The following is a 57,671-nucleotide window of genomic DNA, read 5'->3' on the forward strand; positions in this document are numbered from 1 at the left end:
GGCTTTAGCTGCTACGGATGTGCTTTCCACGGTGATGCCGTTGCCCGCTCCAACCGCCAAACTTACAGTGTCACCTTGGCCTCCACCTGTTAGGCCGTTTCCGGCAATGATGCTCTGGTTGGCTTCACCTGATCGCACCCATTCAGTACTGTTGAATACATAGTTCTTGTTTTCTGCATCCACATAGACACTCCAACCTTCTTGGGGTACGTAATATTCCCAGGATGATTGATAGTGAGCTATTTGGTTGGTCTTCCCAGCCCATACCCCAGTAGCACCTGCTGGTATGATGTACCTGTCTCCCGCTGCTGGTGAAGCAGGTGGTGCGGCGACAACTTTTGACTTGACACTATCCTGCCATTCCAACCCACGTATAGCATTATATATTTCAGTGTTGATTTTCTGACTTGACCATAAGGCAGTGCCAGATACACCCCCGTCATTTATCACCCGGTGTTTGGTTGCATCGTCTATGTGGGTTTTAATTTCCGCAGCAGTTTTTGTGTTACTGCCATCGGAAACCTTATTGACCTGGCCATTGGTAATGTCTGATTTCTTAACCTTGGCATAGGTGGTGCCATCTGATACATCATCCAACGTACCAGTCAGATCGGTTAGTTTCTGGGCATTGATCCTTTTCCAGGCAGCCCCATCATCAAAGTAGAGATACCCCATATTAGTGCTGCTTGTCACATAGTACAATCGACCCAACACACCCGCATTGGGCCTGACCGCCTCTGTCCCCGACATGGCCCTTCCCACGAAAATATTTGTGATGCCATCACCGATATACACTTCTTTTGTATCCGTACAAAAGCCCATCTCACCTACTGCCAGATTTCCTAATGCGGTTAGTTGGGTCTTTGTTCCACGTCTGATTTTAATTGTTTGTTGAGCCATTATTTCACCTCCCGAATAAAGTCGCCGCCGTCAATAACCCCAACGGCCTGGTATCTTTCTAGTTCCTCCTGAGTGGCTGTGATAGATGCCTGAAGCTTGTTCACATCCTCAGCTTCTACCGTGTCCCCAGGCGTTTCATAAGTGACGTATACCTTGGCGGTCGCGGCAAATATTTTGATTGACCGCTTCCAGGGAGTTTCTGCTGGTACCGAAACAATGAAATTTGTCACTTGCTCGCCGGTTAATTTAGGACCTGTATAAACCCGGATCGTGCTGTTGGTTATGTTGTCGTGGGCCAGCGTTCCCTCATATACCCCGTCCGTGATCGTGATTTCTTCTTCCATGACATACACACTGCCGGCAGCTTTTTTATTCAGCTTTTCCGTAAAGCGGTCAATTTCATTAGGATAAGGCATCGCTTACACCCCCAAATTAACGGAACCAAGTACCGGTATTTCTTCGTTTGCTAAGGCAATATTTGCCGTGGTACCGTTCAAGGTCAGGTCATGGTAATCTAATACTCCCGGGATACTTAGAAGCAGTGTGCCTATGCGGGCATGACTGACGTAATTCACTGCGAAAGCAATGTCTTTGAGATGCTCCGTCAAAGCAGCTGCAAAGGTCTCCGACACGCTTTGCAGGCTGTACCCTGCCGCTAAAACCACGATGGCGGTTGCATTTACAGGTTTCCCAATGCCGGACACAACCGTCACATTTGCCCCGATGGGCCGAACACTTTCTATATGCTCTGCCGCAGCGGTTGTTAATACTTGTGTAGCCGGCTGACGTTCAGAATCGACAATCACCACCTTCACTGTACCGGGGCCATTCCAGAGAGGAAATACCTTGGCCTCACCGACCCCCGGTACTTCCGTGGCCCACTTTTGGTAGTGATAGATATTGCCTGAAGTGATGGGCCGCTGTACCTGGAGCCGGTATCGATTCAGTAATGCTGCATCCGTCTCGGTATCCTCCCCTGGCACCAGCACCTCGGCCAATTCCGCTCTGACCAGACCCGGTACGTAATCAATGGGCAGCATACTGCCCAGGGGCCGATTGCCTGACGAGCCGGCTGTTTCACACTCCATTGCGTACTGCCCGCTGGAAAGCTTATTGACGGCCATATAATTTAAGCCTTCAATGGAAAAACGGCTGCCCATTGGTACGTCCAGCGGCGTGTCGCTATTGCCGTAGAATAACCCTTTTCGTTTTGTTTTGGTGGCTAATTGCCTGGTCATCCCCAGTTCCTCTGTACGCAGCTCCAAATAATCTCCGTTGGAGGTGCTGGCAAAGGCCAGACTGGTGTTAATCTCCAGTTCTATATACATTTGCGCCAGTTCCGCCGCAGCCGGGGCCAGGGCATCATAGATGATGCTGCCCTCCCGTTTATCCATGGTGTTGGGCACCCGGGCTAACATGCGCTGGAGGATGGCTTCGTAAGTTTGTTGTTCATACATGATGGATCACCTTCCGGTTTACATTGAAGCTGCCGTACGGGGTTAAAACTGCAAAGGTTGCCAGTGCCTGATCTTCGTCAAAGGTGATCTGCATATCTTCGATAGCCTTAATCCGGTCATCTTGCAACAATGCCTCCTGAATACGGCGCTTCAATTCAGATTTAATAAATGATCTGCTTTTACCCAATAAATCAGCTAACTCAATACCATAGTTCCCATATATGGGATAGTTGTATTTTTCAGTTTGCAGCAGCTTGAAAACTGCTTGTTTGATCGCCTCGATATCGTCCGTCATACCAGCAATCCGATTAGCTGCCAGGTCAAGCCTATAGGTATAGCTTGGCTGTTGTTCTAAACCAATCATTTGATTAACGCTTAAACTGCCACCCTGCGGAATCATACTCAACCCACCCTATCTAAAACGATATATTGCTGACCCCCCTGCACCCGCAGCAGGATTAATTTGTCTCCTGCCGCCAAAGGGGCCAGGGGCATCTTTCCTCGGGTAATCGTGACTTCTTCGCCGTACAGCCTTGTAGCACCCGTCCATTGTTCTTCACTTTCATCTTCCACGACAACCCCCGTTAGAAAATTCCCTTTGGCCTTTATGCTAAACTTTTCGTCACTCGCCCTAAGAAATCTCAAACTCTCAGGGACAACTAAAAAATCCCCTGTGAGAGTAAAACGCTGGTCAATGTTTACTTCCAGAGGATTCCCTTTGGTCACAGTACCGAAGAGTACCGCCATGGGATTGCTGGCTTCGACGGCTCCTACTCCAGCCTGCTTAACCAGATCAAGCAAACTCATAATCGATTCACCACCTTTAAATCTAGTGACATGGTATGGTCCGACCCGTCAAATCGATGCGTACACTCATTGATCAAAAACGGTTGATTAATCCCAAATTCATCAAGCACGACTCGGACATAGGTTCCCGCCCGAAGCCGGATATCGCCAATGGCATCAATGGTCATGTTTCGGCTTTCCCGATTTTTTAAGGCCATGGTTTGGGCCAGGGTTGCATGAATTTGGGCGGCATTTTGGCTTTCGTCTGCCACTTGGTAAAGTTGAAGTTTACCCCATTTAGCAATGTTGGCCTTGTCCTGTTGGACATATACATCCCGTCGGCCTGTATTTTTGTTGTCCTTTACGATTTTAATATAGTTGTAGGTATCTGTATCAATCGAACGCTTATGGCTAAAATCGTAGACCAGACTTCGGTTGCCGATATAAAAGTTCACCATTAAGTCTCGGACATTCCGTAGCGTTAGGAAGCCAAAGTCATCATAGAACACAAAGTTTTCACCGGCATTGATCAATGTAACGGTCAGTGCTTTACAAATGATATCCATGAGCTTTGTGTTATCTTCCACCAGGGTTGGCATCCTGTAACCGGTATCAGCCAACTCCCCCACGGGCAAATTAAAATCCTTAGCAATCCTTCGGATCACCTCCGTCGCTGTTACGTTGGAAAATACGTAGGTATCGCTGGCCATGAGGTAGCGTAATTGGTCATAGGCTAAAATTTTAACCACTTCGTCACTACCGCTATCAATGGTAAAGATATAGCCATAGAAAACATTCATCCCACCCGCTTTAAACCGAATAATGTCACCGGGTGCGTATTTAAAACTCGGGTCCCCATAAATTTCGCCCTTAATCAAGGAAACTTCCATACTCCCGGCAGAACCAAGGTAGCTGGTTTTCCAGGTTATTTCGGATATCAGGCTGGATATGTTCCATAAATTGCCGTCCCGGTTATCAATGATGATTTCAAATATGGTTGATCACCCCCTTAAGTTCAGGTACCTGCTTAATCCTGTGGTATTTTCAGCACCATGCCTACCTGTAGTTTCTTTAGATTTGCATCCGCTATATTATTCAGCTTCTGGATATCCCGCCAGCGTCCATCACGCCCAAAGACTTTCATACCCACTTGCCAGAGATTGTCTCCCGGTTGCAGTGTGTATGTTAGGGGCCGTACTCTGGTATCCGGCGCAGACGGTTGTTTGTGCAGTACGGTATTGCCGTTCGCAGCTTTTGCCTCAACTATTTTCTGTGCTGCGTAAAATTTGTACTCTTTCAGGGTGATGGCGTATTCAATATCACCCGGGGAACCAGCGACTTCTTTCCAGTCAAATTTTTCGATAGAGGCTGCTATGTTGATATCTTGTTCTGATTCTGATTGATCTTGAGGTAACATCGCGTTAGAGCCAACAAAGATAAACCGTATCGGGTGCTTGGTCTGCATCCATTTTCGAATATCTTCAATATATTTCATTGGTTTAAAAAGCGGTGCCACAACAAAAGGGTATTGGATTGCCGGGAAAATACTACTAAAGCTAACCTCCATTAGTTTCGGACTTTCAATTACGTTAATTTCTCCTGAACCGATTAAGTCAGCATCTTTTAGGGCTGTGCTGCCACGTGGACCTACAATAGCATAGGTTTTCCCCTGCCCACCCCGTGCAATATCGATTGACTCAGGATTAACCGGAATCCTCCAGCCTTCCGCGTTGTTATTAAAACTCAAAAATATTTCGTATTTATAACTTGCCATTACCGATATACCCCTTCCGCATTCTGAGCCATCTCTCTTGTCATCGCTTCCTCAATCTGACGAATCATTTTGTTAACATCCATTGGTTGGTGTATATCCCCGGTGGTTACCTGAACCGTTGGCGTTAGGGTAACAAAGTTTTGAATATTTTTCATCTCAGCAAGATCCCGCATCGCTGCGAGGTCCTCTGAAGGGATATCTACCTTATCATTGATTTTGCCACCCCCGCCAACCTTGTCTACCCCGGAAATCCCGCCTGCAACACCCCATTTATCTAAACCATCCCGCTTAAAAGCTTCACCTGCTCCCGCCATTCTGTTCATCAAACCGGCTCCGGTGCTGTATCCTGACTGAAAGTTTTCCCTCAAGTCCTTTTGATTCATCCTGTATTTTGATAGGTCAACAACACCCTTGTCGGTGGTGGGTTTGAATTTGTCAACAATTTTGTCAATAACGCTAGTATCAAATTTACCAATTAGCTCAAAGTTTGTGCTAAACTTCTCGTTGCCTTTCTTAATCAACCAGTCTAATCCAGCAGCGATCCCATTTATTAATCCACCAAAATATTCCACTACGTTTTTAATCATGTCGTAAAATAGTTTCTGAACAGCATAGACCGGGTCGATAAAGATGTTGCCCAGGAATTCAGCAAAAGCCAATATCTGGTTCCATGCAAAGGCAATAGAGTTGGAAATCATCGCAAATAAGGTATAGAAAATCCCGATGGCAAAACCAACCATCTGCTCGGTGGTCACCCCAAACTGCCGCAGAGCAAAGACCACTAGACCCACCGCCGCTACAACCGCCAGTATTGGCCAGTTTATAGCCAGCCAAGCGGCAGCGCTGGTATAAAGGGGCGGAATCATAGCCCACAGTTTGGCAACCAGGGTAGGGATGTAAGTTGCCCCCCAGGCAAGCAGCATAGCGGAGATTTCCGGTCCGTAGTCAGCCACCAGTTGAAATATCCACTGTACTGCTTGGATTATATGTGTAAGTCCTTGGACAGCTAACCCCAAACCCTGGCTAAGCATATCAAAAAACACTTGGAATTTGCCTGCCTGGAACGCATCGTTGAGCATTACGATGATTGGCAGCAACCCTTTCACGGCTGCCCCGCCGGCATTGGCAAAGGCTGTTCTTACGTTGTTGCCCAGAATCTCCATTTGCTTAGCCGGGCTTTTCAGCATGGTTTCAAAGGCGGCTTGCCCCATGCCCTGCTTTTCCAGCAGTTGATCAAAGGCTTTGATAAAACCATCAACATCACCTGATTTACCTAGTTCATCCAGGCCAAAGGCCCGTATATCCGCCTCGGGTAGATTAAAACTCCCTGCTAAGGATGCAATATCGCCGGACCAGACTCCTTTAAGTGCAGCAGCAGCCCCTTCAATGCCGTTGCCAGCGCTGTCGAAAGCACTCAGCCGCTGGGCTAGGCTGTTTAATCCCGTCAGTTGATCCGTATTTTGAGTCACTGGGAAAAAGGATAGGGTCGATTGCAAGGATTTGTTTACATCCTGGCCAGCCGCCATCGCATCTGCCTTAAACCGCTCAAACATGGCTGTCCCGACCTGTGCATCACCTGTACGGGCGATAAACAGATCCTGCATTCTTTGTTGTTCCATGGCACCACCAAGGGTGGCCTTAAATAATTCCTGGACATTAGGATTGGCAGCCAGGCCTTTAAGCTTGCTTAACCTGCCAGCAATCCCACCGCCACCACCGTCTCCACCTCCACCGCCACCTCCCGGCGGTAAGCGCAGTCTTTCGATTGCCCCAAGCAGTTGTGTTACCAATCGCTGCAGCCCCGTTAGCAAGTTGTTTAGATTGCCAGGGAGCGTTAGGCTTAGCCGAGCCGTAATGGTGCCAATTCGGGAAATGATTTGTGCCCGGAGGGCACTGGCTTGCCTTAGGGCCCTTGCTGTATCCAAGCGTACCTGAACCACGATGCCCGAAGTCCCTAAACCACGCCAGGCTGAATTGATCTGCGTCCGCAGGGATGCAAGGTTTAGATTCAAACGAACTCTAATCGGGGGCGGCGCAGGTACTTGCAAGGCCCTCTGAAGCCGCCCCATAGCACTCACTGCAGCATTCACTTGGCTTACTACTCGTTGCAAAGGTTGGGAAAATTGATCAAACATTTTTAGCGTTGTCGATACCGTGGCCAATTAATCACCTTCTTTTCATCTGGCGCTTCCGTTCCTGTTTTTCCCTCCTTACACGCACATCTATCATGGCCATAATCGCGGCCTTTTCAGGCCGCGACATGCTCACAAAATCATGTGGCAGGATATGAAGTTCATGGAGGGCATAGTAAGCATAATTCGCCTCACCATCGCCCTCCTGGATTAGTTTTTTACCTCTTCAATTAGTTCACTAACATCCTTATCAAAGCCGTTCAGTTCTTGTACCTTTTGAATCAATGCAGCATACTCCCCAGGCAACAGCATCTTACGCAAGAGCGCATCTGCCCCCTTTACTTGGTAGGATTCCTGCAAGGCCGCATCCTTTAGGTTCGGAAAAACCACACTGGAGACAGCAAGCCTGGCAATATATTCCTCGGAGTCTACCTCGGTGGTATAGCCACTGTTCTTAACCTTTATCCGCTTGGTGGCTGACTTGCGAATGGCCTCGTTTTCAGCCTCGGTCATGCTGCGGATTTTCCAAGGCACCGGCTGACTAGCTTTGTCCTTGAATCGCTCGGATACAATAAATTCCTCCGTAATATCTGCCAGATTGTTCTGGGCAAAGAATACACTTAAATCACTCATTGCTGATACCTCCTAAATCTTATTAGCCCAACACCGGGGCACTGAAGCTATCCAGGATATCAATATCTTCAAAGGTAAAATCAATCTCTTCATCCAAAAACTCATTTTCCGTATCCACCTTAGCCAGGATAACACTGTTAAGATTAACGTTTTTCAGCACGACAGTTTGCCTGCCGATACTGGAACCTGGGTCCTCGTTAACAATTTGGATGTCAAAGTAGGTGTCCTTGCCTGTTTTGATGTAATCTAGCATCAGCTGCCGAAATAGGGTTGTGGCATAGTAAATTGTCATGCTCCCACTGCCGCTCCAGCCAGTGGCTTTATGCTGCGTGCCACGACGGCCCAAGGCCCTCATTTCTGACTTTTGCTTTTCAACCTTTCCCTCCAGGGTTTTTACGTAGAACATTTCTTCGACATTGCCGTTAATCGTCGCGTAGGCTCGACCTTCTTGACCGGAGACGGCATCATTGGCCTTGAAAAATCCCACCTATCTCACCTGCACTTTCATATAGATTTTTTCAACGGAATCCACCGGCTGCACATTGGTTTCAACATACACACTGTCTGATTCATTGCCTGGCAGCACGACAACATCCCTTTGGGCATCAAAGTTTTGGATGGCAGCGATACCCTGCAATGTTCCTAGGTAGCTGTTGTATTCGTTTTTCAGCAAGTTACGGCCATCTTCGTCGTTATCCACCTTGCCGATATAAAAGGCCTCAAAGATTCGCCTAAAATCATTGTTAATACCATCCAATACCCGGATAACCCGATTCTTGGCAAAGGGCCGGCCTTTGTCAGTGGTAAAACCCGTCAAGGTATTAATATCCTGTTCTACCAAGGCACGGCCATTGTTTGGCGTAAACACAAACTCCCCGGCTTTTAAGGCAGCTACTATTTGTGAGTTTGTATACCTTGGCGAAGCATCGATGGCATCATCATAGGCTTGATAAGTAAGCGACTCATTGATTTTGGCCCCGGCAGTGGCACCGGCTACCCACGCCACTGCTTGGGCTGCTGTGAGGGTTGTGCCGTCAGCTAGCAGCACGCCATTCTTAACCGATATAACACCCTCGTAATCAGCAGTCGGGTAGTTTTCAACTACCCGTTGTATTTTAAAGCCCTCTTCATCCCGCAAACGTTTTACAAAGGATGTGTACAGGGATTTCAGCGTTGGGTCCGACGCTGCTAAACCGATGGTATTAAATTCATGGACTTCCACAGCAGCCAGATAATCCGTGTGATCCTGGTTGGTCACTGTGCCATTGGCCCCGCCGGTCAGAGGTAAGGCTACGGTTTCCTCTAGTGCCCCAGTGCCGCTGAAGGTTACCCAGGAATTTGCTTTGAGTCCGGCAATATTTCCAACTGTTTGCAAGTCTACCTCTACCCCATTGACCAGGGTTCTTACATCAAACTCCGTTTCGTCATCCATGTTTCGTTGAATGATGATTGCAATGTCATTGCCTCGAATGCCACCATGCAGGGCCGTAACGGTCAATCCTGTGTGGGTTGCTGTGGCTTTGGTCCCAACATTAAGCCGATACAGCAACAGTGTTTTAGCCCTTTTCAAGGCCTCCCGAACCAATAGCAGTTCCGGGGCCGTGATATCGTAACCCAGGCTGTCTTGCAGTTTTTCTCCGGCTTGAATGGTAATGATTTCTTTTGCAGCAGCCCAGGGTAGTGCCAGGGCTAGGGTTACAATGCCGCGGTCACCTACCGTTCCAAGGGAGTTTGGTTCGCTGGCGAAGTTCACATACACGCCAGGGCGAACTTTGTTTTGACTAGTCCATGTACCACCGGCCATTTATTCCACCGTCCTTTTCATAAATTCCTTAATCTTCTGGACAGCCTCTTCTCGGGTATAGGTCTGTCCGTCCTCCAGTACAGCGTTCAAAAGGTCTTTTTGCTGGGGGGTAAATTTACTGGCGGCTAAAAATTGCTGTTTCGTATATGGGATCGGCTGTTTTACTTTTTTTTCTTTCGTCATGTTTTATATCTCCCTCCTGTTCTAATTCTCGCATTTTGGGGATCGCTGGCTTTTCTCGGATAATATGAAAATCATAATTTACAAAGAAATGGAGTACGCCATCTATCATTTCGTGATACAGCTTGCTTCCCCGGACCACGCTACCAGATAGCTGGATATACTCCAGATGTTCATATAGCTGCCCAGCCATAACCTGCATGGCTTCATTGGTAGCAGCAAAATAATGGATATCAAAGGCATGGTACCGTTTATAGCGACGATTAAATTCCCGGCCTTGGGCTGTCGGAAACAGCTTCACAAAAAAACAAGGCTCTGCCAAGCCCTGTTCGATTTCTTCGTCGCATATTTTTATAGCCGGGAAATGCTGATTTAGTACCGCAATGACGGCCTCACGTACATCATTTACAATGATCACTCACCCCCTAACCTAAAATATCCCGTAAAAGTTGTGCCTGCCCCCTTTCAATGTAAGCTGGCAATTCCCTGGCAATCTCCTGCATGGATATTTTGACCATAAATCGGCCTTCAACCCAGACACCGTTGCTGCCAGCCTGCATCTCTGTTTTAGCCCCCGAAATATATTTGAATATATTTCCTTCCCCTCCCCCTGGCAGCCAGTGGGTATAAAAACCATTTTCGATAAAGGAGGCGTATGCCAGATTGTTAAATATCTCTACGAAATAACTGTTTCCTTGTCTTTCTACCCGGCCAACCAACCAGTTGCGCCTTAAGTCTCCGGTATTAACTGGCGTACGCAGCTTGATTTTGGCAACAGCCCGATAGGCCAGTTCGATTAGTAATTCTCGGATAAGTTTGTCGACAACCCGGTCGTCCACGGCTTTCTGAAATCTCTTAGCCAATTTCTTAAACTCGTCAAATTCAAAGCTACCTAGCCCAGTCATTAGACCCTATCCCCCCATTACAATTTAATATTCTGCATGGCTGTTTTAGCCCCCGCAGTGGGTAACACGGATAACTGAGCCATGCCTCAATCAAAAAGGCCCCAGGTGGGGGCCCTTATTTTAACACGCAGATCGGCATTATCAGTGGGGCTGTCAGCCATGTTCTCTTCAATAAAGCTTTCGGTAAGCTTATGGCTTCTATAACACCCTGCTGTGGCTATTGTTTTAGTAATTTTCCTCACCTCTCTTTCGGATATAACAAAAGCACCTACTATTTCAGCAGGTGCTTTTATAAAGAAGAAACCGCCCATCTCCAGGCGGTTTTCACAATACCATCATAGCATGAAATGCTGTGTACTGGTGTGCACTCTTTATGTTTTAGTCTAATAATTTTAATGCCTTCGAATGTATCCGATGTATCCATCTAATTCTAATCTGGAATCCGTTAGGCGTGTACTTCCCCGGGGCCCTATAATATCATATGTTTTCCCCAAAACAAAACCACCTTCGAAAAAGAGGGCTTTATGGTATAATATTCCTTGTACAATCGAAAAGGCTCCTCAAGGGTGGTCTGGCTCATCCCCGGTAGAAAGGGGGTGGGACTATGACAGCATTTGAATCGTTGATGTTGATGCTAACTTTTGGCATCTTAATCGTGACTATGTTGTCGCATGATAGAAAGAAGTAGACCTCCCTGAGCCCACAAGCAAACGGGAGGTCTACTCTTTCGTAGTAAACTTGAGCCAGCCCCTCAGAGGGCTACTGTTGTACTTTGACTGTAGGTGTTGTAGCACCTGCAGTCGTTTATTTTGTAGTATGCCTTATTTAAGCCTATAATACCATAATAAGTGATTTAGTTAAACCAAAAATTATCAACTTTGAATTAAGCAGACTTACGCTGGCTCCTTTTGGTCTTCTCAGTCTTTAATCTAATTTATCAATCGCATCTTCGAAAGCGTCTCGATACTGTGCGAACTTCCCTGTATCTAAAATATTACTTTCATCGTTTGCTACAGGCTTGCGCTGCTTAATCTGATTATACAAAACATCTATCTCCGAAGATAGTTTAGGCCATATCGATTTTACCTGAGAATATTTTGTATCATCCAATCCATTAACGTAACTATCATATTCAGCCTTCTTTGCCATAGCTAAGCCGAGCTGTTCTATAGTAAAATCAATATCTAAGGTTCCTCCGGTACTACCCGTTCCCCGTGCACTGTAATATCGGATATCGCAAAACCCTTTATTCCAAACATCACCCACGACCCAATTCCTTATTTCACTTAGCTTACGCATTTCTGTATTTTTGCCACTGCCGAAAGAATTGCTCTCATTTTGACCAACGCTCAATAACCCACCTAAAAGCGCATCAAAAAGCTTATCATCTTCTGCGATTTTCCAGATCCCCTGATCCTTAGAAAGCTTTATCTCCACAGTGCTTGTAATAGTTTTATTCTCTTCCCGATTTATCAGGTTAATGAATATTTCAGAGAACTTCTTATCCAATTCAGCTTCATTCAGTCCAGAGAATGCAAGCGGAAAAGCCTGAGAGAAAAGATCGGCCATTACATTTTTCATATCTATATTGGTTATTTCCGCACTAACCGTGGCAGTATCCCCTGACTCCGACGAAGATAAAATTTTGTAATTGAGATTCTTTAAGATAAGCTTCCTCATTTCCTTTGGTTCCTCGTTTGATTTAGGATCATTTTTCTCCCTGTCACTTTCTGTTAAAACTTTGTTGTAATCAATGTATTTCGAAGCTTTCTCAACATCCGCTACCTTAATAGCATCAAAAGCATTTTTAACAGCCTGTTCTGGGGATTCCCTATTCCCGCAACCAGCAAGCCCAAAAATCAATGCCACAACAAGGCCAAAGATAAACCACCGTTTTTTGTAAAATCCTTTTTTGTTCATCGACACAAACACTCCCCCTATAAAGGTAGTTACTATTTCAATGCTTACATAATACCACCGAAGGAGGATTTTCCTTGTCGAACTCTGCCAAAACCTACTTTTTAAGCTTTGCGGCGTCTTTCTTTTCCTTTTAACACGTACATCGGCATTATCACTGGGGCTGTTAGCCAGATTCTCTTCAATAAAGCTTTCGATAAGCTCATTGTTTTTATAACACCCTGCTGTGGCTATTGTTTTAATGATTTTCCTCACCCCACTTTCGGATATAACAAAAGCACCTACTATTTCAGCAGGTGCTTTTATAAAAAAGAAACCGCCCATCTCCAGGCGGTTTTCACAATACCATCATAGCATGAAATGCTGTGTACTGGTGTGCACTCTTTATGTTTTAGTCTAATAATTTTAATGCCTCGGAATGTATCCGATGTATCCAGCGCCAACTATAATGCATATCCGCAGCGATCTGCTCCCAAGTTTTTAAATCTAAATATCTGGCCCGGATTAAGTAACCTTCCCTTTGCGGTAGAACACCAATCGCTTTTTCAATCTTGGCCAACAAGGCATAAGACCCTTGCAGTTGGCCGTTAATTTCGTCCTGTACCTCCATGATCTTAGCCACCAGACCCGCTATTTTATCCTTGTTATAACCGCCGCCCCTAGGAGCATGGTTCAGAATGGTGGTCTGTTTGGTTGCCTCTGTCTCTAACTCCAGCAATTTATCTTTAAGTCGCTGAATATTCCGGCGTACCCAGTAATATTCTTGCAGTTCCTGTTTTGTCATTCTTTATACCTCCTTTATTGCAGCCCAATTATCACCATTGGTGTTAATTGTTTTATAATTAACACTATTAGTTGTATAAATGGGCCTAAAAATATTCTCTAAAGAACAATTGTATAAATTAGCCATCTTTATTGCCAATTTAACGGATGGCTGTTTACGCCCGCCCTCAATCTGATATATTGCACTTGGTGTTATCCCTAAAAGCGGGGTAATTTCTTTCGCTGTTTTATAGCCAGCTTTTAGCCTCAATTCCTTTAGATGGCTCATCTTTCGATCACCTCCTGCAACCCATAATATCACCAATTGTTGTATTATGAAAATACCTTTTAACACTATTAGTTGTAATGCCAAGCAATTTAAGAAAATTAAGACCCACTCTCTCAAAATACCATTCAATCACTAAAAATATCACTATTAGTTGTGTTGCAAGGAATGATTTTTTGTATATAATATAACTAGGGGTGATAATCTTGATTGGAAAAAGAATAAAAGAATTAAGAACAATCAAAGAGTTAACGCAGGCAGAATTAGCAAAACATTTAGAAGTAACGACATCTTCAGTTGGTATGTATGAATCTGGGACAAGGAACCCTAGCTACGAGGTAATGGTAAAGCTAGCAAATTTCTTTAATGTTTCGGTTGACTACCTGTTGGGAAAATCACCTTTTAAGAACGCGCAAGAAGAACAATACTCCATTATGATTGCTGCAATCAAAGCAGTCATCCATCGTGAAGATACCCATGCTCTGTTTTGGGACACAGCAAGGGAGCTACTTCATTCTAGCAGTCACATATACACCCCAAATACCTTACTCTATCTATCTCACATCCTGGATAAACTAAAACGGCCTGTAACAGATGTCGAATATTATGATTTATGTTTATTCGTTTCCAATGGTTTTAAGTGGCCAACGGATTATCAAGGGCCGGTAATCGTAAAGATAAAAAACGAGGAAATTCCGATACCCCTCGATTATTGGAAAATAGAGAAAGTTACCCTAGATGAATCGACAAGTAGGATCACTTATATCGAAACGAACAACCAAAGCTTTTCCGAATTGAAAGGGTCTCATCATTCCGACAAAATCACCATAAATAAAAGCAAAATAACAGAACCAAACCATACGGATACCTACCAGCTCAGCCAAATTCCTGTAGTAGGTGTTATTCGGGCTGGCGAGCCACTCTTTGCTGAACAAAATATAATCAGTTACGAATATCTTCCTGAACAGCTCACTAAATCCGGTGAATATTTTGGTCTCAAAGTTACTGGCGATTCGATGAATCTTTCCCGTATAAACAATGGCGATATCGTAATTGTTCGCCAGCAACCAACCGTTGAAAACGGTGAGATCGCTGTTGTTTTAGTTAATGGTGAAGATGCTACCATTAAAAAGTTTTATTGTTCCGAGTCTACTGTTACTTTGTTACCAAATAGCACGAACCAGGACCATCAACCACGATTTATTGATCTAGCAGAAACCGAAGTTAAGGTTTTAGGAAAGGTCATCAAAGTAATTGTAAACCTATAAGAAGAGTTGGCCTTTCCACAAACCAAACTGTAAATGCCCTAAGACCATGCTGACACGAATAGTCTATTGGCCTGTTGTCCTGGGCAATAAAAAAAGAGACCTCCCAAAAGTTCAGCGAACTTATGAAGGGTCTCTAATTTTTTTAATTTCCCAGGTTGCCTTTACGGTATGCACATTAACCAAAACCCCTGTTATTTATGATGCTTTCGGATAATATAAACAACCCCACAGGCACTACTTGCCTCGGGGTTGTATCTACTGATTATCATATTATTATACAGATTAGTCCGCCACTGCCTTCGTTAACAATTCTTTGCAGGGTCTCTTGAAGCTTAACCTGGGCATTCTCTGGCATTCTGTGCAATTTATTTTGAATCCCTTCCCGCACTAGATCATGCAGGGTTTTACCAAAGATTTCAGATTCCCAGATTTTTTGCGGGTTCTCATCAAAACCAGCTAACATGTATTGCACCAGTTCTTCACACTGCTTTTCGGTACCAATAATCGGAGTAATTTCCGTGGTAATATCCGCCCGAATAACATGCAAGGAAGGGGCACTGGCCTTTAGTTTTACCCCAAAGCGATTCCCTTGTCGAATTAATTCCGGCTCTTCCAAATTCATTTCATCCAGTCTCGGTGTAACAACCCCATAACCGGTATCACGGACTTCGGATAGGGCAGTGGACACCTTATCATACTCCCGCTTGGCCACAGACAATTCCTTCATCAGTCTAAACAGATGATGTTCCCCTTCAATTTCAAAACCAGTTTCCTCCGTTAATATCCGATAGTAAAGGTCTGATTTGGCTACCATCTCAATGGAAGCTGACCCGGTACCCATATTCATCTGCTTCAAGTTCACTTGATTAACAAAATCATAACCATCCAGGTTGCTTACAGCTGTCTCAATGTCCCTCAATCGACGTACATGACGTACCGTATCCCGGACAGCATCTTCAAAACTCTGTCTGAGCCAATGCTTGCTATCCAATTCCTCAATCCATAGGGGCAAACTAATATTAACTTCATTAACGGGGAATTCAAAGAGAACTTGTTGTAATATTTGCATAACATCTTGCTGTGTTAACTCGGCACAGTCTATGGGCAGCACAGGAACATCATATTTTTCTTCCAATTCGGCTACGATTTGTTCGGTTTCACTGGCTTGGGGTTTGATGGTGTTGAGCACGATGACAAAGGGTTTATTGATATCCCTTAGTTCTTCGACCACTCTCTCTTCGGCATCAATATAATTTTCCCTTGGAATATCCGTTATTGTTCCATCGGTGGTAACCACAACACCAATGGTAGAATGTTCGGAAATAACTTTCCTCGTACCGATTTCGGCCGCTTCCTGAAAGGGAATCGGTTCCTCATACCAGGGTGTTGTTACCATGCGGGGGCCTTCCTCTTCCTCATAGCCAAGGGCACCCAGAACACGATAACCAACACAATCCACTAACCTCATGTTTACCTTGAGGCTAGGATTAACTGTAATTTCAATTGCCTCATTCGGGACAAACTTAGGCTCCGTGGTCATGATTGTTCTGCCTGCTCCGCTTTGAGGAAGCTCATCCTTAGCCCGTTCTTTATCATAGACATTTTTAATATTGGGAATTACCACTAATTCCATAAACCTTTTAATAAAAGTGGATTTACCGGTCCGCACCCCGCCGACTACACCGAGGTAGATATCTCCCCCGGTCCTCTCCGCTATATCGCGGAAGATATCCATCTTTTCCATATAAGTCTATCCCTCCTTAAAAATTCAAAAAATTATAGGGAAATTTATATTGAAATACTGCATCCCTCCTCCGCGAAATGGACCGTAGAGACCGGAAAAGCTTCTCTTGGAGGATAAAGGTAGTCCCCTCTTCCTGAATTATTTTCCATTGGCATACATTAACATTATATATATATGTACCGCGAGGTAGTTTATGACATAAATTTATGCCCTCTTTACTTTACTTGCCATTAAACTTCCATTGTTTAAAAGATATTTCATAACTTTACCTTTATGACTGTTAACAAATCGGATTATAAAATTTTTGCTAACAACAAATTGTAACCAATTTATCTTAATACCATATATTGACTATAAAAGGAGGTTATCTAAATGGGATATGGATTAGGCCCGGGAATGAATAAACCTGGCAAGAAACCGATTCATGATCAACCTATGGTAAAACCGCCAACTCAGAAAAAACCGATTACGCAACAACCGAAAAAACCGGTTGCACCTCAGTTTCCCTTTGATCTTGGCAAACTTTTTGGCAACAAGTGGCACAGGTAAATAACTAATTTTATACGATTGATGCATAAAAAAAGAAAGCTAGGCTCGCCAGCTTTCTTTTTATTTATTCGGTTTTATTGGTTAGAAGAATTTCCTCAACTTCATTCTTTTTACCTCTACCCATTAAATTAAGCACCGCATCCCTAGGGGATAGTCCTTCAAATAATACCTTATTGGTCTGGTCCGTGATGGGCATTTCCACTCCCTGCTTTTGGGCCAACTTGTAGGCTACCCCAGTGGTACGGATACCTTCCACTACCATATTTACACTACCCACAGCCCCCTGGATGCTTTTGCCTTGACCGATGGCAATGCCGCACCTGCGGTTTCTGCTGTGCATACTGGTACAGGTAACGATTAAATCTCCTACCCCGGCTAATCCAGCAAAGGTAATCAAATTTGCTCCCATGCTGTAACCCAGCCTCGTTATTTCTGCCAGCCCCCTGGTCATCATGGCTGCTTTCGTGTTATCACCAAAGCCCAACCCGTCAGCAATACCGGTACCCAAGGCAATAATATTTTTTAAAGCCCCGCCTAATTCAACACCGATGAGATCCGGGTTCGTATAAACCCGAAAATCCTGGGACATAAAAAGGTCTTGGACATATTCTGCCATTTTTATTTCCTGGGCTGCTGCGACCACGGCAGTTGGAATATTTAGCCCCACTTCCTCCGCGTGGCTTGGTCCCGAAAGAACAACATAGCGGTTTAATACTTCTTGCCCCAACTCACTGACACATACCTCAGATAATCTCGAAAGGGTACTTTCTTCCAATCCCTTAGCGACATTAATAATGACTGCATCCTTTCTCATATAGGGAAAGGATACCTTCAATAAGTCCCGAAAACCATGGGATGGTACCCCAAAAACCACTGCTTCAGCCTGATGAAGAACTTCTTCCAGGTCAGTACCTGCCGCAATGGAAGGATTTAGTTTAATCCCCGGCAGGTATCTTTTGTTTTCCCCCTGGTTTATTTGCTGAGCCAGTTCGGGCCTTCTGGCCCAAAGTACCACATAATTGTTGTTTTGGGCTAGCACTTGGGCCAGAGCTGTTGCCCAACTGCCAGCCCCAATCATGGCTACCTTGGTCATTTCCGGTCCCCCAATCCTACATTTTTTTGCGTTCGATTTTAAACTCCGTACCCTTTAGAATGCGACCGATATTCGCTGAATGTTTCCAAACAGCAAAGCATGCAACTACTATAGAAAAAATTAAATAGTTTTTATTTTGGTTAAATAAGGCCACCCAAATGGGCAGTGAAATTGCCCCCAGTATGGAGCCAAGTGAAACATACCGACTAATCGCTACCGTAGTCAACCAAACTAAAAACGCTAGTAGTAAGGGGATCGGTGCTAGTGCTAAGATTGCACCCGCTCCGGTAGCAATAATCTTGCCACCCTTAAATTTAAGCCATAACGGCCAACTATGGCCTGCCATAACTGCAAGGGCAGCAGCCATTACATGAATATCCGTATTTTCTAGCTGTTTAGCAAGCAACACCGCTGAGATACCCTTCAGCATATCAAAAATTAGCACAATTATGCCGGGAATCTTACCTAACGTGCGCCATACATTGGTTGTACCAATGTTACCGCTCCCATGCTGACGGATATCAATCCCCTTCCAAAAGCGTGCCAACAAAAATCCGAAGGGAATGGACCCGATCAAGTATGCCCCAGCAATAATCATCAGTGTGGTTGCAGTAACCAATGTTTATTCCTCCGAATCTGTTAAAACTAATAAACTGGGTTAAATATCATTTCCTTCTCTTTTCCTGAGGAAAATTCGAATGGGGGTTCCCTCAAAACCGTAGGTATCTCTTATTTTATTCTCTAAATAACGTTGATATGAAAAATGCATGATTTCCGGTTCATTAACAAATAAAATAAATGTCGGTGGTTTTACACCACCCTGGGTGGCATAGAAAATTTTAAGTCTACGATGTTTATCCGCAGGGGGTGGATTATGTTGGGTCGCTTCGCGGATCAAATTATTTAGATCAGAGGTTGCTACGCGCTTACTTGCTTCTTCAGCTACAAAATCCACTGTTTCTATCACTTTAGGCAAACGTTGTTTGGTTAAGGCTGAAATATACAAAGTGGGGGCATAGCTGAGGAAGGTCAATTCCCCTCGCATTTTCTTTTCAAATTTATTCATGGTCTTGTCATCTTTTTCTATTAAATCCCACTTGTTATACACTAAGATAATGGCTTTACCCTTATCATGGGCATAGCCAACGATTCTTTTATCCTGTTCCGCTATTTCTTCCGTGGCATCAAAAATCATTAAAGCCACATCACAACGATCAACTGCTCTCAGGGCACGAAGCACACTGTACCTTTCAGCGGGTAGGTCTATTTTTCCGCGGCGTCTCATGCCCGCCGTATCCACCAGGACATAGTTCTTGCCGTTTCGTTCAAAGGTCGAGTCGATGGCATCCCTTGTGGTTCCAGGAATGTCACTTACGATAACCCGTTCCTCCCCTAGAATGGCATTTACTAAGGAAGATTTACCAACATTGGGCCTGCCGATAACCGCAATACGAATGGTATCCGGCGGATAGGCATCCTCCTCTTGGTCTGGTAGTTTACTTACCAATTCATCTAACATATCACCTGTATTTAAACCTTCAGCGGCGGATACAGGTATCGGTTCACCGAGTCCCAGTTGGTAAAAATCATAGTAGGGTATTTTATCAAAATGTTCAACTTTATTGGCCACCAAAATAACTGGTTTATCTGCCCTCCTGAGAGTCCGTGCCACTTCCTCATCGATGGCTGTGAGCCCTTCTCTGGCATCCACCGCGAACAGGATAACATCTGCTTCATTGATTGCCAATTCAGCCTGTTTTCTAATTTGGGCGGTTATAACATCCTCTGCAAAGTCCAAGCCACCTGTATCAACCAGGGTAAATTCTCGACCCTGCCATTCGGCATCTTGATATAATCGATCCCTGGTTACCCCAGGCATATCCTCTACAATCGCAATACGTTCACCAACAATACGGTTAAAGAGAGTCGATTTCCCTACATTGGGTCGCCCCACAATGGCTACTATGGGTTTGGGCAAGGGTTTTCCCCCTTTTCTCAAAATTTAATATAACCATGCAGCGTAGATAAATTCATAACCTTTCATAATAAAACCGATTGGTTACCTATTTCGCTGGTCATGGCCGCGAGCTTTATTGGCATGTCTTTATTTCGGGTTATTTTACGCATGGCCCATGGTTCATGGCCCATTTCAAAAGTGTTAACAACCCACATACCATTATATTCAATGATTAAATTATTTTCTTTCCATTCTTACCAATTCATTACCGCTTTAATCTCCAAGGCTAGTTCAACCAGGTCCTGTGGTCCCTCCACTACCCGAACAGGTACACCCAGTTGTTCCGATACATCGGTTACTGTCAGGTCATCCAAAAAAACTTCTTCTCCGTCCCTAAGCATAACGGTAGGTACTACTAACCGATCCCCAATATCTTTGCCCTTTAAGGCCTTGATGATATCTCCGGCTGTCAAGAGACCGGCCACGGTAACGCTTTCACCAAAGAAATGATTTGAAACTACCTCTAGCTGTACACTTAAACCATGAATAAGGTTTAACCGATCTGCCACCGGTTGTAAAAACGTTTCACCGGAGATACCAGTAACGAGAGTTGCTGAAAGTTTACCTGGGATTTTATCCGGTAAGGTTTCCTCTACTTCTTGCCACTCATCTAAAAACAATCTGGCCAGGCCAACCCCATTTTCCGTTTGTGGAAAATCAGCATAATTTTCCCTAGGTGGAATCGGTTTTCCTGCCATAACGTAAAATTCATCCGAGGCATAGACAAAGGGGTAATCCCTCTTGCCTAAAAATTCTTTCTGATATTCCTCAATGCTATCAATTATCTGCTGTGCCTCTGCCTGATTAAAGGTCCTCAAATTATAAAGGCTTTCCCTATATTTGGTCAGACCAACGGGAACCACCGCCAGTGAGTGAAGCTGTGGCCATAGTTTAGCCAGATCCTGGATGGATCTGTCTAATTCCTTCCCATCATTGATTTCCGGGCAGAGCACGATCTGGGTGTGCATTTCAATGCCACCCTCTGCCAGTAGCTTTAGTTGCTCCATTATTTTACCTGCATGTCGATTGTTTAACATGCGGGACCTTAGTTCAGGGTTTGTTGTATGAACGGATATGTATAAGGGTCCTAATCTTTGTTCAACAATACGATGCAGTTCATCATCTTTTACATTGGTTAAAGAAACAAAGTTGCCCTGCCAAAAAGAAAGACGATAATCATCGTCTTTAATATACAGTGTTTCTCGCATACTGGGAGCCATTTGGTCAACAAAGCAAAACAGGCAACGGTTATGACATCTCCTGGTTGGACCAAAGGAGTTTTCGCCAAAGTCCACCCCTAAGTCTTCATCATAGTCCTTCTCAATTTCTATTTCCCATTCTTCGTTATTGACTGTGATGATCTTTGCTATCAGTTCTTCATTGGCACAAAGGAATCGATAATCCAATATATCTTGCAGGGGCCTATCGTTAATAGCAATAAGCCGGTCACCTGGTTGAATACCTATTTCCTCAGCAATACTATCTTGATCAATATCTGTTATCAGCAATCCGTTATTCTTCATTACAAAACTCCCCAATACAAAGCTCCCCAATGGATGACGTACTTCATCAATTATCCACCATCTTCCAGTGTTAGTCAAGTTTAGTGTTGCACGATTAGGTAGGTTCCATTTCCCAAGTCATGTACTGTGCTTTGTAAAACATTGGAAACGTGAATTGCTAGTTTTTCTCTTTCAGCCTCATCCCTCGCTACTAAAATTGGGACATCACCCTGAATGGTATCTGGTGCAATGGTAACAGCTGCTACAATACTTCCCTTAGACAGATTTATTCCTCCCCAAAGTTAATCTGCAGCATACCTGCCAGCCTTCGATTTAAGGGGTCTGGAAGCTGCACTTTCCAGTACAGGCGTCTGTTTAACTGCCTCAATTAGTGCCTTCATATCCGGTTCGTTAGGAACAATATAAAATCCTATTCGCCCGGTATCAGGATCCTTCCTTAACATCGGTGTATATTCCGGTAAATCGACATCCTTCTTCGTTCCCAAAATCGTTCCGGCAGTATGAGCGATGGCCAACCTTTGGCCAATATCATGAATGGTAGCCCTGGCATCATCATTTTTAGGCTTTATTAATACGGCCAGCCCATCTCTCAGGATCTGCTCCCGGCGGCCCTTTAGCCCCACAGACATGATATTAATATGATCTACATATAGAATCGTATCTTTAAAATACAATTTGGCAGGTACCACTTCACAGATATTGCCAATGGTCTCCCCGGATTTAAACAGCAGGCTAATTAATACTAAAACAAAACCCGCAGCTATACCAGGAATCGTTCCCAAGAACTGTACAATCAAGGCGGTTAAAAAGGCCGTTGCCATAACTAAATAATTGCGAGCCTCAAAGGTCCGGGCTATCCCCTCAATATAATCATTCCCACGCTGGATAAGCTCACTTTCTTCCAGGCTCTCCAAAGTTTGTCTTTCCATACTCCGAATCTCCCTAAATTGCTGGGCTGCCAGTGCTAAAAAAGTAAAGGCTGCATAATCTGGCTCGATCAATGCAGGCACCGCAATGGCCCCCAGTGCCGCAGCAATAAAACCCAAGGAAATATGTGTAACAAACCCATGGGGATAACCGGGATACTGCCGATAATCCACCCTTAGGAGAGCCAACCGGGACAAAGCACCAGCAGCAATCCCGATAACAATAACCAATAAATATTTTTCCATATCATCCCCCCTATTCGTCATCAGCCATCAGCCATCCGCTAAATGGCTATAACCCATGCACAAAAAGCTGAGGGCTAACGACGAATGGCTAAATAAGGCTGCCGCCTCCCTGGGAAGTCGGCAGCCTCTGTGTTTAATCCTTGGTTACATCGTCACGCTGATCAATTACCGCCCTATCTGCATTACCGGCGGTCTTTTCGGGTTGATCCTTGGTTTTGGTTGCACTCTTCTTCGTGCCGATTTTTTTCAAGGGACCGAGGTAGTTTGTAAATTCCTTACCTAAATCAGAAATCCCCTTTAAACTACCCGTGCTGATTAATATGTATCCTCCGCCAAGGAGCAGGGTTAGGCCAAGTATCCATCCCACCGCCTTCCAACCTCCGGAGCCGCCGTCGCCTGTTGCACCGCCACCCGTACCCTGACCAGGAGCTTGGGTTGCCGGTCCACCCTCAATACCTAATACTACGGGTACTGCATCGGCAAATAAAGCTACGCCATTTTCTGCTTGCTGTTTGGTATTGGTATGGGTGCCCGCTTCGATAAGCAGAGCGGTTGGCATTAAATCTTGGTTGTAATTGCCCTTGGCCATAAAAATTTCTTTAACAATTTTAGGGTGAACCTTATTGGAGTAAGACATCATCCTTCTGGCAAAATCAAGGTTGGCCTGCATATGAGGATTTTGCCGTCCCACCACTAGTCTGAGCATACTAACATCCATATCCGCCACTTTTGCTGAATAGTAATTGGGGTCAGGAATGCCATCCCGGTGTACATCGATCATGGCAATGGGGTTTTGCTGCATAATTTTGGTTGCTGTTCTTCTGGAACGCTGGTAGGCAGCATTATCATGGGGGTCATGGGGTGTTTTATCATAAATGATTTCACCCCCGCTTTTTTCCTTAAGCCGCTCAACAAAGGCTTGTCCTACATCGTAAATACCGCCCTTAAAGGGGATACTCTCCGTCCCATCCGTGGGAACATAGGCTTCCGCGCTATGGGTATGATAAACCCCTACGGCACCTTTCTTAGGTGCTGCTGCAGCCATAGCCAGTCTTTCATCTGTATAAAATTCATTCCAGGCAAGCAGTCTTTTATCCACACCTAGGGATTTCACAATGGCCTTATCTTTGTCAACCTTAACCACACGATAGTGTTTTCCCTCTGCATTAATTATCTCATCCCCAGTGGCGACACCGCGGCAGGCCTGACTAATCATGTTTCCGGTTTCATCCACAATGTTTATGAATTTACCTACAGAGTGATCCACTTCTTCTCCGGCTAGGATGGAGGCCGGATTCCAAGCAGGTAGCGTCCTCTCCGCAAAGCTTAGTCTGCCAATGATACCTAGACCCATTAGAATACAACAAAAGCCTACAATAATGTGGAATTGCTTAGTTTTCAAGACGATCTACCTCCTCTTGATCTAAACCATCCGGTCTTTCCTTATCTGCCGAGGATTTTTTTCTATCCTTTTTATCAAATTCCGGTTTGCGTAAACCTGCCAATAAAGCATCCGGCTTTCCTTCGGAACGGGGTCCCCCTTGTAACCTTTCCCTGGTTTCCCCAATTAAATCTGCTATTAATACCGCCAAGATACCTGAAATTACAATAACATCAAAGGCCCCTGCACCACCAATGCTTTTCAAGGCATTGGTAGCGTTATTTTGCAACATGTAGAAGTAATTTGCTGCATCCCATAAAATAATTCCCAATGTTGCGCCAATAAAGGCACTGCGGCGAGAACGTCCAGCCACATAGGCAATGACTGCTGCTATAATTGGAAAAACATAAAGGGGATCAATAAAACCTAAGGCACCTCCGGCTGGTTCTCCAAGACCACTCATCATACGGGTACTGATAAAATAAATGACCACACCTGTTAAAGCCGCCGAAATTAACGCCCTTGTTACCTCTTTTCCTGTACCAGCTTTCGCTAACAGATAAACTGCCAGGGCCACAGGAATCAGAGCACCCCCAACATTAATCTCTAATGGTACCCTCATACCAGGTATGGGAATGTTAATAAAACTACCCACAATCAGGGCTACAATAACCGCTAAGGCACCTTTGTCCGTCAACCTCATACGGTCAAGGGCCCGTTGGGCAATACCAAAAAAGATTAGCAGGGATACTACAATAAGCACAATAAGTCCCAGGGGAAAACGAGTCATAACCTTTCCTCCTTTATATTTTATTGCATCTGAAAAATAGATTTCCCTTTGGAGGTGAAATTATGCAACTCATTAAACAGGTATAGCGTCTCTGGGTAATGTTTGTTATTGATTGTTGACATCTTATTCCGACATAGCTGTAGGGAATGGTCCAGACCCTTCCCTACCTAGGTAGGTTGCTGGCATTAACCTTTAACAGAGCCAATAAAAAAGTGTCGCCTACTACAAAAGTAGTTTTGCGACACTCCGTTTTATTTATCTTTTATTTTTCCTTAAACATATCACCAAATACATCACCCAGGGTTATTTTCTCTTCGGGGGCTTCCTGAATGACAGGCTGCTCCAAAGTCTCCTCCTGCCTCCGGGGGCGTGCTTCCCGAGGGGGGCGTCCTTCGCTGTTCACTTCGCGGATGGAAAGACGGATGCGTTTTTCAGTGGGGTCTATACTAAGTACCTTTACTTGAACCTCTTCCCCTTCCTTAACAACATCACCAGGCTTTTCAACATGATGATCTGCTAAATGGGAAATATGAACAAGGCCTTCGATGCCAGGCTCTAATTCTACAAAGGCACCAAAGGGAGCCAAGCGCACCACCTTGGCATTAAATACGCCAGCCACTGGATATTTCTCTTCAATATTATCCCAGGGATTCGGTAAAACTTGTTTAAGCCCCAAGGAAATTTTTTCATTATCCCGATCAATTTTTAGAACCATAACCTCCAATTCATCCCCAACCTTGACAACTTCCTCGGGATGATTAATACGATGCCAGCTCATCTCAGAGATATGCAATAGCCCATCTAACCCGCCAAGATCAACAAAGGCACCAAAGTTGGTGAGACGCCGGACCGTTCCTTTAACTACTTGTCCCTCTTGTAAGGAAGTTAAAAGTTCTTCCCGCATACGGGTTGCTTGTTCTTCTAGAACAGCTTTTCTTGACACAACTACCTTCTTACGAGCTTTGTTCATTTCAATGACACGTACTTCAATTTCTTGGTTTAGGTAGTTAGAAAGGTCTTCCACATAACCCCGTTCTACCAGGGAAGCGGGTAAGAAAGCACGAACCCCAACATCAACCAGCATGCCGCCTTTGACAACTTCGCGAATAACGCCCTTAATGATGCTGCCCTGTTCCATTGCCTCTGCCAAGCCATCCCAGGCTTTTTCTGCTGCAGCACGTTCTTTGGATAAAATAATTTTACCTTCATTGTCCTCCGCTTTTATTACAACACATTCTATTTCATCTCCAACTTTAACCAGTTCCTGGAGACTGTTTACACCATAAAAGGACATTTCCTTGCGAGGTATGACTCCTTCGGATTTTGCTCCAATGTCAACCAATACCTCGTCCATACCCACTTGTACAACAATACCCTTGACCAGTTCACCTGTTTGTGGAGATTTTACCTCCATGGCTTCACTCATACCTTCTTCCTCATTGGGCATCTGATTCAGTTCATTCATCCTCTTTTTAACCTCCTCTATACTTGCGTCAGGTGTTGAAGCGCCCGCGGTCAGACCAAATGTATCATAACCTCCGAACCATTCCTCACGTAGTTCTTCTGGGGACTCTACATGATAAGTTGGTGTCCCGGTTTCTTGACATAGTCTGGCCAGTTTTTTTGTATTGGCACTATTCTTGCCACCTACCACAACCATAACATCCACTTCCCCGGCTAATTCCACGGCGGACCTTTGGCGCTCCCCAGTGGCATGGCAGATGGTATTACGGGCATCCACCGCCACTCCTTGTTGTTGAAGCTTTTCAACCAAGGCCTGAAAATTTTTTAATGGTTGTGTTGTTTGTGCCACAATACCAACCTTAGGGTGTTCAACCCGACTAATTTCATCTGGATTTTCTATAACGACCCCTTTGCCATCCGTCCAGCCTAAAATACCCTGAACCTCAGGATGCCCTCGGTCACCTAGAATATATACAGGAAGTCCCTGTGCTGCCATCTCCTGCGCATATTTCTGGGCCTTTGCCACAAAGGGACAGGTAGCATCGAATACTTCCAAACCCTTTTCCTGGGCATTTTTTATTATTTCCGGCCCTACCCCATGGGAGCGAATAATTACTGTTCCCTCCTCTATCTGGTCTAGGTCGGTTGCTTCCTGAATACCTTGCTGAGCTAAATTTTGCACCACCTGGGGGTTATGAATTAAGGGGCCAAGGGTATAAATATTCTTCTCATTTTCTTTTTCCTTCGCCTTGGTTAAGGCCAAATCGATGGCTCTTTTTACGCCATAACAAAAACCCGCCTTTTTGGCCATTTTGATCTGCAAAAAATCACCCCAATGCCTACTTATCTATGATTAACTGCTCGATTTTCCCCATTACTGTGTCACTCAATGCCTCCAACTCTGCCTTACCCGGACGACCTGCCCAGATTTCCGGCAGGTACACAGGCTTCCCTATCTTAACCGTAATTTTATTAAAGAAACCCCCGGTGCCAATTAGAGCAATGGGTAAAATGGGTACATCACCCTTTACTGCCAGCATGGCTGCACCAATATGAGCTTTCTGCAATGCTCCGGTTTTACTCCTCGTTCCCTCAGGAAATATTCCCACCACCTGACCGCTTCTCAATATTTCTAAGGCTTTGCGAATGGCATTACGGTCAGACTTTTCGCGATTAATCGGAAAGGCACCCAGTAAAGTAATAATCGTCTTTAAAAGAGGAACCTTAAATAATTCAACCTTAGCCATAAAGTGGACTTTCCTGGTTATGGCACAGCCTACTACCAGCGGGTCTAAATTACTTACATGGTTCGAAACAATCAAAAGTCCCCCATTAACGGGAAGGTTTTCCAAACCAACAATTTCCCATCTTCTCCACAATAAAAGGATATTGCGAATTATAAACCTGAGCGTCCAATAAAACATAACTAATTTCCTTTCTCAACCCAGGTGATAATGGAATCCACAACCTCATCGATGGTCATCCCGGAATTATCAATCAAAACTGCATCTTCTGCCGGAATCAGCGGCGAAATGGCACGCGTACTATCGATCGAATCTCTTTTTTCAATTTCTTTTATTAATTCGTCAAGATCTACCCTATAGCCACGGTCAACCATCTCTTTGGCCCGACGTTTTGCTCTCTCCTCAGCCGAGGCTGTCAAAAAAAACTTTGCTTTTGCCTTGGGTAAAACAACTGTGCCAATATCCCTACCATCCATAACTACTCCGGTTTCCCTGGCAATTTCCTGCTGACGTTCGACAAGTACTTGCCTGACACCCGGTATTTTGGCAATGGTTGAAACATGCTGGGTTACTTCAGGGGAGCGAATTTCATCTGTTACATCCAAATCGTCCAGCAGAACCGATTGCTTAGGACCGGCTAATAAAGTGATGGTGGTATTCCTGGCAAGTTGTTCCATATCTCTATTATTATTTAGATCCATCCCTCTTTTTAATGCTTTTAAGGTAATGGCCCTGTACATAGCACCTGTATCAATATAAAGTAAATTTAACCTTTGTGCCACTTGTTTGGCTACTGTACTCTTCCCTGCGCCAGCAGGACCATCAATGGCAATGCTCACATATTCAGTCAAGTGATAGACCTCCAATAACTATACAAAAAGCCTGCATATATCCTTAGAATTTTCGACGTTTAGCTAAAAACTCCTTTTTTTTAAGAAAAATGGCAGAAGAGGAAAAATTCTTCCAGCCACTATTATTCTACTTAAACCATCGATCTACCTACCGCAACAGCCACCCTCTGTATCTCCTCCATTAAAGAACGGAAGTTCTCCGGCGTCAAGGACTGTTGACCGTCACAGAGTGCTTCAGCGGGGTTGGGATGAACCTCGATTAATAATCCGTCAGCCCCTGCCGCCACTGCGGCTTTGGCCATTGGGGATACATACTTCCATTTGCCAAGGGCATGACTGGGATCTACGATAATAGGCAGGTGAGATAAACTTTTTATTACCGGTACCGCAGATAAATCTAACGTGTTTCGAGTGGCGTTTTCATAGGTTCTGATCCCCCGTTCACAGAGAATCACATTATAATTACCACCAGCCATAATGTATTCTGCGGACATTAACCACTCCTCGATGGTGGCAGATACACCCCTCTTTAATAAAACAGGCTTGTTTACCTTTGCCACTGCCCGCAAAAGAAAGTAATTTTGCATGTTTCTGGCACCTATTTGTAAAATATCGGCATATTCAGCTACCATGGGCAAGGTACTGGCATCCATTACCTCCGTAACAATTTTTAGGCCGGTTCTTGCCCTGGCTTCTGCCAGATATTGTAGCCCTTCTTCTTCTAAACCCTGAAAGGCATAGGGAGAGGTGCGGGGTTTATAGGCACCTCCCCTTAATATCGTTGCCCCAGCTTTTTTCACTAATTCGGCAACCTCAAAAAGCTGTTCCCTGCTTTCCACAGCACAGGGTCCAGCCATTGTGTGAATCTTTTGTCCACCAATCTCAAGATCCCCCACCTTAATTACCGTGTCTTCTTCCTTAAAGGCCCTGCTAACCAGTGTATAGGGCTTGAGAATAGTTACTACATGATCGACCCCAGGCATCACTTCTAAAGCAAAATCACCTTTTCTTGTCTTAACTCCAATGGCACCAATGATGGTTCGCTCCACTCCCTGGGAAAGATGAACTTGCAAGCCGGCCCTTTGCAGTCTTTGGGAAACAGCATTTATATGTTTATGCTTCGCTTTTTGATTCATTACGACAATCACCGTACTTCTCCTTCCGTCGTAAAACTTCCGGACTGCTACCTTTCTTTAATATAACCATAAAACAATTATATCAATTAAGTAAAATATTTTTTGGAAAAACACGATACTAATGATAAAATATTGGTAATTATTTTCTGAAAGGAGTTATTATATGGTTATTTCTGATAAAATTGCATCCTCCTTGAGTAAAGGCTCATTCATTCGTAAAATGTTTGAAGAAGGTGATCGTTTAAGAAAAATTCATGGCCCAGAAAATGTCTATGATTTTACTCTCGGCAACCCTTCGGTAGAACCACCGGCTAAATTTAAGGAAAAGTTAAAAGAATTGGCACTCAATCCCATACCAGGTATGCATCGTTACATGAGCAATGCAGGTTATCCAGAAACCCGGACAGCTGTGGCTGAGGTTCTCAAAGAACAATCGGGTTTACCTTTTGCAGCCAAGGACATTGTCATGACGGTAGGAGCAGGCGGTGGTCTTAATGTTGTGCTTAAAACCATCCTTAATGCCGGAGATGAGGTTATCGCCCTATCCCCTTATTTTGTAGAGTATGGTTTTTATGTTGATAATCACGGCGGGGTTTTAAAGGTTGTTCCTACCAACGAAGACTTCCTCCCCGATTTAAAAGCCATTGATGCTGCTATCAATCATCGTACTCGGGCAATCATTATTAACTCCCCCAACAATCCAACCGGTGTCGTCTATTCTGCCGAAATCCTAGCTTCTCTGGGCAAGTTAATAGAAGACAAATCTCAACAATTTGGCCGCCCCATTTTTATTCTCTCAGATGAACCCTACGCTAAAATCGTATACGACGGTGTAACTGTTCCTTCTGTCTTTGCGCAAATCAAAAATGCAATTATGGTTACCTCCTATAGTAAGGATCTGGCGTTGCCCGGCGAGCGTATTGGTTATATCGCCGTTAACCCTACTCTCAATGATAGTGATCGGTTGATAGAAGGCCTTGTTTTTTGCAACCGCACCCTGGGCTTTGTCAATGCACCTGCCCTGATGCAACATCTAGTTACAGATTTACAACGTGAATCTGTAAACATTCAAGAGTACCAAGAAAAGCGCGATATTCTATATAACCATCTGACTTCACTGGGCTTTGAGATAAAGAAACCCCAAGGGGCCTTTTACCTATTTCCTAAGACACCCTTGGCGGATGATCTTGAATTTAATCAAAAAGCCTCTGCGTACAATATTTTGCTGGTTCCAGGCGGCGGCTTTGGTACCCCAGGTTATTTTCGTTTATCCTACTGTATAGACATGGATATCATCAAAAGATCCCTACCAGCCTGGACTAAGTTAGCTGAGGATCTAGGTATGAAAAAATAATAGGTGTTTTATTATTAAAGGAACCAGGTCATTTTATTGACTGGTTCCTTTTTTACTCGATCAGCAATCGAGTCAAACTTTCGAATGCATTTCCAACTTAGGATTTTTTCTTGTGGGGTGTAACACTTTTCGTCCCTTTTTCTTATTATGTAGCATGGGTTACCTAATCATTAAATTTTAGGGGAGGCGTTTATATGGGCGGTTACGGTTACGGAAATTCCAGTTTTATCGTGTTCCTCATCCTTATTCTTTTACTTCTAGGTGGTCCCGGTTACGGAACCTATGAGGTAGAGAACTAATTAAGTGAACAGTGGTTCACCATAAAAATATTATTATAGGAGGGTGTTAAAATGGGTGGTTACAATAATAGTTCCTTTATCATTTTCTTGGTTTTAATTTTACTATTCTTTGGCGGTTTTGGTTATGGCAGCTACGGTGTGGAAAAATAATATGTAAAACGATAAAAATAGGCCGGAGCTGCTCCAGCCTATTTTTATTCCACAAGGTCTGGCCTTAAACGGATGGCCTTTCGAAAATACACGTGTTTAATGTCATTTTGCTGCATAATTACCTTTAGCATTTCACTGGTTGCCTTTAATACTTCTTCTTTATCATTCTGTTCGACTGTAATAGCTCCTCTTATTCCCCTAATCTAGGCCATGCTGCCTCCTTCTAAGCTAGGGGCTTGATACAGCCCGATGGCCTAAACCTAGGGCCACCTCATCAAGGTGTAAAAGTCCTACACCTAAAAATACCGCCACGCTAATATGATCTGCCTGCTTGGCGATCCCTATTTTACCACCTACGTTTAATCCGATTGCCTTAGGCATAACAATCGAAAGAGCTTCACGGGTTGCACCAGCCACAGCTCCTTCATCTGCATGGATTTCCTTGATAACTCCTTCCCGTTTAGCAGCAACCACAGCCCTTTCGATAATACGACTTACCGAAGAGATAAAATCACCACCAAAATCTACCGCAACAGTTCGAATGCCATCCTGTAAAAACCTTTGTTTGTATTCTTTTTCCTGATCCCTTGATTCAGTCATGGACATTTCTATGGCAGCCTTGGCCACTTTTCTACTACCATGGAGACTCAAGCAAACACCTCCAAAAAATTAAAGCTCCTCGGTACTATTCCTTTTTTTACCTGTTAACTGCCTAGATTATATTATAGCTGTTACTTAATTGCAACTTCCTATCGCCTTTAGCCGTTATTTATAGACCAAAGGCAGCAACCCCCATGCCTTTAACTGCACCATCAAAGAATAAAAGTTTAATGTTATCCAGAACAATAACAAAGAATCTTGAGACTAACTGACAGTTAGCAGCTAACCGGCTAATAGCTAGCGGTTATATCTTCGTTCCAGTATGGAGCGGTAAAGTCTCATCTCCTCGGCTACTCTGAATAATAGTCTCTCTACATCATACCTTGAAAGTGACAAGTTGGGTGGATCGATGATTTCAATTTTTCTAAAGTCATCCCTGGCAATGAACCTTACAACATCTTCTAAGGTTTCTGCCCGTAGTTGAATGATCACAGGTGCATAGGCTACTTCGTTATTGGTGATCTCATCCTGCACGATATAGACTTCCGTACCCATATCAATTTCTTCAACCTGGATGCCTTGAATCGGCACGTTTCGAAAAACCGCCACCTGTTGTTCCCTTAAATCCTCCGCAGCCTTATCACCCGGTTTGCCACCGAATAAAAAACGTCCAGGTTTTCCAATACCTTTAAAATCTAAGCGAACTCTAACCCTCAAGGGCCGCTGAGCAATATCATCCTTTTGTAGGTTCAAAAAAATACCTCCTCGCCAAACCTCCTTAAAAAAATTCGATTTAGGCGGGAAAAATCCTGCTAGGTTTTACCATTGGATGTCCTGGCTGCCACAATTTGGGCAAGTATCAAAATAAATTTCCGGCTGCTCAAAGGCCTCCTGGGCATCGTCCAAACTAGCACCCTGGCATTCCATTGTTTTTAGATTACCTGCTTGACTAAAGTTCCCCACCAACCCATAGGGTGGTGCCGCTGCTGTTGGTGAACCAGGTAAAAAACGGGAACTGGCAAGGCTTTCGCAATTACCGCATCTTCTGCAATAAGGCATGTTTACCCCCCCATTAGCTGTCAGTCCTATTCTTCCCAACTCAAGGACGGATTTATGCCTAAATAAGGAAGACACGGCCTTTGCCGTGTCACACCGTTATTTGCCACCTATTTTTCTGCCAAGATTTTTTCTATTTCCCCTTGGGGTTCCCTTTTCCTGATAGCCACTGGTACCAGCCCTTCTAGGCTTAGTCGTTCTTTCATCCGAACCCTTGGCCTTGATGGAATTAAATTTTCCGCCGGGTTTTGATTTCCTGGCTATCGTACTTCCTTCCCCAGTGACCTTGTCCCTGGTGGCGTTAAACTTACCTTTATGGATTTGCCCTTTTTTCTTAACTCCATCTATTTTTCGTGTATCGGAATAATTAATTTTAACCCCTACCAACAGGGCTAATTCCCTTAATTCCTTTTTCGTTAACTCCCTAACTTCCCCTGATTTTAAATTACCCAGTTCCAGATTCCCAATACCCGTTCTTCTTAATCGGAGAACCTTGTAGCCAATATGTTCACACATGCGCCGCACTTGTCTGTTGCGGCCCTCATGAATGATAATTTCCAGTAAAGCCCGGTTATCACCGACACCAGCTAGCCTTACACCTGCCGGTGCAGTTGGCCCATCCTCCAGAACCAGCCCTTGGGCCATTTCTTTAAGTTGTTCAGTTTCTGGAACGCCAGCCACCTTAACCAGATAAGTTTTTTTTACTTTATGCTTCGGGTGGCTAATGGCTTGGGTAAGTTCCCCATCATTGGTTAACAATAAGAGTCCTTCAGAATCATAGTCCAGACGTCCAACTGGGTAAACCCTTTGGCTGACCCCCGCCAGTAAATCAGCAATTGTCTTACGGCCCCGATCATCACGAAGGGTCGTTACATACCCTCTGGGCTTGTTCATAAGCAAATAAACCTTTTTTTCCGGGGGAGGTATGGGACGTCCCTTGACTTCAATTTTATCCCGCATGGGGTCTACTCTGGTACCTAGCTCTGTAACGACTGTCCCATTAACCTTTACCTGACCATTCATCATTAACTCTTCCGAGTGGCGGCGGGAAGCCACTCCTGCCTGAGCCAGTATTTTTTGTAACCTTTCCATCATTTGGTGCTAAATCTCCTTAAAAAGTAAAGTACTGATAATTGTATCATACCCAGGCTGATTATTGCTAAAACATCATATTACAAATCATAATGGAAGCAATCAGCGTGGTAACATCCGCTGCTAAGCCAGATGCCACCGCGTAACGATATTTACGAATTCCTACGGAACCAAAGTAAAGGGTAAGCACATAGAAGGTTGTATCGCTGCTGCCCTGCATGGTCGATATCAGTCTTCCTACAAAACTATCCGGCCCATGGGTCTTGATTACCTCTGTGGCAATGCCCAGAGCCGCTCCCCCTGATAAGGGGCGCATGACAGCGTGGGGTAAAATGTCGGCAGGCACTCCCAGTACGCCTAAAATTGGTGCCAACCAAGAGGCCAGAAGTTCCATGGCCCCGGAAGCCCTAAATATACTTACTGCCACCAGCATCGCTGTGAGAAAGGGGATCGTTTTGATGGCAGTCGAAAAACCAGACTCAGCACCTTCCACAAAGGTTTCAAAAACAGGAACTTTTTTTATAAAGGCCAACAGAGGAATAAGTAAGAGGATGAGTGGTATGGCCCAGCGTGAAATCTGATTGATAACCTCATACATCAGCTTCACCACCTGTTCCTGTAGATACTTCTGAGCATTCTATCTGCCAGGATGGCTACCGTCATGCCACATAGGGTGGCAAATATCGTCGTCCCTACTATTTCCGTAGGATCTTGACTGCCATACAACACTCGAATGCCAATGATCGTGGTGGGAATAATCGTTATACAACCAGTATTGATGGCTAGAAATGTGCACATGGCTTCGGATGCGGTATCCGATTTTTTGTTTAGCTTTTGCAATTCCTGCATAGCGATCAAACCCATGGGGGTTGCTGCATTTCCCAGTCCCAAAATATTGGCACTAAGATTCATCACGATGGCACCCATGGCAGGGTGGTCCTTTGGCACACTGGGAAATAAAAAGCCAGTTACAGGCCGTACTAACTTAGCTAGTCCCTGAACGAGACCTGCTGCTTCCGCAAGCTTCATAATGCCTAGCCAAAAGGTTATGATGGCAATTAAACTAATGGACGTTTTTACTGCCACCTGTGCTCCATCTAAAGCTGCCTTGGTAACCACTTCTATCTGTCCCTGGGCACCTGCTACCAGGATACCAAAAACAACCATAAACAGCCATACATAATTTACCATGCATCTCCCCCCTTGTCCTCCTAGGAGATATTTATGAGGGGGGTTGGCCAATTAGAACTGTTCGTCCAATGGTAAGTAAACAGTAAAGCAAGTCCCTTCACCCAGTTGGCTGACTACCTCAATACGGCCCCGATGTTTGTCAACAATGGTATAGGAAATGGATAACCCCAGTCCCGTTCCTTTATCCTTGGTGGTAAAAAAGGGGGTTCCCAGTTTTTCCAGGTCATCCGGATTAATTCCAGGTCCATTATCCTGCACCGAAAGACTAACTTCATTTTCTGTCGGATGATAATCCGTGGCGATTATAATGGTTCCTTGCATATTCATGGCCTGAAGGGAATTTTGACAAAGATTTAACAGTACTTGTTTGATTTGGTCCTGATCAACAATAACTTTCGGTAATTCCGTTAAATCGGTAATTATTTTTACTCCCTGGAGGAAGGCCTGGGTTTCAAATATCTTTATGAAATCAGTAATTAATTGATTTAATGAACAGGGTTGTCTTTCCGGTTGTTTTGGTTTAGCCAGCTGAAGAAAATTATTAATAAAGGTATCTGCCTGATCAATTTCTTGAATCATAATTTCCATAAATTCTTTAAAAATACTATTTTGTCCTGCCATTTTTTCGCTCATCAGTTGGGCAAAGCCCCTGACAGAAGTTAAGGGATTTCTGATTTCATGGGCCATACCTGCGGCCATTTGGCCAACCACCGCAAGCTTTTGCTGCTCTTTAATGCGTGCCTCTTGACGGCGTAAATCTGTAACATCTGTATAAATCCCGATGGCTCCGGAAACAGAGTTTTTTTCATCCCGTAATAAGCTGGTGTTGACCAAAAGGAACTTTTCCGTTTGTAGATTGCAACATTTGCATTCAATATTGGTAAAGGATCTTGCCTCCTCAATGGTCTGAATTAAAAGATGGTAACCCCGTTGACAGAAATGAAAACTCTCGAAAGGTTTCCCGATTATTTCGTTTGCTTCTCTATGCCAGATCTTTTCGGCCGCCCTGTTAAAAAAGGTGACAATTCCTTCCCTGTTTAGAATAATTACACCCTGGGACATCGCATTAAAAATGATATCACTTTGCTGCATCAAGACACGCAGGGCCTTCCCTGCATCCAATAGCTTTTTTTCCATTTGGTTTTGTTTTATGGCCGCTTCAACTGCCTTTGTTGCCGCTACGGTTAAACTTAAGGTGTAAGGACTTTCCAAGCCACAAGGCATGGCAACGGACAAAACTGCTATGGTATCCCCTTCTTCACCGATAATGGGTGAACCCACAAAGGACCACCGGTGAAAATCCTTTACATAATGCTCCGCTCCAATAACTGCCAGTGGTATGCCATTCGCCAAAACAGAGCCAACCCCATTGTTTCCCATCACTGGCTCGGCAAAACTGACACCGGACTCATAGGGAATATTTATAAAATTACTGGTGGTATCTTTGCCTGTAAATGACTTTAGGATAATTCCTTCGGAATCAGCTATGAGAATTAGGAAGGTTTGGTTTTGCGTGCTAAGGGTCGTTTTGATGGTTTGAATGTGGGGCTCAAGTAGATCTAGTACACTTTTTAGGTGGGATCTTCTATAATATAATTCTTCATCCGTCAATTTTTTTATGTTTATTTGATGAGGGTTAATATTATACGCTACACACCGCAACCAAGCATCATACGTCTTTGGGAAAATATCGGTTGTCTCAACATTTTCTCCCGCAATAAACCTTTCCCAAATTGAATACATCGCTGACTGATTAAGGTGTGGTACAGAAATCAAGCGGTCAATCACCCAAGCAACCTCCATTTCATTTGGAGTTTTACCTATTTTCGACAGACTAGACCTTGGTTCCTGCGAAAAATCGTTGGGACATATGTCCCATTTTAAAAAGCAAAAAAGTGGGGAAGCCCCCACTTTTCTATACAACAGGTTGTGTATTGCAGCTCTCTGCAGTATTTTTGCCACCTTTGTTAAACATACTCTGTATTTGGTTTAACATTTGGGGTGCTGCATCAATTAGGCGATCAAACAATGCATGGCTATCATCTACTGGTAGCAGACGAATTTGACCATTCCCAACTACCAGGAAACCCATTGGCTGTACGGATACACCTGCACCACTACCACCACCAAAAGGTGAGCCTATTGAGTCCCCATTACTGTTTGCCTTACTATTGATCCCTGTTGAATATTCCCCACCGCCAGCAGCAAAACCACATGCCACCCTAGAGACAGGAATTATTACACTGCCGTCAGGAGTCTCCACAGGGTCGCCCACCACCGTGTTTACATCAACCATTTCCTTAATACTTTCCATAGCCGTTTTCATCAAACCTTCAATGGGATGTTCTGACAACATCATTCACCCCCCGTCTTTTTACCTTTTTATAAATAATTTTAATACCAGTGATCATAATATTTCCAACACGAATTTTAAATATGCAATCGAGTGATGTCGAAAAAACTTCTTTTTTAAAGTTTGGTTCTACATGAAGCTCTGGTTTTGGTCTACCCAAGGCAATTTTTTTATAAAACGCTGCCGTAAACCCGCCCATGATACTCCACGCCAAACCCGTTATAATACCGGTGGCAGCAGCATCACCTGTCCCTATTTTTAGCTTCCAAATAAAACGTTCCAGATTCAAATGCCCCAACAGATGCTCAATATCTTTTTTTATGTCCTTGAGGTAGGGCCACCATCGGTGATAAAGCGCCATTGCTTCCTCTACACTTGAAATGGTGTGTTCCCCATGTCTTCCCATTAATTCCTTGGGATTTTCCCCGCCAGTCTCCAATTCTGTCCTGGTGGTGAGGGATATCCCAGATAGTTTTTGCTGGAAAATAACCACCGGTACCTCCAGCCTATAGTTAATGAAACCCAAAAGAAAAAACTCAAGACTGATGGTGTCATCTTCCCCGACGCGAAAATACTTAAGGTGTACCTTCATGTCAGAAAGGAGAACCAAAGCCATTAGTAGTCCCAAGCCAATAAAAATATACAATGCTAACAGACTTTGGTCACTCCTTTCATTTCATGGTTACCTTGAAGACACATTAGCCGGCGGTCGTCCGCCCCCACATCCGTCTTTATTTTTAGGCAATAAATGGCCGTGAGCCTTGAGCTTTTTGTGCATGTGTCTTTCGCTCATGGCCCACGACCCACGGCCCATGGCCATTTTTAGGGTGCGCCAATGGGTTCAGGTTCATTGGTAGTGGTTGGCAGGATGGTAACGGGAATTGAGACCGTATCTTTTTCTACGCCGCCTTCACCACTAATAAAAGCTTCCACCGTGCCTTTTTCAGGATTGGCAGGGGGACTATAGCTTAGGGTACCCGTAAATTTATTGCCGTTAATTGGCATCGGTTTTTCAGCTAAGGTTAACCCGCTAGAATCTTTAATTCTGACTCTAACGTTACCCTCCATGCCAACAGCCGTTCCAGAAACACTGATCGACCCTTTAACCTGTTCACCAGGCTTAGGGCTATCTAATTTTAGGCCCTTTTCTATGGATTTATTGGGTGCTGGCTGCGGAGTGGCCTGGGGAGAGGGAGCAACCGGTACAGGAGCCTGTCCTTCTTTTTCTCTTGTCATCTCAAATCCAAGGGCTTTCACAGGCCTGTCCAGGGTAAAGGAAGCAACGATGGGTTTCCTATCTTCATTGTCTTTACGATCCTTATCTTCTAATAATGAATTACGATAATTTAATTTAACATTTACCCAATCAAAATCATTGGCGGGAATTCTGCGCTCAACTTCTGTTATTTCAATATCTTTACCCACGGGCAAATTCTGGCGGCTTACTAAAATATAATTTTTACCATTTACACTGGTCCAAGTAGCAAAGTGCTTTTCTTGATGGTTTTTTGCCAATGCTTGAACAATTTCCGGGGATTGATCAAAATCAATTGTTTCAAAGGATACTCTGGATACATCCGGTACAACAATGGTTTTCGGCTGTGGCTGAGGCTCCGGCTTTTTAGCAGCTGTGCAGCCAAAGGGCACCAACATTAATAAAATAAAGCATAAAGCCCTTAAAGTGTTTTTCATAAAGACCCCTCCAGTGGTTTTTATTAATATTTTTAGCACTTTTTGGTTATTTATGCGTATTTAAGCTATTTTTATACGAAAACGGCTTAAAACTTAGCCAAAAATTAAGCAACCATTTACCGCTCTTTCAAGCAAAGTCCTTGGGCCATGGCAAAACAAAAGCGACAGTGGGAACCATTCCCCTGCCGCATTTACGCCTCTTCCATATCAAGCATTTCTCCCTCCACCAAAAATTCTTCTAAAGGTGGGAGATCCGATATTTTTTTTAGGTCAAAATGTCTTAAAAATTCATTGGTGGTGCCGTAAAGTACAGGTCGCCCGGGGCCTTCCCTTCTACCTTTCTCCTCTATTAAGGCTCTTTCCAACAAGGTATTAATGGGAGAATCCACCTTGACACCCCGAATCAGTTCTACTTCCGATCTTGTTATGGGCTGTCGGTAAGCGATAATGGCCAGGGTTTCGATGGCTGCCCGGGATAAACCCGTGCCACTTTTACGGTATAATCTCTCTACATAGGGAGCACATTCGGGTCTTGTACACATCTGCCAGGTATCGGCCACTTCAACAATTTTAAGGCCTCCTGGTCTGGCCTCATATTCCTGGGCCATTTCTTGCAGCAGTTCCACTGCATCTGCCACATCAATTTCAGTAATTCGTGCCAGTGCTTGCACCGTAAGGGGGTCACTGGCCACAAATAAGAGTGCTTCCAAAGCTGCCTTTGTTTGATCTTTAAATAATACTGCCATCCTAGGCCTCCTCAGATAATTTCTGAACTCGACGCAAGATGGTTATCTCACCAAAGGTTTCATTCTGAACCACGGAGATTTGACCTAATTTTAATAACTCTAATAGGGCCATAAAGGTTACTACAATTTCCATACGAGTTGCATCATCGTCAAAAAGCCTGGTAAAGTCTACCCCTTCCGGGTAGAGGATAAGTTTTGCCAACAATTGACGCATTTTTTCAGGAACCTGAATCTCTTCCCGGGTAATCTCCAGGGGTATCGAAAGTTTTGCGCCGGCCCGTTGTAAAACCTTCTGCAATGAGATTAGGAGTTTTTCCATCGTTACCCCACTTAAGGGGTCCTGGGGTCTAAATAGGTGCTGGTACATATCAATATGATTGGTCCTGGTATAGGTTTTCCCAGCCTGTCGTTCCTGGTCCTTTAAAAAAGAAGCCACTTCTTTAAATTTTTTGTATTCCAGCAGTCTCTGTACCAATTCCTCCCGTGGGTCAGGCCCTGCTTCTTCCTCTGTTTCCTGTCCTGCTTTTGTTCGGGGCAAGAGCATTCTTGCCTTGATCGAGACTAAGGTGGCAGACATCAGCAAAAATTCACTGGCCACATCCATGTCCATGGCCTGCATTTGTTTGATATAGGCAAGGTACTGGGAGGTAATTTGAGCAATGGGAATATCGTAGATATTAATTTGATCCTTATCAATTAAGTGTAACAATAAATCCAAGGGCCCCTCAAAGGCGGATAATTTAACTGCATAGGACAAAAAAATCACTCACATCCTAACCAAAAATGGCTGCCCGAACCTCTTCCAATGTCTTTACCGTGGCCTGCCGGGCTTTTGCTTCGCCGGCTTGTAAAATTTCTTCAACATATCCTTTTTTCGCAAGTACTTGCTCCCGTCGCTCCCGGATTGGTCCTAAATTCTCTTCCAAGGCTCCGGTTAGTTGTTTTTTACAGGCCACACAACCGATTTGGCCGGCCCGGCACTCGGTTTCGATCCCTTCCAGAATACCGGAGTTGTAGATACGATGGAACTTGTGAACCACACAGACATCCGGATTACCCGGATCGGTTTTACGAATACGGGCTGGATCGGTGACCATTAAGTTGACATGCTTTTTAATCTCCTCGGTGCCGGCACCCATGGAAATGTAATTATGATAGCTTTTGCTCATTTTGGCACCATCAACACCAGGCAAAACTGCCACATCTTTATTGATAATGGCCTGGGGTTCGGGAAAGACCGGCTTAAACAGGTGATTGAAACGTCTGGCCACCTCTCTGGTTAGCTCGACATGGGGTGTTTGGTCCTCACCCACCGGCACTGCATTGGCTTTATAAACCAAAATATCTGCAGCCATTAGTAAAGGATAGCCCAAAAAGCCATAGCTATTAATGTCCTTACCCAACTCACCTAATTTTTGAATTTGATCTTTGTAGGTTGGTACCCTCTCCAACCAGGAAAGTGGGGTAACCATGGATAAAAGCAAATGCAGTTCTGCATGTTCCTGAACAGCGGACTGCCTGAAAAGAGCACATTTTTCTGGATCTAAACCATTTGCTAACCAGTCTGCTACCATTTCAATGGTATTGGCACGTATGTCTTTGGCTTCCTCCCAGCCTGTGGTCAGGGCATGCCAATCCGCTACACCAAAATAGCAATTGTATTCTTCCTGCAGGCGAACCCAATTATTGAGCACACTCTGGTGCCCTAGATGCAGCCGGCCTGTAGGTCTCATTTCACTTAAAATTACTCCTTTGCTAGCCATTATGCATTCTCCTTTAGTTTATAGTGGTAATCCAGCAATTAAATTTGCCAGTGTGCTTAATAAGTTCACAATCGGGTAAATAAAGAATCTCAGGATGGGGCTAAGGAATCCGAAGAATATCAGCACCAATAAAATGGCCGTGCCGTAGCGTTCCAACTGATAGAGCCACTGCTGTGGTCCCGGCAATAAGCCGGCTAATATTTTGGAACCATCCAATGGCGGTATCGGCAACAAATTAAATACAGCCAGCAAGACGTTTATATAAATAAAATAACCCAGCATAAAGCTTAAACCACCTGTGGGCTTTAGCAAGCCAAGTACGATGGCACCCAAAAAAGCCAACAATAGATTCGTCATTGGTCCAGCCAGTGACACCAGCATCATGCCCTTTTTTCTGTCATCAAAGTGAAAGGGATTAACTGGTACCGGTTTGGCCCAACCGAAACCGGCTAAAAACAAAAGCAGCGTACCCAATGGGTCCAGGTGCTTGAGGGGATTTGCCGTTAACCTGCCTTCGTAGTAAGCGGTTTTATCACCCAAACGATAGGCAGTGAAAGCGTGGGCATACTCATGCAAGGTCAAGGCAAATAAAATGGGAGGTGCCATTAATAATAATTCCTGTATCGTTGGAAAATTAAACAATTGGCCTCGTTCCCTTCTTTTTCTTTCCTTTATTCCCCTGGTTTGGCCCACCCGCCGGAACGGCTGGCCTGGGCTGCTTAGGCTGTATTTTGGGTGCATTGTTTTGCTCCAAATAGGACTTTACGTAGGCCAGCTCATCTTCCCTTGTTTCAATTAAACCGTCCAGCCTGGCACGCCAAACAGCATCCAAGGCCCGTCGGTACATGGGACCTGGTTGATAGCCCATTTCCCGAATATCCTTGCCATTGACCATCGGTTTGTTTTTATGCACCGATTCCATAACCAGACGGAAGCGGCGAATGGCGTTTTTGTCTTCCAACAGGGCCAGGAACAATGGGTATGCTTCCCTGGGTAAGGTTTGCACAATTTTGGTCAAATCAGAAAGCGGTACATCCTCCGTGGTCGATAGTTTTCTTAGGGCTACTCTGCCATAGGCAATGGTATCCAGCACTTTATCCGTTTGTCTGCGACCCAAATTGTAGCGTTCACATATATTATAGGCCTTTTCCTGGGTGGTTAAGTGTAAAATAGCCAGAAAATACGGCAGCCATTTTTCCGCAGGCTCAGACCAGCCCCAGTTGCGTAAAATCATCAAGGCCTGGGGAATTTCACTAATCACATATTGAATTTCCCAAAAGGTAATCTCCGGGAACAGATAATCCCAAACTCCTAATTCAGACATCCGATCCAGCATATGCTCGGGGTCCGCTTCCTCTAAGATATGGCGCAATTCTCCCCACATTCGTTCGGTGGATAGACGGGAAATAACCTTTTCCCGCACAGCTTCCTCTATTAATCGCAGGGTCTGGGGCTCGATAATCATATCATAACGCTGTTCAAAACGGATGGCCCTCAGAATACGGGTGGGATCTTCAATAAAACTAATATTATGGAGAACCCGGATGGCGCCGATTTGCAAGTCATCCCTGCCGTTAAAATAATCCACTAACTCCCCAAAACGTCCTGGATTTAGGGCCACTGCCATGGCGTTAATGGTAAAATCCCTGCGGTAGAGATCATGCTTAAGAGAGGACTGCTCCACCTGGGGCAGGGCAGCGGGATATTCATAATACTCCACCCTTGCGGTGACCACATCCACCCAGAAACCATCGGGGAAAATAATTTCAGCCGTGCCAAATTTCTCATGGGGCCGCACCCTACCACCAATAACCTGGGCCAAATGGTTGGCCATTTCAATACCGTTACCTTCCACCACCAGATCAACATCCAGGTTTTCTACCTTCAGTAATACATCCCTTACCAGGCCGCCCACAGCGTATACCTGATAGTCTAATTCTTGGGCTACCTCGCCAGCCCTTGTCAGGATATTCATAATGCGCCTAGGCAGTGCCCGCTGCATATCTGGCCTAATATTGGCCCCTGAGCTGGATTTTTTATCATTATAGGTTGTCGAATACCGCCCCTTAAAACCCTCATGAAGGGTTCGTAGTACATCGGTGCGGGAAACGATGCCGATGACCATGTTCCCTTCTACAACCGGAAGTCTGCCGATATCCTTTGCGATCATTAAATCTTGCACAGCATGAATATTAATCTCTTTGGTTACAGTTACTACATTAACCGTCATAAAACCTTTTACCGGCGCATGACCCAGCCCATGGTGGGTAGACTTTTCTACATCTCGCCTGGAAATAACTCCCACTAGCTTATCATCCTTGATCACCGGTAAGCCGGTATGACCATAACGCAGCATAATTTTACCAGCTTCCTCAATGGTCGTTTCAGGAAACACCATTTTAACCGGGCTGGACATAATATCTTCGACCGTAAGGGGAGGTTGGATCTTTCCTTTAATTAATTCCAATAACTTCCCTGCTACTTCATCAACGGTTTGACCCTTTATCGTAGCAGAAGCAGCAGCCGGGTGTCCGCCGCCGCCAAATTCAAGCATAATATCCCTGCAATTTACTTCCTTAAGAGCACAGCGACCCACCAGATGAACGCGATCCTCCATCTCCACCACGGCAAACACAGCATCGGTGCGCTCGATCTCCGACAATTTATGAGTAAGGAGAGCGAGTCCTCCCACAAACTCATCCACATTGCCCTTAGCAATAAGAACTTTGGTACCGTTGATCAGATGGTGTTCTGCCGTAACTAAAAGCTCTTTAAGCAAGGCTTTTTGTTCCTCCGTTAAGGGACGGCCTAAAAAATCAGCTACCACAGCTAGGTTTGCTCCCTGTTCCAATAGAAAGGCGGCTGCTCGGATATCTCTGGGAGTGGTACTCGTAAAAACCAAGCAACCCGTATCTTCATAAATCCCCAAGGCCATGATCGTTGCCTCTAAGGGTGTAATTTCCAGTCCCTTGTTGCGTATTTTTTCAATTAATAGCGTTGTGGCAGCCCCTACGGTTTCAACCACTTCGACTTTACCACAAACGTCTCCCTCCGCCCTTGGATGGTGGTCATAAATGTGCACCTCCACTCCGGGTCGGTTAAACAATTCCTTAAGTTTGGATACCCGGCCGGGACTTTTGGTATCTACCATAATCAGACGCTTTACTTTATTAATATTAATGTCTTTGATATTTCGAACATTCTTGAGGGTATCTTTATGTAGTGCCAAAAACTCTTCCACATTACGAGATAATTTTCCAGGGAAAATAAGTTCGGCCCCAGGATATATTTTTTGCGCTGCCACCATAGCCGCCAAACCATCAAGATCGGTATTAACATGTGTTGTAATGATCTCCACCCTTACACCCCCTAGAAAAGTGTATTTTTTTGTAAATACATTAAATTATACCACACCCCACTAAAAGAAAAAAGCACCCGACTTGGGTGCTGTATTTCAGTCAATTTTCTACATAACTAACCACGGGTAAAAATATAAAAGGTCTGTGCGGGGCATATTGCATCAGCGAAAGAGTGCTTCGTCATCCCCCTCCGCTCCTAAACTCGACGCCAATAGCCCAGGGGGATAACTAGCACCTGCAAATCTTTATAAAAAACTTACCTGGAAGAAGAGGCCAACTTAATGACAGAACTGCAAAGTCTTTCCGGCAGCATATCATTACGGAGTAAATCCGCGTAATCCTCTCTTTTGATAATCAAATCCGCCTTCCCTTCATGCACTAAAACCATCGCCGGGCGGGGGAGTCTATTGTAATTCATCGACATGGCGTAATTGTAGGCACCGGTACCAGCAACGGCTAATATATCACCCGCACGAAGTTCCGGCAGCTTAATATCCCATATCAGCATATCCCCTGATTCACAGCATTTTCCGGCAATAGAAACCTTCTCCACTGCCTCTTCATTCATGCGGTTGGCTGCACAGGCCTCATACTTTGCCTGATATAAAGCTGGGCGAGGATTATCGGCCATACCGCCATCCACGGATACATATTTACGAATCTGGGGAATGTCTTTTATTGTTCCAATGGTGTAAAGGGTGGTACCAGTGGGGCCGGCAATGGATCGACCGGGTTCTACCATCACCTTGGGTACGGGAAGGCCAAATTCGGCGGCTTTTTCCCTTACTGCACCAATCATAATACCTGCATATTCTGTGATGGAACAGGGCTGATCCCCGGCAAAGTAATAGATGCCTAAACCACCGCCAAGATTAAGTTCCTCCGTTACAAACCCTGTTTCTAAATAGACATCCTTGACAAAGGTCATCATCACATCGGCGGCATGGGCATAGGATTCTAATTCAAAAATTTGTGAACCAATATGGCAATGGAACCCCTTAAGCTGAATGTTTGGTAAATCCCGACATTGTTTTACACTGGACATGGCCATACCATTTTCAATGGCCAGACCAAACTTTGAGTCAATTTGGCCGGTTTTAATATATTCGTGGGTGTGGGCCTCGACCCCGGGACTTAATCGAAGAATAATTGATGCTTTAACACCCATCTCACCGGCTATGTCATTTAGCAATGCCAACTCCTGCTTATTGTCAACCATGATCCGGTTCACCTTACACTCCAATGCCATACGAAGTTCAGCAGCGGATTTGTTGTTGCCATGGAAATATACCCTTTCCATGGGAAAGCGTGCTTTGGCAGCTGTATACAGTTCCCCGCCGGATACAACATCTAAACCCAAACCTTCTTGTTCAACCATGGTACAAATGGCCAGGTTGCTTAATGTTTTACTGGCGTAAATAACGGCGGCCCCGTAAGCCTCCGTAAATGCCTTGTAGTAGGCCCGGCAATTCTCCCTGAACATTGCCTCATCAATAACATAAAGAGGAGTACCAAATTCTTTTGCCAGATCCAATGTATCACAACCACCGATTTCCAAATGCTGCTTATTATTTATACGCATAGTTCCTTGCAATCTCATTTGTTTCCCTCCTGAAATATAATACCCATCTATGATCAAAACTGCCACAAAAAGGTTTGTTCCTTATTTTGGCAACCTAAAAGTGTTAGAAAAACGGCCATAATCTTAGGGCCGTCCAAGCATCCTCTTTAACTGCAAAAATTATATCATGGGCAAAAAATAAGCGTCAAGGAAAACACCTTTATAATGCTGTATACTTGCTATTTAATAAAAGAAAAGGCTTCTTCCTGCATAAGCAGAAAGAAACCTCAAAGTCTAGTTTGTTTTATCCACCGATTCCACATTATTTTGGCTTCTTCTAGTATTTCTCTTCTTGGTAGCCTTGGTACCTGGTGCAACCTCACCGGGTTTCCCGTACTTCTCCCAAATTTCCCTAAGTTCTTCGGAAGATAATACGTAATCACGAACGGTGTTATCAGACATAAAAGCACCCCTCCCCTATATACTAGCTAGGCAATTAATTATATAAGAAAAAAATCGTTCGGGCAACTGGTAATTATTAGTCAATTGCCCTATTTACCTTGGTTAATATTCGATACCTTACTTTATCGTGCAATTCTAAATATCGCAGGAAGACTTAGACTGGTCAATTGGACTAATACCACAACTGCCGCTGTTTAAATAAAGAATCCATCTTTTCGCCTGATGAACCCTTTTCTCTAATTTTTCCACCAAGGGTATTAGTTCTTCATCTTTATAGCTTCCCTGGGGTTGATGATTAAAAGCATCGGACAGTACTTTTTCGATTTGTTCAGCATTATAACCCAAGGCCCGCATGGACAACATGGCCCGCTCAATTCTCCATAATAACTCTCTTCGGTCAGCCAACATGATTTACAACCTACCCTTCTATTGAAGAATAGTAATATTAATGATTATATTATACAATTTTTTCGCTAATATTTAAATATCTTTTTGACCTAAGAGACAAAAATTGGATGAACCAAGCATTTATTTCATCGACAGGGAAACCCTTCCCCTTTCCAAATCCACCGAAAGTACTCTTACATTGACCACATCCCCTACCGAAACAATATCAAGCGGATGGCGGAAACGACGCTCACTCAATTCAGAGCGATGGACCAATCCATCATTCTTTAATCCAACGTCTACAAAAACACCAAAGTCTACAACATTTCGCACCGTACCCTTTAGCTCCATACCGACCTGTAAGTCTTCAATTTTTAAAATATCACTCCGAAAAAGCGGGCCCGGTAAATCCTCCCTGGGGTCTCTCCCCGGGCGAAGCAACCCATCAATGATGTCCCTAAGGGTAGGCACTCCGGTCTGCAGCTTTTCCGCCATCTTCTCTAGGTCCTGGTTGATTAACTTTTCTTTTATTTCCGGACTGCCAATTTCATTTTCCGAACAACCAATTTCCTTTAGCAAACCCCTTACGATGCCATATGATTCTGGGTGAATACCCGTTTTATCAAGGGGATTGCTGCCATCAAGAATACGAAGAAAGCCGACACATTGTTCAAAGGCCTTGGGTCCTAATCTGGGTACCTTTTTCAACTGGGTTCTTTCAATAAACGTACCGTTTTCTTCACGGTAAATGACAATATTCTTGGCCACCGTTGAATTTATACCCGATACATAGGAAAGCAAGGAAGTAGATGCTGTGTTTAAATCTATTCCCACCAGGTTGACAGCTGATTCCACGACTCCCTTGAGACTTTCTTCCAGTCTCTTGGGAGCCACATCATGTTGGTATTGGCCCACCCCGATGGACCGAGGTTCAATTTTAACCAGCTCAGCCAAAGGGTCCTGCAGTCTCCGGGCAATTGAGGCAGCACTGCGTTGGGCTACATCCAGGCCGGGAAATTCCTTGGCGGCTAACTCCGAGGCAGAATAAACACTGGCTCCTGCTTCATTGACAATAATATATTGTATCTTCTGCCAACCTTTTTCCTTTAGCAGTTCTGCCACAAATTGTTCCGTTTCCCGCGAGGCCGTTCCATTTCCTATGGTAATAATATCCACCTGATATTTCTCTACCAGCCTGTCTATTTCAGCCCTGGCCTCCTGGATCTTTTTTTGCGGTGGCGTAGGATAGATTACCCCAACTTCCAGTAATTTGCCTGTATGATCAACCACCGCCCATTTACAGCCGGTGCGATAGGCCGGGTCTAAACCTAACACAACCTTACCCTTGACCGGGGGTTGCAATAAAAGCTGCTTTAGATTTTTTGAGAATACGGCAATGGCCTGTTCCTCTGCCACCTCCGTAAGTTGGTTGCGGATATCTCTTTCCACTGCCGGTGCCAATAATCTTCTATAACCGTCCTTGATGGACTCTTCCATGACCTCTGCTGCTCCTGATTGAGGCAACAGCCAACGGCCTTTTAGCTTTTCCAAAACAGCATCTTCGGCAACATCGATTCTTACCCTTAAAATATCTTCCTTTTCTCCCCGGTTAATGGCCAGAATTCGATGGGGCGGTGCGGTCTTTACTGGTTCTCTATGCTCGTAGTACATCCGGTAAACACCACGTTCATCCAACTCTTGTTTCTTAACTTCCGTAACCAATTGGCCGCGTTGAGAGGTAAACTGCCGTAACCAACCACGGGTCTCCGAATCATCCGAAACAATTTCTGCAATGATATCCATAGCACCCTGCAAGGCTTCCTCGGCATGGTTCACTCCAGCCTCCGGATTGAGGTAGTTTGCTGCCTCCTCCAGAGGTTGGGCCCCACTTTTGGCCTGCATTAACCATAGGGCCAGAGGTTCCAGCCCCTTTTCTCTGGCCACACTGGCCCGGGTTTTTCGTTTAGGCCGATAGGGTTGATATAAATCCTCCACTGCTGTTAATGACTCGGCCGTGGTTATCTTTTTCCTAAGTTCATCTGTAAGCTTACCTTGCTCCTCTATGGAATGAATAACCTCTTCCTTGCGTTTTTCTAAGTTTCTCAGTGAAGTTAGACGTTCCAATATCTTTCTAATTTGAACTTCATCCAATTCACCGGTCATTTCCTTACGATAACGGGCAATAAATGGAACGGTATTGCCATCATCCAATAATTTAGCAGTCTGTTCTACTTGGCTTTCCCTGACTGCTATTTCCTGAGCAATCAGCCGATACAGGTTTACTTCCTTATGCATTCGTTAATTCCCCTATCTTATTTATTCTAAAAAATATATCTTTCTATATCGAACCCCCTGCTTCCTCCAATTACATGCACATAAACCATTCTTATTCCATAAACTGTAACAAATTACAAAAGGAGGTATTTTATGTTTTGTTACACTTATCTTAGCAACGTAGAATGCGGTCTTAGGGAATTAATCTTGTGGTCTGAAATCAGTTGCCAACACCCTATTTTTATAACAAACGTAGCCCAATGCCTCAATATTACCTTACCCCCTACTATCGTTGCCGGTCTGGAACGTATGAGACAATGCTTTGCCAATATTAATCAGCAGGCACGGCAGCTTTTGGCTTCTGCTCCCCAGCATCGGCATAACACAATGCACAACTTTACCCTGGCTCAACAGACTGCCCACTTAATGCAGCAATTTTTACAATATGACCAAGAGTTTATTGGTATCTTGCAGCAAGTGAAAAATTTTGGTACGAACCAGCCAGTATTTCAGACGTTAATACATCATATTGAAAATGAGCAAGTTTACATGCTTCAGTTAATTTCCACCTTGCTGCAGCAGCTTTGTCAGGGACCCACACCCTATTCGAATATGTTTTCCGTTCCCCCTGCCCCGGACGAAAATGTATAAAGATGGAAGCAAAAAATGAAATGCCCGCTTTGCAACGGGCATTTCATTCGTTATTCCTACCCTTAGGCGCGATGTCCGGCAGCCTCCCCAGTTGCTAAAGCATTGGACCATTTGCCACAACGATCTCCCCAGCGGGCAATTACTTGGCCCTGTTCAGTCATTTCAATAACCTCACAAAGATTTGGACAACCATTGCATTCAATACTGCCAGCCTTATACTCCATCTCGGCAACGCCAAAGCCCTTAAAACGGGTGGGCACTCCCTTAGAGACTGCATCTTTCGCCAACAGGGCTGCACCCACTGCCCCCATCACATTAAAGTACTTCGGTATCTGTACTTCCAGACCCAAGGCACTTTCAAAGGCTCTCTTCATACCTGCATTGGCAGCAACACCACCCTGGAAAACCACAGGTCCCAGTATTTCTTTACCCTTTCCTACATTGTTTAAATAGTTTCGTACCAGGGCCTCACAGAGGCCAGCTAAAATATCATCAAGATTATAGCCCATTTGTTGTTTATGAATCATATCCGATTCAGCAAAAACTGCACAACGACCGGCAATACGTACGGGATTTTTACCCTGGAGGGAAATATCACCAAACTCTTCAATCGAAATATTTAGGCGGCTGGCCTGTTGATCCAAAAAACTGCCCGTTCCTGCCGCACAAACCGTATTCATAGCAAAATCCGTCACCACTCCGTTACGGAGGATGATAATTTTACTATCCTGCCCACCAATCTCCAGTATTGTCTGGACACCTGAAACCAGCTGGGAGGCAGCCACAGCATGGGCCGTAATTTCATTTTTAACCGCGTCTGATCCCACTACAACGCCTGTTAGCTGCCGACCGCTGCCGGTGGTTCCAACACCTCTGACCACTGCATGGGCGGGGAGTTTCTCTTTTATTTGCCTTAGGCCATCTTGAACAGTAGCCACTGGTTGGCCGTTGGTGCGCAGATATAAACTTTGCAAAATATGGTCCTGATCATCCATAAAAATTATATTCGTACTTACAGAACCAACATCAATTCCCAGATAGCCTTTCACTAGGATGTTAATGCCTCCTTATATTCCTCTTTCTTCTTTAACAGATCAATAAATGCCTCTAACCTTGTTATCATACCGGCTTCACCAGAATGTTCATCCATTATCAGTGTCATAATCGGTATGCCGTTTTCCTCACTTACTTTTGGCAAAATGCTTTGGGCTACAATTTCCGGCATACAGGTAAAGGGCAAAATTTGCACAGCCCCGGCAAAACCCTGTTGGGCATACCAGACAGCAGACCCTACTGTTTCCTCACCGTGTCCACCAACAAAATGATTTAAATAGGGGGGTGCTGCCTTCTTAAACCTTGCGGAGCTGGGTGCATTTCTAATTAATCCCATAAACAAGTGATCATTAATCCATTCACTTAGCATCATCGATCGATCGATCTCAGCACCTAAATATCCCAAATGACGTTCAATATTAACGTTGGCAAAGGGTTCTAAGAGAGTGTAAATTTCACCAATCAAGGCTACCTTTAAAACCGGACGCTCCCTATCAATCCCTACCGCCGCCATGATTTCCCTGGCTTTAGCCTGCGCCAGGATTAAATCCTTTGGTGTTTTAGCTCGATCTATTTCATGAATGGCTTGTTGCAAAGCGTTATCTGTGGTACCATGGACCAATTCTCTGGGACGTTTTTGATAGGACAGTTTCTCGATCTCATCCACAGCTTTGGCCTTGAGATAACCAAACCTTAAGGCCTGTATCACCCTAAGCCAGGGTTGGTTGCCTGTGATTTTTCTAATTCTCCCCAGCAATTCACCGATATGTTTCTCCGGTGGTTCCATTACCACTAAGTCAAAATTTACGTGCAAGTCCTTTAATATTTCATTTTCGACATATGCATAATAACCAAAACGGCAAGGGCCACAGCCACCTGCCATCATAATCGTGTCGGCACCCAGTTCACTGGCCTCAATAAAATTACCCACATTCAATTTCATTGGCAGACAGGCAAATTCCGGGGAATGTTTTACTCCCAGGTTGAGGGTCCTTTTACTGCAAGGTGGAGGTACAATCACTTCGATACCTAAAAATTCTAACAATCCCCTTAATGATACATACATATATCCCATATGCGGGAAAGTTACCTTCATCCCACCGCCCTCCTCCAGCGCACCATATCCAAGAAGGCTTCCACCCTGGTAATAATACCTGCCTCGCCGGTATGTTCATCTAAATTAATATTTAAAAAGGGCATTCTTCCTTCCCGTCTAATGAATCTTTCAATTAATTCCCCGGTCATTGAATCTGGCCCACAGGCAAAGGCAGCCACATGAATAATTCCGTCCACTGTGGATTTTTCATGAAAATGCAAAGCCCCTCCGGTTATTTTTTTGGAAAGGGTCCAAAATAGTTTTTTGGGGAGCTTTGCCGCCCCTTGTTCAATTTTCTGTTCTGTCAAATGATCCGCTGTTAGTACCTTGACCCCCATTTTATTTAATCGATTTAGCAAATTCATACTGATAAAGGGGTCATAAATATTATAGGGGTGGCCAATCACAGCAATGGTTAGGTCCGTGTTGATATTTTTTGACTTTGGTTCTTTTCCTTCTAAAATAGCCATGGCTTCCTCTGGAAGCAGGCCCTGTTCTAACAGGTCTTGATATTGTTTTTGTTTCCTTAAGGCAACACCAAAGGCTAGACGGGATTTAAATATGCCTTTGCCAAAATAGGCTCCTACCCGCTGAACAAAATCAGTTACATCGCTTTGTTTCTTCCTTAAATTAAAGGAAGTATCCATGACCACCGGCAAATTCTTAATATTTTGCCGAACCATATCAGGAAACCCCAAAAACTTCGGGCAAATATATTCCCGCTGGGCCACACTTACCATTCGGGGTAAAAATATAACATCTACACCCTTATCCGCTAGATTTTGCACATGTCCAAAGGCTAATTTTATTGGCAGGCATGCTTCATCCACACATTGCTCTACCCCTCTGGTAAGAATCCCTTTGGTGGTGGGGGCAGAAACTACAACTTCCGCACCGAGTTGTTCTAAGAATTCCTTCCATAACGGGAAATAATAATAATAAAGCAAAGCCCTAGGTATTCCTACCCGAACAGACATTCATATATCCTCCTCCTGCACAGCTCCATCTAATATTATTGGCAAAATTTCTCTTGGCTATGCTTTCCTTTATAAAACTTGCTATAATATATTTAATAAAATAAAATATATTTCCTTATAAAGCCAAGGAGGAGGTTTGTCATGAGCTGCAGCACCTGCAATTCTGGAACAACAGGCGGCATTTCGGTAGGGAACAGTAATTATATGACCGAATTGACTAGGGTCATTGGCATCGAGGAAGCAAACAAATTACTGGCAGAAGATTATTCCTTTGTAAGTATGTATTTTAATCAAGCGGAACAAAAAGAGGTCTATGTATTAGCCAAGTTAAAACCCATTAGCAACAAAAAACAAAAAACCATTGGATTTATACCCAGAGATTAAGGCCGGGTTTCCCCGGCCTTAATCTCTGGGTTATTTACGTTTACTCTCCTTGGGCTGTTCCGTTAAACCAAGTTCCGTACCCAGTTCTTGCATCATCTCTTTCGATTTTTCCACTGTTTCCTCTAACATTCCCTGATCTTTTCTTTTGTTAGACATTCATTTTCCCTCCCACTTGTTAAATTAGCCAAACTATTTACGATTCTTTTTTGCCGTGTGATTCTCCGCAACACCAATTTCTTCGGCAATTTCTTCTGCGTTTTGCTCATTATAATTGCTGCTGGAAGTCATGGTACTGGTGTTGAAGGCTCTTTGTTTTTTAGCTTTTATTTTCACGAAACCCCTCCTTTTAGGCTAGACTGCATTATTAATGTGCGATTCATGACACCCAAATATACTAATAAAAAAATGGTCGCTGATAAGAAAAAAGAAAGCCCTGGTCTAACCAGAGCTTTCCATCCTATTTAAAATTTTCTTTTCATGGCCATGGTCAGGAAATAGGCTGCCCCACCCCACAACAATATCATCGCCAATACCATCATAAAAATCGCACTACCTGTCACCAGTAACGCCTCCTTTAACGAGCGATTGTTCATTTCTCCATTTGACAGAAGCCATGAGGCAGCCACCAACAGCTATGACAATTAGGACAAACCAACCAAACCAGAATAAAGCATCCTGTGGATATCCTTCGTAGGGTTTTTGAATATCCGCAATAAGTGTCATAATGCCGGTGTAACCTGCAACCAGAGGTGTAAGCACTTTTATGGAGAAGAGCCACCAGTTACCAACTTTAACGTCGGATATGGGATTGATATGCTCCTTGATGGATTTTAAATTAAACAACCAACCGATTAAGAGAACTTGCATTAAGCCGCCAAATACAATGCCAAAGTTATTTACAAAATGGTCAACGATGTCAAGAATATAAAGACCTGCGCCAGTAGCAAATAGAAGGCTGCAAAGAGCTGCTGTGCCTGTATAGATGATGGTAGCTTTTTTCCGTTCTATATCAAACTTATCCATAATACTAGCAATGGCTGCTTCGTTAATGGAAATCAAGGAAGTAATTCCTGCAAAGGCCAGAGCTAAGAAGAACAGTACCCCAAAGAATGGAGCGGCACTGCCAAGGGTACTAATGGCCGCAGGGAAGGTGATAAAGGCTAAACCCACTCCGGCAGTGGCAACTTCTTCAACGGTAACGCCCTGGGTTAAAGCCATATGTCCCAAAATACTAAATACTGCCATACCAGCCAATAAACTAAAGCTGCAGTTCGTTAAGCAGGTTGTGAAGGCATTACCCACAACATCAGAATTCTTGGGCAGATAACTGGAATAAGTAATCATAATTGCAAAACAAATACTTAAATCAAAGAAAATTTGGCCATAGGCTGCAGTCCAAACCTTATAATCAAAGATTCTGCTAAAATCAGGCTCGAACAGGAAGTTTAAGCCGGCTGCTGCACCAGGTAAGGTTACGCCGCGGATTACAATAAATACTACCATAAAAAACAGAACCGGGATAAGGATCTTGGTTATTCTTTCAATACCGGACTTAACCCCGGTGTAGAGGGCAACAAAGGCTATGCCCCAAGCTAGTGCAAGGGGTAATAAGATTTGCGTATTAATACCGCCTAGATTAAAGGGACTGTCTGTTAATTGCAAGTATTGGCCAAAGAAAAAGTCCTTGGGAGCATCTCCCCAGGCTTGGGTAATGGAAAAACCCGTAAAGGAAATCGCCCAGGCAATAACCACAACATAATATACAGCAATGAAAAAGCATACGAGAACCTGCCACCAACCGAGCCATTCCCACTTTCGGTTCATCTTAGCAAAGCTGAGGGGCGCACCAGCACGATACTTATGACCAATACCAAACTCTAAAATCATAATGGGTATCCCAGCAGTTAATAATGCAAATAAATAGCAAAGAAAAAAGATACCGCCGCCGTTATCAGCGGCCATGTAGGGGAATCGCCAAATGTTTCCTAAGCCTACGGCAGATCCAACCGCTGCCATAATAAATCCAAATCGACTTCCCCATTGTTCACGTTGTGCCAACTTAAACTCCTCCTAAAAACAAATATAATGCATCCACATAACACCTTTCTCCCAGGGACACCCCCCTTATATACATATGTTAATTTACTGCACAAATGTTTAATTTCTTAATTTCTACACTTTTTAAAAAACACCTGCTTGATTTCATGTACAAATTATTGACACACCTAAGGAGTGCTGATGTTTTATCGCGTCAGGTTTTTAGACAAGTCCCTTTACCGTCCGCTTTTTTTTCTGTTCGACTGGGGGTTTTTGTTATTTCAATGTCACCATGGAATAGCCGCAAATAAAAAAAGACCGAAACGATTCGGTCTTGCAGAGGACGAAAAATGAAGAGCAGGTGACCAAAGGCCGCCCCCAAATACCAACGGAGGGCTGAGGGCTATTCCTGCTCCTCCAATGCCTTTTTCTTAGCTTTACGTTTCTTTAACCATTCCACGAGCTTGATAATCGAAGCACTTAACTCAAAGAGCAAGTATATTGGGGCAGCCATCATTAACGGTGTGATGATATCCGGTGAGGGAACCAAAACTGCACCTGCCACCACCGAGAAGAGAATGGCCATTTTCCTTTTCTTTACCATCCACTGATAGTCGATAATTCCCAGTTGGGCCAGTATAAAAGCTGCCAGAGGCAGTTCAAAAACCACCCCAAAGGGCAGAATAAACATCATGGCAAAGGATACATAGTTACCGATGGTTAACATCGGTAATAGTTCTTCTCCGCCAAAGTGCAACAGATATTTAACACCAATGCTAAAGACGGTGTAAAAGGAAAATAAAATACCGGCAATAAAAAAAATATAGGATACGATGACAAAGATGGTAAAATAAATCTTCTCAGTCTTGAGTAGGGCCGGCATAATAAATGCCCAAAATTGCCATAGGATAACCGGCAGGGCCGCAAGAAATCCTAGGAAGAAAGAAAGCTTAATTTTCGTCATTAATGCTTCTAAGATACCGATATAATGCATTTTATTGCCAGTGGCAAGAACCGGCTGAAGAACAATTTCGAGAATTCTATCGCTAAAAAACCAGCAAACACCAGCCATAATTACCGTAGCAACTAAAGAGATGATTAGCACCCGGCGTAGTTCCTCCAGGTGCTCAATCATCGTTTGATCTTTTTCTTCTAGCAAACTAGCTACCCCCCTGTGCAGTGAATTAGCCTAGTTTTATGCTTGCTGTCTCTGATCGCCCCGTTGATACCCCTCAGACTGGGCTATTTCATCTAATGCTGCAGTGGCTAAATCTTCGCAAAACAAATCCACTTCCCCGGCAACTCGCTCATCCACTGTCTTTAGATAGCTTTTACATCTATCACACAGGTAAACACGATATTGTTT

At 44.2% G+C, this 57,671-nt stretch carries 64 protein-coding genes (1 of these 64 running past the window's edge); 6 read left to right on the forward strand and 58 right to left on the reverse strand.

Annotated elements, in window-relative coordinates; genetic code table 11:
- From AC1U9Z_RS06950 to AC1U9Z_RS07010, 13 genes are all read right to left on the reverse strand, one after another.
- Nucleotides 1–900 (reverse strand): DUF2793 domain-containing protein (locus AC1U9Z_RS06950; RefSeq protein WP_479956545.1); only part of this gene is annotated, 900 nt, incomplete at its 3' end.
- Nucleotides 900–1,316 carry a phosphoglucomutase gene (locus tag AC1U9Z_RS06955; RefSeq protein ID WP_479956548.1) on the reverse strand — a complete coding sequence of 139 codons (417 nt, stop codon included), beginning with the start codon at nt 1,314–1,316 and terminating at the stop codon, nt 900–902. The genes AC1U9Z_RS06950 and AC1U9Z_RS06955, both read right to left, overlap by 1 nt.
- A gap of 3 nt (nt 1,317–1,319) precedes the next feature.
- A complete protein-coding gene (locus AC1U9Z_RS06960; protein ID WP_479956550.1) occupies nt 1,320–2,357 on the reverse strand; it encodes a baseplate J/gp47 family protein in 1,038 nt (345 codons plus the stop codon).
- Entirely contained in the window at nt 2,350–2,757 is a 408-nt protein-coding gene (locus AC1U9Z_RS06965; protein ID WP_479956552.1) for a DUF2634 domain-containing protein, read from the reverse strand. Before AC1U9Z_RS06965 ends, AC1U9Z_RS06960 begins: the two co-directional genes overlap by 8 nt.
- Before the next feature lie 2 nt (nt 2,758–2,759).
- Nucleotides 2,760–3,164, reverse strand: coding sequence for a DUF2577 domain-containing protein (locus AC1U9Z_RS06970; protein WP_479956554.1), 405 nt, complete (start codon nt 3,162–3,164; stop codon nt 2,760–2,762).
- On the reverse strand, nt 3,161–4,138 hold the full coding sequence (locus tag AC1U9Z_RS06975) for an XkdQ/YqbQ family protein (RefSeq protein WP_479956702.1): 978 nt from the start codon (nt 4,136–4,138) through the stop codon (nt 3,161–3,163). Before AC1U9Z_RS06975 ends, AC1U9Z_RS06970 begins: the two co-directional genes overlap by 4 nt.
- A 32-nt stretch (nt 4,139–4,170) precedes the next feature.
- Nucleotides 4,171–4,917 carry a LysM peptidoglycan-binding domain-containing protein gene (locus tag AC1U9Z_RS06980; RefSeq protein ID WP_479956556.1) on the reverse strand — a complete coding sequence of 249 codons (747 nt, stop codon included), beginning with the start codon at nt 4,915–4,917 and terminating at the stop codon, nt 4,171–4,173.
- On the reverse strand, nt 4,917–7,079 hold the full coding sequence (locus AC1U9Z_RS06985) for a hypothetical protein (protein ID WP_479956558.1): 2,163 nt from the start codon (nt 7,077–7,079) through the stop codon (nt 4,917–4,919). The genes AC1U9Z_RS06980 and AC1U9Z_RS06985 overlap by 1 nt, the downstream gene beginning before the upstream one ends.
- A gap of 180 nt (nt 7,080–7,259) precedes the next feature.
- Nucleotides 7,260–7,682, reverse strand: coding sequence for a phage tail assembly chaperone (locus AC1U9Z_RS06990; RefSeq protein WP_479956560.1), 423 nt, complete (start codon nt 7,680–7,682; stop codon nt 7,260–7,262).
- Nucleotides 7,683–7,704: 22 nt separating this feature from the next.
- Nucleotides 7,705–8,169, reverse strand: a complete 465-nt coding sequence (locus tag AC1U9Z_RS06995) for a phage tail tube protein (RefSeq protein WP_479956562.1) — start codon at nt 8,167–8,169, stop codon at nt 7,705–7,707.
- Entirely contained in the window at nt 8,170–9,486 is a 1,317-nt protein-coding gene (locus AC1U9Z_RS07000) for a phage tail sheath family protein (RefSeq protein ID WP_479956563.1), read from the reverse strand.
- A 115-nt stretch (nt 9,487–9,601) separates the two neighbouring features.
- On the reverse strand, nt 9,602–10,084 hold the full coding sequence (locus AC1U9Z_RS07005) for a phage tail terminator family protein (RefSeq protein WP_479956565.1): 483 nt from the start codon (nt 10,082–10,084) through the stop codon (nt 9,602–9,604).
- A 7-nt stretch (nt 10,085–10,091) separates the two neighbouring features.
- Nucleotides 10,092–10,571, reverse strand: a complete 480-nt coding sequence (locus AC1U9Z_RS07010) for an HK97 gp10 family phage protein (RefSeq protein ID WP_479956567.1) — start codon at nt 10,569–10,571, stop codon at nt 10,092–10,094.
- A 604-nt stretch (nt 10,572–11,175) separates the two neighbouring features.
- On the opposite strand from AC1U9Z_RS07010, the gene AC1U9Z_RS07015 reads away from it, so the two are divergent.
- Complete coding sequence (locus tag AC1U9Z_RS07015) at nt 11,176–11,259, forward strand: putative holin-like toxin (RefSeq protein WP_442886030.1); 84 nt, start codon at nt 11,176–11,178, stop codon at nt 11,257–11,259.
- 236 nt (nt 11,260–11,495) lie between these two features.
- Here the strand turns inward: AC1U9Z_RS07015 and AC1U9Z_RS07020 are convergent, their stop codons facing one another.
- The 3 genes from AC1U9Z_RS07020 to AC1U9Z_RS07030 form a co-directional block, all read right to left on the reverse strand.
- On the reverse strand, nt 11,496–12,812 hold the full coding sequence (locus AC1U9Z_RS07020; protein WP_479956568.1) for a hypothetical protein: 1,317 nt from the start codon (nt 12,810–12,812) through the stop codon (nt 11,496–11,498).
- A 67-nt stretch (nt 12,813–12,879) separates the two neighbouring features.
- The gene (locus AC1U9Z_RS07025; protein ID WP_479956570.1) at nt 12,880–13,272 is read right to left on the reverse strand and encodes a sigma factor-like helix-turn-helix DNA-binding protein; all 393 of its coding nucleotides are present in this window, start codon (nt 13,270–13,272) and stop codon (nt 12,880–12,882) included.
- Between the two features lie 3 nt (nt 13,273–13,275).
- Nucleotides 13,276–13,539, reverse strand: coding sequence for a helix-turn-helix transcriptional regulator (locus AC1U9Z_RS07030; RefSeq protein WP_479956572.1), 264 nt, complete (start codon nt 13,537–13,539; stop codon nt 13,276–13,278).
- 203 nt (nt 13,540–13,742) lie between these two features.
- Between AC1U9Z_RS07030 and AC1U9Z_RS07035 the strand changes: the two genes are divergently transcribed.
- Nucleotides 13,743–14,804: a helix-turn-helix domain-containing protein gene (locus AC1U9Z_RS07035; RefSeq protein ID WP_479956574.1), complete on the forward strand. Its 1,062-nt coding sequence runs from the start codon at nt 13,743–13,745 to the stop codon at nt 14,802–14,804.
- Nucleotides 14,805–15,069: 265 nt separating this feature from the next.
- On the opposite strand, the gene spoIVA is transcribed toward AC1U9Z_RS07035, so the two are convergent.
- Nucleotides 15,070–16,548, reverse strand: a complete 1,479-nt coding sequence (gene spoIVA, locus AC1U9Z_RS07040; protein WP_479956576.1) for a stage IV sporulation protein A — start codon at nt 16,546–16,548, stop codon at nt 15,070–15,072.
- 372 nt (nt 16,549–16,920) lie between these two features.
- On the opposite strand from spoIVA, the gene AC1U9Z_RS07045 reads away from it, so the two are divergent.
- Complete coding sequence (locus AC1U9Z_RS07045) at nt 16,921–17,097, forward strand: hypothetical protein (protein WP_479956578.1); 177 nt, start codon at nt 16,921–16,923, stop codon at nt 17,095–17,097.
- A 64-nt stretch (nt 17,098–17,161) separates the two neighbouring features.
- Here the strand turns inward: AC1U9Z_RS07045 and AC1U9Z_RS07050 are convergent, their stop codons facing one another.
- The 12 genes from AC1U9Z_RS07050 to aroF form a co-directional block, all read right to left on the reverse strand.
- Complete coding sequence (locus AC1U9Z_RS07050) at nt 17,162–18,190, reverse strand: NAD(P)H-dependent glycerol-3-phosphate dehydrogenase (RefSeq protein WP_479956580.1); 1,029 nt, start codon at nt 18,188–18,190, stop codon at nt 17,162–17,164.
- Between the two features lie 16 nt (nt 18,191–18,206).
- The gene (gene plsY / locus AC1U9Z_RS07055) at nt 18,207–18,809 is read right to left on the reverse strand and encodes a glycerol-3-phosphate 1-O-acyltransferase PlsY (RefSeq protein ID WP_479956582.1); all 603 of its coding nucleotides are present in this window, start codon (nt 18,807–18,809) and stop codon (nt 18,207–18,209) included.
- A 39-nt stretch (nt 18,810–18,848) separates the two neighbouring features.
- Nucleotides 18,849–20,168, reverse strand: a complete 1,320-nt coding sequence (der, locus tag AC1U9Z_RS07060; RefSeq protein WP_479956584.1) for a ribosome biogenesis GTPase Der — start codon at nt 20,166–20,168, stop codon at nt 18,849–18,851.
- A gap of 233 nt (nt 20,169–20,401) precedes the next feature.
- A complete protein-coding gene (locus tag AC1U9Z_RS07065) occupies nt 20,402–21,730 on the reverse strand; it encodes a DUF512 domain-containing protein (RefSeq protein ID WP_479956586.1) in 1,329 nt (442 codons plus the stop codon).
- 80 nt (nt 21,731–21,810) lie between these two features.
- Nucleotides 21,811–21,999 carry a capping complex subunit for YIEGIA gene (locus AC1U9Z_RS07070; protein ID WP_479956704.1) on the reverse strand — a complete coding sequence of 63 codons (189 nt, stop codon included), beginning with the start codon at nt 21,997–21,999 and terminating at the stop codon, nt 21,811–21,813.
- 12 nt (nt 22,000–22,011) lie between these two features.
- Nucleotides 22,012–22,902: a YIEGIA family protein gene (locus tag AC1U9Z_RS07075; protein ID WP_479956589.1), complete on the reverse strand. Its 891-nt coding sequence runs from the start codon at nt 22,900–22,902 to the stop codon at nt 22,012–22,014.
- Between the two features lie 133 nt (nt 22,903–23,035).
- On the reverse strand, nt 23,036–24,304 hold the full coding sequence (spoIIP, locus tag AC1U9Z_RS07080; protein WP_479956591.1) for a stage II sporulation protein P: 1,269 nt from the start codon (nt 24,302–24,304) through the stop codon (nt 23,036–23,038).
- Nucleotides 24,294–25,073, reverse strand: a complete 780-nt coding sequence (locus AC1U9Z_RS07085; RefSeq protein ID WP_479956593.1) for a DUF1614 domain-containing protein — start codon at nt 25,071–25,073, stop codon at nt 24,294–24,296. Before AC1U9Z_RS07085 ends, spoIIP begins: the two co-directional genes overlap by 11 nt.
- Nucleotides 25,074–25,335: 262 nt before the next feature.
- A complete protein-coding gene (locus AC1U9Z_RS07090; protein WP_479956595.1) occupies nt 25,336–27,360 on the reverse strand; it encodes a bifunctional 4-hydroxy-3-methylbut-2-enyl diphosphate reductase/30S ribosomal protein S1 in 2,025 nt (674 codons plus the stop codon).
- Nucleotides 27,361–27,376: 16 nt separating this feature from the next.
- Nucleotides 27,377–27,961, reverse strand: a complete 585-nt coding sequence (locus tag AC1U9Z_RS07095; RefSeq protein WP_479956597.1) for a lysophospholipid acyltransferase family protein — start codon at nt 27,959–27,961, stop codon at nt 27,377–27,379.
- A 2-nt stretch (nt 27,962–27,963) separates the two neighbouring features.
- On the reverse strand, nt 27,964–28,632 hold the full coding sequence (cmk, locus tag AC1U9Z_RS07100; RefSeq protein WP_479956599.1) for a (d)CMP kinase: 669 nt from the start codon (nt 28,630–28,632) through the stop codon (nt 27,964–27,966).
- A 131-nt stretch (nt 28,633–28,763) separates the two neighbouring features.
- Nucleotides 28,764–29,780 carry a 3-deoxy-7-phosphoheptulonate synthase gene (gene aroF / locus AC1U9Z_RS07105; protein ID WP_479956601.1) on the reverse strand — a complete coding sequence of 339 codons (1,017 nt, stop codon included), beginning with the start codon at nt 29,778–29,780 and terminating at the stop codon, nt 28,764–28,766.
- Nucleotides 29,781–29,931: 151 nt separating this feature from the next.
- On the opposite strand from aroF, the gene AC1U9Z_RS07110 reads away from it, so the two are divergent.
- Nucleotides 29,932–31,122, forward strand: coding sequence for a pyridoxal phosphate-dependent aminotransferase (locus tag AC1U9Z_RS07110; RefSeq protein ID WP_479956603.1), 1,191 nt, complete (start codon nt 29,932–29,934; stop codon nt 31,120–31,122).
- 493 nt (nt 31,123–31,615) lie between these two features.
- Here AC1U9Z_RS07110 and AC1U9Z_RS07115 read toward each other — a convergent pair whose 3' ends face one another.
- The 20 genes from AC1U9Z_RS07115 to AC1U9Z_RS07210 form a co-directional block, all read right to left on the reverse strand.
- Complete coding sequence (locus AC1U9Z_RS07115; RefSeq protein WP_479956706.1) at nt 31,616–31,774, reverse strand: chorismate mutase; 159 nt, start codon at nt 31,772–31,774, stop codon at nt 31,616–31,618.
- Nucleotides 31,775–31,799: 25 nt separating this feature from the next.
- Nucleotides 31,800–32,222 (reverse strand): HutP family protein, encoded by a 423-nt coding sequence (locus AC1U9Z_RS07120; RefSeq protein WP_333529756.1) that lies wholly within the window; start codon nt 32,220–32,222, stop codon nt 31,800–31,802.
- Nucleotides 32,223–32,468: 246 nt separating this feature from the next.
- Complete coding sequence (locus AC1U9Z_RS07125) at nt 32,469–32,924, reverse strand: hypothetical protein (RefSeq protein WP_479956605.1); 456 nt, start codon at nt 32,922–32,924, stop codon at nt 32,469–32,471.
- Nucleotides 32,925–32,990: 66 nt separating this feature from the next.
- Complete coding sequence (locus AC1U9Z_RS07130) at nt 32,991–33,230, reverse strand: hypothetical protein (RefSeq protein WP_333529754.1); 240 nt, start codon at nt 33,228–33,230, stop codon at nt 32,991–32,993.
- A 96-nt stretch (nt 33,231–33,326) separates the two neighbouring features.
- Nucleotides 33,327–34,322, reverse strand: coding sequence for a pseudouridine synthase (locus AC1U9Z_RS07135; RefSeq protein ID WP_479956607.1), 996 nt, complete (start codon nt 34,320–34,322; stop codon nt 33,327–33,329).
- A 64-nt stretch (nt 34,323–34,386) separates the two neighbouring features.
- Nucleotides 34,387–34,917, reverse strand: coding sequence for a spore maturation protein (locus tag AC1U9Z_RS07140; protein ID WP_479956609.1), 531 nt, complete (start codon nt 34,915–34,917; stop codon nt 34,387–34,389).
- A 5-nt stretch (nt 34,918–34,922) separates the two neighbouring features.
- Nucleotides 34,923–35,510 (reverse strand): nucleoside recognition domain-containing protein, encoded by a 588-nt coding sequence (locus AC1U9Z_RS07145; RefSeq protein ID WP_333529751.1) that lies wholly within the window; start codon nt 35,508–35,510, stop codon nt 34,923–34,925.
- Between the two features lie 51 nt (nt 35,511–35,561).
- The gene (locus tag AC1U9Z_RS07150) at nt 35,562–37,298 is read right to left on the reverse strand and encodes an ATP-binding protein (protein WP_479956611.1); all 1,737 of its coding nucleotides are present in this window, start codon (nt 37,296–37,298) and stop codon (nt 35,562–35,564) included.
- A 127-nt stretch (nt 37,299–37,425) separates the two neighbouring features.
- Nucleotides 37,426–37,869 carry a GerW family sporulation protein gene (gene ytfJ, locus AC1U9Z_RS07155; RefSeq protein ID WP_479956613.1) on the reverse strand — a complete coding sequence of 148 codons (444 nt, stop codon included), beginning with the start codon at nt 37,867–37,869 and terminating at the stop codon, nt 37,426–37,428.
- Nucleotides 37,844–38,479, reverse strand: a complete 636-nt coding sequence (locus AC1U9Z_RS07160) for a DUF2953 domain-containing protein (RefSeq protein WP_479956615.1) — start codon at nt 38,477–38,479, stop codon at nt 37,844–37,846. Before AC1U9Z_RS07160 ends, ytfJ begins: the two co-directional genes overlap by 26 nt.
- 206 nt (nt 38,480–38,685) lie before the next feature.
- A complete protein-coding gene (locus AC1U9Z_RS07165; protein ID WP_479956617.1) occupies nt 38,686–39,555 on the reverse strand; it encodes a Gmad2 immunoglobulin-like domain-containing protein in 870 nt (289 codons plus the stop codon).
- Nucleotides 39,556–39,746: 191 nt separating this feature from the next.
- Nucleotides 39,747–40,301 carry an SMC-Scp complex subunit ScpB gene (scpB, locus tag AC1U9Z_RS07170; RefSeq protein ID WP_333529743.1) on the reverse strand — a complete coding sequence of 185 codons (555 nt, stop codon included), beginning with the start codon at nt 40,299–40,301 and terminating at the stop codon, nt 39,747–39,749.
- A 1-nt stretch (nt 40,302) separates the two neighbouring features.
- Nucleotides 40,303–41,058 carry a segregation and condensation protein A gene (locus AC1U9Z_RS07175; RefSeq protein WP_479956619.1) on the reverse strand — a complete coding sequence of 252 codons (756 nt, stop codon included), beginning with the start codon at nt 41,056–41,058 and terminating at the stop codon, nt 40,303–40,305.
- Nucleotides 41,059–41,074: 16 nt separating this feature from the next.
- The gene (gene trpS / locus AC1U9Z_RS07180; RefSeq protein WP_479956621.1) at nt 41,075–42,064 is read right to left on the reverse strand and encodes a tryptophan--tRNA ligase; all 990 of its coding nucleotides are present in this window, start codon (nt 42,062–42,064) and stop codon (nt 41,075–41,077) included.
- An 18-nt stretch (nt 42,065–42,082) separates the two neighbouring features.
- A complete protein-coding gene (locus AC1U9Z_RS07185) occupies nt 42,083–42,706 on the reverse strand; it encodes a site-2 protease family protein (protein ID WP_333529739.1) in 624 nt (207 codons plus the stop codon).
- Nucleotides 42,699–45,422: a CBS domain-containing protein gene (locus AC1U9Z_RS07190; protein ID WP_479956623.1), complete on the reverse strand. Its 2,724-nt coding sequence runs from the start codon at nt 45,420–45,422 to the stop codon at nt 42,699–42,701. Before AC1U9Z_RS07190 ends, AC1U9Z_RS07185 begins: the two co-directional genes overlap by 8 nt.
- 257 nt (nt 45,423–45,679) lie before the next feature.
- Complete coding sequence (lysA, locus tag AC1U9Z_RS07195) at nt 45,680–47,023, reverse strand: diaminopimelate decarboxylase (RefSeq protein WP_333529737.1); 1,344 nt, start codon at nt 47,021–47,023, stop codon at nt 45,680–45,682.
- A gap of 255 nt (nt 47,024–47,278) precedes the next feature.
- Nucleotides 47,279–47,446, reverse strand: coding sequence for a spore protein P (locus tag AC1U9Z_RS07200; RefSeq protein WP_333529736.1), 168 nt, complete (start codon nt 47,444–47,446; stop codon nt 47,279–47,281).
- Nucleotides 47,447–47,581: 135 nt separating this feature from the next.
- Nucleotides 47,582–47,854 carry a hypothetical protein gene (locus AC1U9Z_RS07205; protein ID WP_333529735.1) on the reverse strand — a complete coding sequence of 91 codons (273 nt, stop codon included), beginning with the start codon at nt 47,852–47,854 and terminating at the stop codon, nt 47,582–47,584.
- A gap of 120 nt (nt 47,855–47,974) precedes the next feature.
- Entirely contained in the window at nt 47,975–50,128 is a 2,154-nt protein-coding gene (locus AC1U9Z_RS07210) for a Tex family protein (RefSeq protein WP_479956626.1), read from the reverse strand.
- A gap of 132 nt (nt 50,129–50,260) precedes the next feature.
- On the opposite strand from AC1U9Z_RS07210, the gene AC1U9Z_RS07215 reads away from it, so the two are divergent.
- A complete protein-coding gene (locus AC1U9Z_RS07215; RefSeq protein WP_333529733.1) occupies nt 50,261–50,758 on the forward strand; it encodes a DUF2935 domain-containing protein in 498 nt (165 codons plus the stop codon).
- Between the two features lie 62 nt (nt 50,759–50,820).
- Here AC1U9Z_RS07215 and AC1U9Z_RS07220 read toward each other — a convergent pair whose 3' ends face one another.
- The 3 genes from AC1U9Z_RS07220 to AC1U9Z_RS07230 are packed head-to-tail and all read right to left on the reverse strand — an operon-like array spanning nt 50,821 to nt 53,884.
- Nucleotides 50,821–51,807 (reverse strand): acyl-CoA dehydratase activase, encoded by a 987-nt coding sequence (locus tag AC1U9Z_RS07220; protein ID WP_479956629.1) that lies wholly within the window; start codon nt 51,805–51,807, stop codon nt 50,821–50,823.
- The gene (locus AC1U9Z_RS07225) at nt 51,807–52,907 is read right to left on the reverse strand and encodes a CoA protein activase (protein ID WP_479956630.1); all 1,101 of its coding nucleotides are present in this window, start codon (nt 52,905–52,907) and stop codon (nt 51,807–51,809) included. Before AC1U9Z_RS07225 ends, AC1U9Z_RS07220 begins: the two co-directional genes overlap by 1 nt.
- Entirely contained in the window at nt 52,904–53,884 is a 981-nt protein-coding gene (locus AC1U9Z_RS07230) for an acyl-CoA dehydratase activase-related protein (protein ID WP_479956632.1), read from the reverse strand. Before AC1U9Z_RS07230 ends, AC1U9Z_RS07225 begins: the two co-directional genes overlap by 4 nt.
- 141 nt (nt 53,885–54,025) lie before the next feature.
- Here AC1U9Z_RS07230 and AC1U9Z_RS07235 point away from each other — a divergent pair, with 141 nt between their 5' ends.
- The gene (locus AC1U9Z_RS07235) at nt 54,026–54,268 is read left to right on the forward strand and encodes a hypothetical protein (protein ID WP_333531363.1); all 243 of its coding nucleotides are present in this window, start codon (nt 54,026–54,028) and stop codon (nt 54,266–54,268) included.
- Nucleotides 54,269–54,298: 30 nt separating this feature from the next.
- Here the strand turns inward: AC1U9Z_RS07235 and AC1U9Z_RS07240 are convergent, their stop codons facing one another.
- From AC1U9Z_RS07240 to AC1U9Z_RS07265, 6 genes are all read right to left on the reverse strand, one after another.
- Nucleotides 54,299–54,424 carry a hypothetical protein gene (locus AC1U9Z_RS07240; protein ID WP_479956634.1) on the reverse strand — a complete coding sequence of 42 codons (126 nt, stop codon included), beginning with the start codon at nt 54,422–54,424 and terminating at the stop codon, nt 54,299–54,301.
- A 33-nt stretch (nt 54,425–54,457) separates the two neighbouring features.
- The gene (locus AC1U9Z_RS07245) at nt 54,458–54,601 is read right to left on the reverse strand and encodes a hypothetical protein (protein WP_333531361.1); all 144 of its coding nucleotides are present in this window, start codon (nt 54,599–54,601) and stop codon (nt 54,458–54,460) included.
- Between the two features lie 128 nt (nt 54,602–54,729).
- On the reverse strand, nt 54,730–54,828 hold the full coding sequence (locus AC1U9Z_RS07250; RefSeq protein ID WP_333531360.1) for a MetS family NSS transporter small subunit: 99 nt from the start codon (nt 54,826–54,828) through the stop codon (nt 54,730–54,732).
- On the reverse strand, nt 54,818–56,326 hold the full coding sequence (locus AC1U9Z_RS07255; protein WP_333531359.1) for a sodium-dependent transporter: 1,509 nt from the start codon (nt 56,324–56,326) through the stop codon (nt 54,818–54,820). The genes AC1U9Z_RS07250 and AC1U9Z_RS07255 overlap by 11 nt, the downstream gene beginning before the upstream one ends.
- A 382-nt stretch (nt 56,327–56,708) precedes the next feature.
- Nucleotides 56,709–57,464 carry a twin-arginine translocase subunit TatC gene (gene tatC, locus AC1U9Z_RS07260; RefSeq protein WP_479956636.1) on the reverse strand — a complete coding sequence of 252 codons (756 nt, stop codon included), beginning with the start codon at nt 57,462–57,464 and terminating at the stop codon, nt 56,709–56,711.
- Nucleotides 57,465–57,500: 36 nt separating this feature from the next.
- Nucleotides 57,501–57,671 carry the 3' end of a formate dehydrogenase accessory protein FdhE gene (locus AC1U9Z_RS07265; RefSeq protein ID WP_333531357.1) on the reverse strand. Its footprint extends 642 nt past the window's final position, so only the last 171 of its 813 coding nucleotides appear in the window; its start codon lies off the right edge, out of view — the gene reads right to left on this strand; its stop codon occupies nt 57,501–57,503.

Source organism: Desulfotomaculum sp. (assembly GCF_982386235.1).

Excerpts from the sequence above, each read along its gene's own strand:
- AC1U9Z_RS07065 (WP_479956586.1), bottom strand. The coding sequence starts at position 21,730 with ATGAAGAATAACGGATTGCTGATAACAGATATTGATCAAGATAGTATT.
- AC1U9Z_RS07205 (WP_333529735.1), bottom strand. The coding sequence starts at position 47,854 with ATGTTGGCTGACCGAAGAGAGTTATTATGGAGAATTGAGCGGGCCATG.
- AC1U9Z_RS07240 (WP_479956634.1), bottom strand. The coding sequence starts at position 54,424 with ATGTCTAACAAAAGAAAAGATCAGGGAATGTTAGAGGAAACAGTGGAA.
- AC1U9Z_RS07140 (WP_479956609.1), bottom strand. The coding sequence starts at position 34,917 with ATGTATGAGGTTATCAATCAGATTTCACGCTGGGCCATACCACTCATC.
- AC1U9Z_RS06980 (WP_479956556.1), bottom strand. The coding sequence starts at position 4,917 with ATGGCAAGTTATAAATACGAAATATTTTTGAGTTTTAATAACAACGCG.
- AC1U9Z_RS07075 (WP_479956589.1), bottom strand. The coding sequence starts at position 22,902 with ATGGAAAAATATTTATTGGTTATTGTTATCGGGATTGCTGCTGGTGCT.
- spoIVA (WP_479956576.1), bottom strand. The coding sequence starts at position 16,548 with ATGGAAAAGATGGATATCTTCCGCGATATAGCGGAGAGGACCGGGGGA.
- AC1U9Z_RS07015 (WP_442886030.1), top strand. The coding sequence starts at position 11,176 with ATGACAGCATTTGAATCGTTGATGTTGATGCTAACTTTTGGCATCTTA.
- AC1U9Z_RS06955 (WP_479956548.1), bottom strand. The coding sequence starts at position 1,316 with ATGCCTTATCCTAATGAAATTGACCGCTTTACGGAAAAGCTGAATAAA.
- AC1U9Z_RS07210 (WP_479956626.1), bottom strand. The coding sequence starts at position 50,128 with ATGCATAAGGAAGTAAACCTGTATCGGCTGATTGCTCAGGAAATAGCA.
- AC1U9Z_RS06960 (WP_479956550.1), bottom strand. The coding sequence starts at position 2,357 with ATGTATGAACAACAAACTTACGAAGCCATCCTCCAGCGCATGTTAGCC.
- AC1U9Z_RS07215 (WP_333529733.1), top strand. The coding sequence starts at position 50,261 with ATGTTTTGTTACACTTATCTTAGCAACGTAGAATGCGGTCTTAGGGAA.
- AC1U9Z_RS07020 (WP_479956568.1), bottom strand. The coding sequence starts at position 12,812 with ATGGGCGGTTTCTTTTTTATAAAAGCACCTGCTGAAATAGTAGGTGCT.
- AC1U9Z_RS07200 (WP_333529736.1), bottom strand. The coding sequence starts at position 47,446 with ATGTCTGATAACACCGTTCGTGATTACGTATTATCTTCCGAAGAACTT.
- AC1U9Z_RS07010 (WP_479956567.1), bottom strand. The coding sequence starts at position 10,571 with ATGACTGGGCTAGGTAGCTTTGAATTTGACGAGTTTAAGAAATTGGCT.
- AC1U9Z_RS07045 (WP_479956578.1), top strand. The coding sequence starts at position 16,921 with ATGGGATATGGATTAGGCCCGGGAATGAATAAACCTGGCAAGAAACCG.
- AC1U9Z_RS07000 (WP_479956563.1), bottom strand. The coding sequence starts at position 9,486 with ATGGCCGGTGGTACATGGACTAGTCAAAACAAAGTTCGCCCTGGCGTG.
- AC1U9Z_RS06970 (WP_479956554.1), bottom strand. The coding sequence starts at position 3,164 with ATGAGTTTGCTTGATCTGGTTAAGCAGGCTGGAGTAGGAGCCGTCGAA.
- AC1U9Z_RS07135 (WP_479956607.1), bottom strand. The coding sequence starts at position 34,322 with ATGATGGAAAGGTTACAAAAAATACTGGCTCAGGCAGGAGTGGCTTCC.
- scpB (WP_333529743.1), bottom strand. The coding sequence starts at position 40,301 with ATGGCAGTATTATTTAAAGATCAAACAAAGGCAGCTTTGGAAGCACTC.
- AC1U9Z_RS07050 (WP_479956580.1), bottom strand. The coding sequence starts at position 18,190 with ATGACCAAGGTAGCCATGATTGGGGCTGGCAGTTGGGCAACAGCTCTG.
- AC1U9Z_RS07110 (WP_479956603.1), top strand. The coding sequence starts at position 29,932 with ATGGTTATTTCTGATAAAATTGCATCCTCCTTGAGTAAAGGCTCATTC.
- AC1U9Z_RS06990 (WP_479956560.1), bottom strand. The coding sequence starts at position 7,682 with ATGAGTGATTTAAGTGTATTCTTTGCCCAGAACAATCTGGCAGATATT.
- AC1U9Z_RS07030 (WP_479956572.1), bottom strand. The coding sequence starts at position 13,539 with ATGAGCCATCTAAAGGAATTGAGGCTAAAAGCTGGCTATAAAACAGCG.
- AC1U9Z_RS07235 (WP_333531363.1), top strand. The coding sequence starts at position 54,026 with ATGAGCTGCAGCACCTGCAATTCTGGAACAACAGGCGGCATTTCGGTA.
- trpS (WP_479956621.1), bottom strand. The coding sequence starts at position 42,064 with ATGGCTAGCAAAGGAGTAATTTTAAGTGAAATGAGACCTACAGGCCGG.
- lysA (WP_333529737.1), bottom strand. The coding sequence starts at position 47,023 with ATGAGATTGCAAGGAACTATGCGTATAAATAATAAGCAGCATTTGGAA.
- AC1U9Z_RS07230 (WP_479956632.1), bottom strand. The coding sequence starts at position 53,884 with ATGTCTGTTCGGGTAGGAATACCTAGGGCTTTGCTTTATTATTATTAT.
- AC1U9Z_RS07095 (WP_479956597.1), bottom strand. The coding sequence starts at position 27,961 with ATGTTTTATTGGACGCTCAGGTTTATAATTCGCAATATCCTTTTATTG.
- AC1U9Z_RS07225 (WP_479956630.1), bottom strand. The coding sequence starts at position 52,907 with ATGAAGGTAACTTTCCCGCATATGGGATATATGTATGTATCATTAAGG.
- ytfJ (WP_479956613.1), bottom strand. The coding sequence starts at position 37,869 with ATGATGTTGTCAGAACATCCCATTGAAGGTTTGATGAAAACGGCTATG.
- AC1U9Z_RS07165 (WP_479956617.1), bottom strand. The coding sequence starts at position 39,555 with ATGAAAAACACTTTAAGGGCTTTATGCTTTATTTTATTAATGTTGGTG.
- AC1U9Z_RS07085 (WP_479956593.1), bottom strand. The coding sequence starts at position 25,073 with ATGACTCGTTTTCCCCTGGGACTTATTGTGCTTATTGTAGTATCCCTG.
- AC1U9Z_RS06965 (WP_479956552.1), bottom strand. The coding sequence starts at position 2,757 with ATGATTCCGCAGGGTGGCAGTTTAAGCGTTAATCAAATGATTGGTTTA.
- AC1U9Z_RS07160 (WP_479956615.1), bottom strand. The coding sequence starts at position 38,479 with ATGGCTTTGGTTCTCCTTTCTGACATGAAGGTACACCTTAAGTATTTT.
- AC1U9Z_RS07025 (WP_479956570.1), bottom strand. The coding sequence starts at position 13,272 with ATGACAAAACAGGAACTGCAAGAATATTACTGGGTACGCCGGAATATT.
- AC1U9Z_RS07130 (WP_333529754.1), bottom strand. The coding sequence starts at position 33,230 with ATGCCTTATTGCAGAAGATGCGGTAATTGCGAAAGCCTTGCCAGTTCC.
- AC1U9Z_RS07145 (WP_333529751.1), bottom strand. The coding sequence starts at position 35,510 with ATGGTAAATTATGTATGGCTGTTTATGGTTGTTTTTGGTATCCTGGTA.